General features: G+C 42.0%; 50 protein-coding genes and 2 other annotated features. Of the genes, 44 read left to right on the forward strand and 6 right to left on the reverse strand.

Annotated features, from left to right (window positions below; all coding sequences use genetic code 11):
• Positions 1-304 precede the first annotated feature (304 nt).
• Positions 305-925, reverse strand: a complete 621-nt coding sequence (locus BET01_RS12010) for a GntR family transcriptional regulator (RefSeq protein WP_120197067.1) — start codon at positions 923-925, stop codon at positions 305-307.
• A 259-nt stretch (positions 926-1,184) separates the two neighbouring features.
• On the opposite strand from BET01_RS12010, the gene BET01_RS12015 reads away from it, so the two are divergent.
• The 4 genes from BET01_RS12015 (at position 1,185) to BET01_RS12030 (ending at position 3,993) form a co-directional block, all read left to right on the forward strand.
• A complete protein-coding gene (locus tag BET01_RS12015; RefSeq protein WP_120197068.1) occupies positions 1,185-2,459 on the forward strand; it encodes an L-cysteine desulfidase family protein in 1,275 nt (424 codons plus the stop codon).
• 19 nt (positions 2,460-2,478) lie between these two features.
• On the forward strand, positions 2,479-3,207 hold the full coding sequence (locus BET01_RS12020) for a gamma-glutamyl-gamma-aminobutyrate hydrolase family protein (RefSeq protein ID WP_120197069.1): 729 nt from the start codon (positions 2,479-2,481) through the stop codon (positions 3,205-3,207).
• A gap of 75 nt (positions 3,208-3,282) precedes the next feature.
• Positions 3,283-3,507: a hypothetical protein gene (locus tag BET01_RS12025; protein WP_120197070.1), complete on the forward strand. Its 225-nt coding sequence runs from the start codon at positions 3,283-3,285 to the stop codon at positions 3,505-3,507.
• 6 nt (positions 3,508-3,513) lie between these two features.
• Entirely contained in the window at positions 3,514-3,993 is a 480-nt protein-coding gene (locus BET01_RS12030) for a low molecular weight protein-tyrosine-phosphatase (RefSeq protein ID WP_120197071.1), read from the forward strand.
• Positions 3,994-4,087: 94 nt separating this feature from the next.
• Here BET01_RS12030 and BET01_RS12035 read toward each other — a convergent pair whose 3' ends face one another.
• Positions 4,088-5,161, reverse strand: a complete 1,074-nt coding sequence (locus tag BET01_RS12035) for an HD-GYP domain-containing protein (protein ID WP_120197072.1) — start codon at positions 5,159-5,161, stop codon at positions 4,088-4,090.
• Positions 5,162-5,465: 304 nt separating this feature from the next.
• On the opposite strand from BET01_RS12035, the gene BET01_RS12040 reads away from it, so the two are divergent.
• The 14 genes from BET01_RS12040 (at position 5,466) to BET01_RS12105 (ending at position 21,850) form a co-directional block, all read left to right on the forward strand.
• Positions 5,466-6,356, forward strand: a complete 891-nt coding sequence (locus BET01_RS12040) for a helix-turn-helix domain-containing protein (RefSeq protein WP_120197073.1) — start codon at positions 5,466-5,468, stop codon at positions 6,354-6,356.
• 127 nt (positions 6,357-6,483) lie between these two features.
• On the forward strand, positions 6,484-8,643 hold the full coding sequence (locus BET01_RS12045) for a glycoside hydrolase family 3 C-terminal domain-containing protein (RefSeq protein ID WP_120197074.1): 2,160 nt from the start codon (positions 6,484-6,486) through the stop codon (positions 8,641-8,643).
• Positions 8,644-8,669: 26 nt separating this feature from the next.
• Complete coding sequence (locus tag BET01_RS12050) at positions 8,670-10,571, forward strand: sialate O-acetylesterase (RefSeq protein ID WP_120197075.1); 1,902 nt, start codon at positions 8,670-8,672, stop codon at positions 10,569-10,571.
• A gap of 149 nt (positions 10,572-10,720) precedes the next feature.
• Positions 10,721-10,996, forward strand: coding sequence for a sporulation transcriptional regulator SpoIIID (gene spoIIID / locus BET01_RS12055; protein WP_024838232.1), 276 nt, complete (start codon positions 10,721-10,723; stop codon positions 10,994-10,996).
• Between the two features lie 515 nt (positions 10,997-11,511).
• Positions 11,512-12,960 (forward strand): aminotransferase class I/II-fold pyridoxal phosphate-dependent enzyme, encoded by a 1,449-nt coding sequence (locus tag BET01_RS12060; RefSeq protein WP_120197076.1) that lies wholly within the window; start codon positions 11,512-11,514, stop codon positions 12,958-12,960.
• Positions 12,961-12,990: 30 nt separating this feature from the next.
• Positions 12,991-13,848: a polyamine aminopropyltransferase gene (gene speE / locus BET01_RS12065; RefSeq protein WP_120197077.1), complete on the forward strand. Its 858-nt coding sequence runs from the start codon at positions 12,991-12,993 to the stop codon at positions 13,846-13,848.
• Positions 13,845-15,119, forward strand: coding sequence for a saccharopine dehydrogenase family protein (locus BET01_RS12070; RefSeq protein WP_120197078.1), 1,275 nt, complete (start codon positions 13,845-13,847; stop codon positions 15,117-15,119). Before speE ends, BET01_RS12070 begins: the two co-directional genes overlap by 4 nt.
• A gap of 3 nt (positions 15,120-15,122) precedes the next feature.
• The gene (gene nspC, locus BET01_RS12075; RefSeq protein ID WP_120197079.1) at positions 15,123-16,244 is read left to right on the forward strand and encodes a carboxynorspermidine decarboxylase; all 1,122 of its coding nucleotides are present in this window, start codon (positions 15,123-15,125) and stop codon (positions 16,242-16,244) included.
• A 26-nt stretch (positions 16,245-16,270) separates the two neighbouring features.
• On the forward strand, positions 16,271-17,416 hold the full coding sequence (aguA, locus tag BET01_RS12080; protein ID WP_120197080.1) for an agmatine deiminase: 1,146 nt from the start codon (positions 16,271-16,273) through the stop codon (positions 17,414-17,416).
• Positions 17,373-18,254, forward strand: a complete 882-nt coding sequence (gene aguB, locus BET01_RS12085; protein WP_120197081.1) for an N-carbamoylputrescine amidase — start codon at positions 17,373-17,375, stop codon at positions 18,252-18,254. The genes aguA and aguB overlap by 44 nt, the downstream gene beginning before the upstream one ends.
• Positions 18,255-18,373: 119 nt before the next feature.
• Positions 18,374-18,805: a protease complex subunit PrcB family protein gene (locus tag BET01_RS12090; protein WP_120197082.1), complete on the forward strand. Its 432-nt coding sequence runs from the start codon at positions 18,374-18,376 to the stop codon at positions 18,803-18,805.
• A gap of 133 nt (positions 18,806-18,938) precedes the next feature.
• On the forward strand, positions 18,939-19,634 hold the full coding sequence (gene cysE, locus BET01_RS12095) for a serine O-acetyltransferase (protein ID WP_120197083.1): 696 nt from the start codon (positions 18,939-18,941) through the stop codon (positions 19,632-19,634).
• A 93-nt stretch (positions 19,635-19,727) separates the two neighbouring features.
• Positions 19,728-21,299 carry a DUF3794 and LysM peptidoglycan-binding domain-containing protein gene (locus BET01_RS12100; RefSeq protein ID WP_120197084.1) on the forward strand — a complete coding sequence of 524 codons (1,572 nt, stop codon included), beginning with the start codon at positions 19,728-19,730 and terminating at the stop codon, positions 21,297-21,299.
• Between the two features lie 275 nt (positions 21,300-21,574).
• On the forward strand, positions 21,575-21,850 hold the full coding sequence (locus BET01_RS12105; protein ID WP_120197085.1) for a GIY-YIG nuclease family protein: 276 nt from the start codon (positions 21,575-21,577) through the stop codon (positions 21,848-21,850).
• A 20-nt stretch (positions 21,851-21,870) separates the two neighbouring features.
• Here BET01_RS12105 and trhA read toward each other — a convergent pair whose 3' ends face one another.
• On the reverse strand, positions 21,871-22,518 hold the full coding sequence (trhA, locus tag BET01_RS12110) for a PAQR family membrane homeostasis protein TrhA (RefSeq protein ID WP_120197086.1): 648 nt from the start codon (positions 22,516-22,518) through the stop codon (positions 21,871-21,873).
• Between the two features lie 209 nt (positions 22,519-22,727).
• On the opposite strand from trhA, the gene BET01_RS12115 reads away from it, so the two are divergent.
• The 8 genes from BET01_RS12115 (at position 22,728) to BET01_RS12150 (ending at position 31,852) form a co-directional block, all read left to right on the forward strand.
• Positions 22,728-23,465 carry a nitroreductase family protein gene (locus tag BET01_RS12115; protein WP_120197087.1) on the forward strand — a complete coding sequence of 246 codons (738 nt, stop codon included), beginning with the start codon at positions 22,728-22,730 and terminating at the stop codon, positions 23,463-23,465.
• A gap of 7 nt (positions 23,466-23,472) precedes the next feature.
• Entirely contained in the window at positions 23,473-24,174 is a 702-nt protein-coding gene (locus BET01_RS12120) for an RluA family pseudouridine synthase (RefSeq protein ID WP_120197088.1), read from the forward strand.
• Positions 24,175-24,275: 101 nt separating this feature from the next.
• A complete protein-coding gene (locus BET01_RS12125; protein WP_120197089.1) occupies positions 24,276-25,391 on the forward strand; it encodes an AI-2E family transporter in 1,116 nt (371 codons plus the stop codon).
• Positions 25,388-25,984: an HD domain-containing protein gene (locus BET01_RS12130; protein WP_120197090.1), complete on the forward strand. Its 597-nt coding sequence runs from the start codon at positions 25,388-25,390 to the stop codon at positions 25,982-25,984. Before BET01_RS12125 ends, BET01_RS12130 begins: the two co-directional genes overlap by 4 nt.
• Positions 25,985-26,026: 42 nt before the next feature.
• Positions 26,027-26,235, forward strand: a binding site (T-box leader).
• A gap of 50 nt (positions 26,236-26,285) precedes the next feature.
• A complete protein-coding gene (proS, locus tag BET01_RS12135) occupies positions 26,286-27,719 on the forward strand; it encodes a proline--tRNA ligase (RefSeq protein WP_120197091.1) in 1,434 nt (477 codons plus the stop codon).
• A 33-nt stretch (positions 27,720-27,752) separates the two neighbouring features.
• Positions 27,753-28,955: a CCA tRNA nucleotidyltransferase gene (locus tag BET01_RS12140; RefSeq protein ID WP_120197092.1), complete on the forward strand. Its 1,203-nt coding sequence runs from the start codon at positions 27,753-27,755 to the stop codon at positions 28,953-28,955.
• Between the two features lie 106 nt (positions 28,956-29,061).
• Entirely contained in the window at positions 29,062-30,039 is a 978-nt protein-coding gene (locus tag BET01_RS12145) for a protein kinase family protein (RefSeq protein ID WP_120197093.1), read from the forward strand.
• A 76-nt stretch (positions 30,040-30,115) separates the two neighbouring features.
• Positions 30,116-31,852 carry a phospho-sugar mutase gene (locus BET01_RS12150; protein ID WP_120197094.1) on the forward strand — a complete coding sequence of 579 codons (1,737 nt, stop codon included), beginning with the start codon at positions 30,116-30,118 and terminating at the stop codon, positions 31,850-31,852.
• A 55-nt stretch (positions 31,853-31,907) separates the two neighbouring features.
• Here the strand turns inward: BET01_RS12150 and BET01_RS12155 are convergent, their stop codons facing one another.
• Complete coding sequence (locus tag BET01_RS12155; RefSeq protein WP_120197095.1) at positions 31,908-32,762, reverse strand: putative ABC transporter permease; 855 nt, start codon at positions 32,760-32,762, stop codon at positions 31,908-31,910.
• Positions 32,763-32,939: 177 nt separating this feature from the next.
• On the opposite strand from BET01_RS12155, the gene abc-f reads away from it, so the two are divergent.
• From abc-f to BET01_RS12245, 18 genes are all read left to right on the forward strand, one after another.
• The gene (abc-f, locus tag BET01_RS12160; protein WP_120197096.1) at positions 32,940-34,496 is read left to right on the forward strand and encodes a ribosomal protection-like ABC-F family protein; all 1,557 of its coding nucleotides are present in this window, start codon (positions 32,940-32,942) and stop codon (positions 34,494-34,496) included.
• A gap of 601 nt (positions 34,497-35,097) precedes the next feature.
• Positions 35,098-36,099 (forward strand): rod shape-determining protein, encoded by a 1,002-nt coding sequence (gene mreB, locus BET01_RS12165; protein WP_330512822.1) that lies wholly within the window; start codon positions 35,098-35,100, stop codon positions 36,097-36,099.
• Positions 36,100-36,209: 110 nt separating this feature from the next.
• Entirely contained in the window at positions 36,210-38,435 is a 2,226-nt protein-coding gene (gene recD2 / locus BET01_RS12170) for an SF1B family DNA helicase RecD2 (RefSeq protein WP_120197098.1), read from the forward strand.
• A gap of 70 nt (positions 38,436-38,505) precedes the next feature.
• Positions 38,506-39,216: a ComF family protein gene (locus BET01_RS12175; protein WP_120197099.1), complete on the forward strand. Its 711-nt coding sequence runs from the start codon at positions 38,506-38,508 to the stop codon at positions 39,214-39,216.
• A 45-nt stretch (positions 39,217-39,261) separates the two neighbouring features.
• On the forward strand, positions 39,262-39,753 hold the full coding sequence (locus BET01_RS12180; protein WP_120197100.1) for a GNAT family N-acetyltransferase: 492 nt from the start codon (positions 39,262-39,264) through the stop codon (positions 39,751-39,753).
• A gap of 16 nt (positions 39,754-39,769) precedes the next feature.
• Entirely contained in the window at positions 39,770-40,960 is a 1,191-nt protein-coding gene (locus tag BET01_RS12185; RefSeq protein ID WP_120197101.1) for a MerR family transcriptional regulator, read from the forward strand.
• A gap of 80 nt (positions 40,961-41,040) precedes the next feature.
• On the forward strand, positions 41,041-41,925 hold the full coding sequence (rfbA, locus tag BET01_RS12190; RefSeq protein WP_120197102.1) for a glucose-1-phosphate thymidylyltransferase RfbA: 885 nt from the start codon (positions 41,041-41,043) through the stop codon (positions 41,923-41,925).
• A gap of 27 nt (positions 41,926-41,952) precedes the next feature.
• On the forward strand, positions 41,953-42,975 hold the full coding sequence (rfbB, locus tag BET01_RS12195; RefSeq protein ID WP_120197103.1) for a dTDP-glucose 4,6-dehydratase: 1,023 nt from the start codon (positions 41,953-41,955) through the stop codon (positions 42,973-42,975).
• A 25-nt stretch (positions 42,976-43,000) separates the two neighbouring features.
• The gene (rfbD, locus tag BET01_RS12200) at positions 43,001-43,846 is read left to right on the forward strand and encodes a dTDP-4-dehydrorhamnose reductase (protein ID WP_120197104.1); all 846 of its coding nucleotides are present in this window, start codon (positions 43,001-43,003) and stop codon (positions 43,844-43,846) included.
• Positions 43,847-44,078: 232 nt separating this feature from the next.
• The gene (gene rpmG, locus BET01_RS12205) at positions 44,079-44,228 is read left to right on the forward strand and encodes a 50S ribosomal protein L33 (protein ID WP_024838263.1); all 150 of its coding nucleotides are present in this window, start codon (positions 44,079-44,081) and stop codon (positions 44,226-44,228) included.
• A gap of 24 nt (positions 44,229-44,252) precedes the next feature.
• Positions 44,253-44,456, forward strand: a complete 204-nt coding sequence (secE, locus tag BET01_RS12210) for a preprotein translocase subunit SecE (protein WP_120197105.1) — start codon at positions 44,253-44,255, stop codon at positions 44,454-44,456.
• A 23-nt stretch (positions 44,457-44,479) separates the two neighbouring features.
• Entirely contained in the window at positions 44,480-44,995 is a 516-nt protein-coding gene (gene nusG / locus BET01_RS12215; protein ID WP_120197106.1) for a transcription termination/antitermination protein NusG, read from the forward strand.
• Between the two features lie 85 nt (positions 44,996-45,080).
• The gene (rplK, locus tag BET01_RS12220; RefSeq protein WP_120197107.1) at positions 45,081-45,509 is read left to right on the forward strand and encodes a 50S ribosomal protein L11; all 429 of its coding nucleotides are present in this window, start codon (positions 45,081-45,083) and stop codon (positions 45,507-45,509) included.
• A gap of 133 nt (positions 45,510-45,642) precedes the next feature.
• Entirely contained in the window at positions 45,643-46,338 is a 696-nt protein-coding gene (gene rplA / locus BET01_RS12225; RefSeq protein WP_120197108.1) for a 50S ribosomal protein L1, read from the forward strand.
• A 40-nt stretch (positions 46,339-46,378) separates the two neighbouring features.
• Positions 46,379-46,523: a sequence feature (ribosomal protein L10 leader region), on the forward strand.
• Between the two features lie 59 nt (positions 46,524-46,582).
• A complete protein-coding gene (gene rplJ, locus BET01_RS12230; protein WP_120197109.1) occupies positions 46,583-47,077 on the forward strand; it encodes a 50S ribosomal protein L10 in 495 nt (164 codons plus the stop codon).
• 119 nt (positions 47,078-47,196) lie between these two features.
• On the forward strand, positions 47,197-47,565 hold the full coding sequence (gene rplL / locus BET01_RS12235; RefSeq protein WP_120197110.1) for a 50S ribosomal protein L7/L12: 369 nt from the start codon (positions 47,197-47,199) through the stop codon (positions 47,563-47,565).
• A 251-nt stretch (positions 47,566-47,816) separates the two neighbouring features.
• On the forward strand, positions 47,817-48,020 hold the full coding sequence (locus tag BET01_RS12240) for a cold-shock protein (protein WP_120197111.1): 204 nt from the start codon (positions 47,817-47,819) through the stop codon (positions 48,018-48,020).
• 230 nt (positions 48,021-48,250) lie between these two features.
• A complete protein-coding gene (locus BET01_RS12245) occupies positions 48,251-48,970 on the forward strand; it encodes a polysaccharide deacetylase family protein (RefSeq protein ID WP_120197112.1) in 720 nt (239 codons plus the stop codon).
• A 177-nt stretch (positions 48,971-49,147) separates the two neighbouring features.
• Here the strand turns inward: BET01_RS12245 and BET01_RS22045 are convergent, their stop codons facing one another.
• Together BET01_RS22045 and BET01_RS22050 are read right to left on the reverse strand one after the other, a co-directional pair.
• A complete protein-coding gene (locus tag BET01_RS22045) occupies positions 49,148-49,558 on the reverse strand; it encodes a hypothetical protein (RefSeq protein WP_243117205.1) in 411 nt (136 codons plus the stop codon).
• Positions 49,555-50,055 (reverse strand): hypothetical protein (locus BET01_RS22050; RefSeq protein ID WP_243117206.1); only part of this gene is annotated, 501 nt, incomplete at its 5' end. The genes BET01_RS22045 and BET01_RS22050, both read right to left, overlap by 4 nt.

Below are 50,055 nucleotides of genomic sequence, written 5' to 3' on the forward strand. Positions count from 1 at the left end.
CATGTGTAATGAGTTACACAGCATTAAAATATAGAAGAAAGCGTAAGTCCAGTTTTGGATTTGCGCTTTTTTGCGTAGAAAAAATGACTTAGATTCTAATTGTGTACAAAAGGTACGTTTATATTAGAGATTTAGACCGTTGGTGTTCGATATAAAGGCTTGTCGCTACGATTTATTTTGTTTTTTCAGTTAATAAGTATGGCAGAGCATAAAATACTCCCACATAGGACCTTATATCTCAATGTCCTATGTGGGAGTATTTGTATAAGCTTAATCCTGTGACATGTTCTTATAAGGTGAGTAGTTAGGCTCCAAAATCATTGAGATCATTTTCTAAATGAAAAACAGCCTGTTCGATATTCTTTTCTTTTAAAGATTGAATGATTAAATCGTGATTTTTCATGTCATTGAGCAAAGAAAAACGGTTCCATTTATCCCAATGAAGCTGGGCGTAAGCACGTCCAAGAACGTTCATGCAGCGTTGCAGTTCCTCATAAACAAAGGGATTTTTTGCAAATGAAATGAGTGCTGTATGAAAGTCTGCATTATGGATCCAGCGTTCCATCAAATCTTCGGTTTCTTTCCAACAACTTTTGTTTAACTCTTCTAGAGAAGCAAGCTCCCGGTCTGTTATATTGGAAAAGCCAAGACGCAGGAAGGAGGTTTCTACCACTTTTCTGTATTCTTGAATGTGGTGAATGTCTTCGGCTGTTAGGGGAACGACTTCATAGCCATACCTTGGAATGCTTTTTAAGACTCCTTCATGGCATAGGGATACTAAAGCATCCCGTATGGGTGATTTGCTGTAGCCAAATCGTTTGATTAATTCATTTTCCGTTATAATTTTATGAGGATTATATTCAGATGAATATATACTTTTCATTACTTCGCTATAAACAATTTCTTTTAAGTTCCGTTTTTCCATGTAGCCTCCTAAGCTTACGTGAACGTTCAAATGGATAACATGTCTATTATACGTAATATTAGTAAAATATGTAAGGTTATTTCAAGAAAATACTTTAATTCTTTAACTAATAACATGTTTTCCATGAAGGTATAGGAAGATTTTGGATCTCTTTGTGAAGAATTAAAATTAGGATGGATTTATGATATTATCAGTGATATTATTAGTAATATAACTAGTGATAATACTAATAACGATAATAATGAGATGAGGAATAACAATGGATAAAAAAATATATGACAGCTATGTGAAAATCTTAAATGATGAACTGATTCCGGCATTTGGTTGTACGGAGCCGATTGCTCTTGCTTATGCTTCTGCCAGGGCAAGAGAGACTCTTGGTGAATTCCCCGATTATATGGAGGCTCATTGCAGCGGAAATATGATTAAAAATGTTAAGGGTGTGAGAGTGCCTAATTCTGGTGGGCTTAAGGGCGTGGAGACAGCAGTTATTCTAGGAGCTCTGATAGGAGAGTCTGAAAAAAAGCTAGAAATACTGGAATCCGTGACAGAAGATGACCAGATTACTGCAAGAGAACTGCTTGACAAGAATTTCTGCCGTTGTATATTAGTAGAAGGTGTTGGAAATCTATACTTGTCAGTAAAGGCAATAAAGGGAGATCAGTGGGCAGAGGTGACCATTGAGTATGCCCATACCAATATTACTGTGGTGAAAAAGAATGGAGTCACCATATACAAAAAACCGTATGATGTGGAAGGCGCAAAGGTTGACAAATCACTGCTCAATATAAGAGATATTGTAGCGTTTGCAAATATGGTTGATATCAAGGATGTGAAAGATGTGTTAGATATGCAGATTTCCTACAATTCTGCCATTGCTGAGGAAGGTTTAAAGGGCAAGTGGGGAGCACAGATTGGACGAATTTTTTTATCCTGGTATCAGCCGGAGGTACAGTGGCGGGCCATCGCTAAGACGGCAGCGGGATCGGATGCGAGAATGGCAGGCTGCCCTTCTCCAGTGGTCATTAACTCTGGTTCAGGAAATCAGGGAATGACTTGTTCTATACCAGTTATAGAGTATGCCAGGGAGCTAGATAAGACGGAAGAAGAGCTTTACCGCGCTCTTTGCATTTCTAATCTAACGGCTCAAGATCAGAAACAGTACATTGGGCCATTATCAGCATACTGCGGAGTCGTATGCGCTGCGGCTAGTGCAGGAGCGGCCATTACTTATCTATACGGCGGTACGGTGGCACAGATTGAACATACGGTGGTTAATACCATTGCCAATGTAGGTGGCATGATTTGTGATGGGGCAAAGGCAAGTTGTGCGGCGAAGGTATCCTCTGCTCTCCAGGCTGCAATTCTTGGGCATCAGATGGCCATGGAGGGCATTACCTTTGAGGCGGGAGAAGGATTGGTTCAGAGCGAGCCAGAGGAGACCATCCGTGCCATTGGGTATATGGGAAAAGAGGGAATGAAGAAGACTGATGTGGAAATATTAAATATCATGATAGGGAATCGATTAATCTAGAATAAAAGGGGGAGCTAAGATGAGAAAACCTATAATTGGAATTGCAGCTAATATTTTAATTATGGAAGGTGGCACGCTGCCAGGAATCTATCGTGCCTATGTGAACAATGATTACGTGGAAAGCATTGAAATGGGGGGAGGCATTCCTGTTCTTCTTCCGGTATTAACCAATCAAGAGGATGGTGCAAGGTTCCTCGAACTGGTGGATGGGCTGGTTCTTTCTGGTGGTTATGATGTGGCACCTGATTTATATGGTGAGCAGCCGACTCCTGTACAGGGATTTACCATGCGACAGGTAGATACACAGTATTTGCAACTTATCAAAGAGGCAGACAAGCTTCAAAAACCAGTTCTTGGAATCTGTAAGGGCGCCCAAATGATGAACGTGGCATTTGGGGGAACTCTTTATCAGGATCTTGAATCTCAGCTTTCTGGGGCATTTCAGCACGTGCAGAAGGCTCCTAGAGGTGAGGCCACTCATATGGTTGATACCGAGGACGGAAGCTTTATCCAGAGCGTAACAGGAAAGAGGGGCTGGGTTAATTCATTTCATCATCAGGCGATTAAAGATGTAGCAGATGGCTTTGATGTTACAGCTAGAGCAGATGACGGAGTGGTGGAATGTATCGAACGCCAGAAAGGCAGCTTTATGTGTGGGGTGCAGTGGCATCCGGAGATGATGGCGAAGTATAAAAATGAGCGTATGATACATTTGTTTCAACAGTTTATCTCAAAGTGCATGAATTAAGAGGGGATAAAATATGTTTGCAAAAAAGCATTAATGAAAGGCATAATGATATTGAGTTATAAGGGGGGAATCATATTGTTAAAATATTTCTTTCATTTTGATAGGGATTTTTTAGAGGGATATTATGGGACTATTGGCACAGAGGAATTATTAGAGATCAGCTTAAATTCCATTTTATGTCATGAGTATGGTTATCATACAGTTAAGAATATATTTGGGCCAATGAATCATAGGAACGAATTAAGAGACAAGATGATTTGTAAATTAACTGTTTTAAAGAATAAATACAATAAGGGGTAAAACAAAATGATTAAAATATTATTCGTTTGCCTGGGAAACATATGCCGTTCCCCCATGGCCGAATTTGTTATGAAGGATTTGATTGAAAAAAGAAATATGGGGGAGTTTTTTTCTATAGCCTCGGTAGCCACCAGCAGTGAGGAAATCGGAAATCCTGTGCACCCGGGTACAAGAAAAAAGCTAAGTGAGCTGGGGATCTCCGTGGCTGGAAAGCAAGCGGTTAAGCTAAGTCGAGATGATTATCATCAATACGATTATATCATTGGAATGGAAGCACGTAATATTACCAATATGATAAAGATCTTTGGGAGCGATCCTGAGAGCAAGGTAAAACGGCTTCTAGATTATGGAACAAGACCCAGAGATATCGCAGATCCATGGTATACAGGAGACTTTGATACAACCTATGAAGATGTTCTGGAAGGCTGTGAAGCTCTATTGGAGCACATAAACACGAAGGAGCTTGACTGCAAAATTGGAAAATAAAAAATGGATTGTCAAAATGCGTATTGAAATGGTTTGAAGACCAATCAAGACGCATTTAACAATTTAAGGAGGGGTGTTCTATGGCAGTTTTTGCTTAATCTTCCGTATCATCAAGTATAGTAACATTTAAGGCTTCCCTAGAAAGGTCCACCTCGTGACCGGCTTTTGCTGCCGGGGCGATGAAGCGGATAATAGGGCGTAATGTAAATCCTGGTGTGTTATCTTTTACCACGGCAGTACTTCCATCGCTTAACTGGACAACGGTGCCGACTGGATATGCGGATACACATTGAAGGAAAGCGGCTAAAAGGTCTGTATCAAAATGAGAGCTACAACGGCTGGTTAAGTAATCAAATATCTTTTTTGGGGGCCATGCTTTGCGGTAAGGTCTTGTGGAGCTAAGAGCATCGTATACGTCTGCAATGGCTAAAATTCTGGCGTAAAGGGGGATCTCATCTCCTGTAAGGCCAAAGGGATAACCAGTTCCATCATACTTTTCATGGTGGGTACGGATTCCCTGGAGAACCGTCTGGGAGTATAGTTTGCATTTGCTTAATTTTTCATAGGAGAGATCAGGGTGTTTTTTCATGATCTCAAATTCTTCGTCATTTAGTGGTCCAGATTTGTTGGTGATCTCCAGAGGGATGTCTGTCTTTCCAATATCGTGCATGAGCCCGCATAGAGCCAGGTCGTTAAGTTGATCAAGGGAAAGGCCGATAAAACGTCCCAAAAGCACACTTAAGATACCTACATAAAGACTGTGAGAGTAGGTATAGTTATCATAATCTCTGATATCGATCATTTGAAATAAATATTTATCCATACTTAAAATGTTCATGACCACTGATTTTGCCGCAGTGGTAAGTTCATTATAGGTCTGCATACTGGATTGGATGGTTACTTTCTTTAGGCTCTGGTCAAAGGTCTGGCGAATGCTGGTCAACATTTTAGCTTTTAATTCAGGTTCAACGAAATCCACAGGTTCAATGCCTTCTGTCAGTGCTGTATGGATATAAGCACCTTGAACCCCAATTCTTTTTAGGCGGATTATGATGCGGTCACTTAGCTGATAACCGGCAACTGCAAATGGAAGTATTGAATTTGTTCCAGGTATATTACGGGCTAGTATCATACCTTCGGTCAATTTCTCTGTAGGAAGATAAATCAATTCTTTCACCTCAACAGACTAAATGGCAGTCTTTTCTCTATATTAAGTAAATTCCTCATTCTGTCAAATATGGGAATAATTATATAATTCCATATTAAATTATAGTTGGAATTGACGGCTGAGTCAATGAATTTTTGTAACCAGAAAGGAGGAGATGGGATAAAATTAAGAAGGCTTAAAAGACTGGAAAATAGATTGTAATAAGAATGAAAATCAGATAAAATAAGGTATGAAAACCATGAAAGCATCCTATTTCACACCAGATTTAGGCATAAAGACAGAAGGTTAAGACAGAGGAAAATATATGATCGAAATCTTAAATGGGTTGCATGAAACCATACATTATGAGTGTCCTATGGGACTTCAGCTATACCGTAATGTAAAGAATGAAGATTATCCGGAACATTGGCATGTGGGGATTGAGATTATTATGCCATCGAAGGGTGGATATGAAGTTATAGTTGGTGAGGAACGTTATTTTTTGGAGCCAGATGATATTATTCTTATTCATTCTGGAGTGATTCACTCTTTAAGGGCACCTTCCAAAGGGGAACGTTATATCTTGCAGTTTGATACCACATTGCTTTATAATCTAAGGGAGATGGAAACCCTCCTTTATATGATGCCTCCTGTGATCTTTATAAAGAAAGAGGGGGGAGATTTACTTCACGGATTCTTTAAAGAAAAAATTGATAAAATCATTCGGGAGTACCGAGAAGATGGCACCTTTCGTGAGGCCTCTATTTATGCGGCTTTGATTGAGATTTACGTGGAACTCGGGAGAAAGGAAGTGCATCGTAATGTTTCTCCTGGAAAAAACGAATCCACAAAGCAGCGGTTATATTTTGAAGCAGTTATGAGTGCCTGCACTTATATTAATAAGCACTATATGGAGAATTTGAACTTGGAACAAGTGGCACAGCTTGTGGGATTTTCTAAGTATCATTTTACCAGAATTTTTAAGCAATATATGAATATGACATTTTATGAATATCTCAATTCCAAACGGGTTAAAAAGGCGGAAGAACTTCTCTACCATACAAAGGAACTCAGCATCACAGAAGTTGCTATGGGCTCTGGTTTTTCTTCTATCAGTGCGTTTAACCGTACCTTTAAAATGATTAAGAACTGTTCTCCAAGCGATTATAGAAAGATCAGGCAGCAGGCCATTCCTACAGGATTAGAAAATAGTTAGCAATATGTGCTTAAATACAAGCAAGAAATGAGATGTCTTGTTTTTTATAGAATGCTATGATGGGATTACAGAAAATGGTTTAAAGGCCAAAATCGCATCATTATAAGTAAAGGGAAGGGCATATCTCATGAACAAGGTAAAATTAGAGGAATATCGCACAAGGGCGAAGAAACTAGTATCAGAAATGACATTGGAGGAGAAGGTCTCCCAAACAATACACGGAGCGGCTGCAATTCCAAGATTAGGGATAAAGGCATATAACTGGTGGAATGAGGGACTTCACGGGGTTGCAAGGGCTGGTGTGGCAACCGTATTTCCACAGGCCATCGGTCTGGCAGCTACCTTTGATGAAGACCTTCTAAATGAGGTGGCAGACGTGATCTCTACAGAGGCCAGGGCAAAATATGCTCTGCAGCAAAAATGCGGAGATACTGATATCTATAAGGGACTCACTTTTTGGTCTCCCAATGTGAACATCTTTAGAGATCCCCGTTGGGGCAGAGGACATGAAACCTTTGGTGAAGATCCTTATTTATCTTCCCGAATGGGAGTCCGTTTTATAGAAGGACTTCAAGGGGATGATGAGGAGTATCTTAAGGTTGCAGCTTGTGGGAAACATTTTGCGGTACATTCCGGACCAGAGGAGGATCGTCATTCCTTTGACGCAGTGGTGTCAAAACAGGATATGTTCGAGACGTATCTGCCTGCCTTTGAGGCATGTGTCAAGGAAGGCAAGGTTGAGGCAATCATGGGCGCCTATAACAGGACCAATGGAGAGCCTTGCTGCGGAAGCAAGACCTTACTAAAAGATATCTTAAGAGATTTCTGGGGCTTTGAGGGCCATGTGGTTTCTGACTGTTGGGCCATTAAGGATTTCCATGAGCATCACAAGGTAACCAATTCTGCTGTAGAATCTGTGGCAATGGCCATGGAGAATGGCTGTGATATTAACTGTGGTAGCTTATTCCTATATCTTACGGAGGCGGTAAATCGGGGAATGGTTTCCGAGGAACGGCTGAACCAGGCGGTGGAGAATTTGATGATGACCCGGTTAAAGCTTGGTGTGTTTGACGAGCAGGAGAAGGTTCCATACAGTGGAATTACATACGAAGAGAATGATACGAAGGAGCACCAGGAGCTTAATAAGACGGCTTCTAGAAAGTCCTTTGTTCTTTTGAAAAATGAGAATAACCTATTGCCTCTTAATAAGGATAAAATAAAGACAATCGGTATCATAGGTCCAAACAGCAACAACAGAAAGGCACTGGTAGGTAATTATGAAGGGACTGCTTCCCGGTATTATACCATTACAGAAGGAATTCAGGATTATCTGGGAGAAGATGTCCGTGTAATGGTTTCTGAGGGTTGTCATCTTTGCAGACCAAAGGTAAGTGGTCTGAGTCAGGACAATGACCGTATTTCCGAGGTACGTGGTGTTTGTGAAGCAAGCGATGTTATAATTGCCTGTATGGGCCTTGATTCCAGTTTGGAAGGAGAAGAGGGCGACGAGGGCAATGAGTTTGCAAGCGGAGATAAGCCAAATCTATCCCTTCCAGGACTTCAGGAAGAGGTATTAAAAGAAATATATAATAGTGGAAAGCCTGTGGTATTAGTGATTTTATCTGGTAGTGCACTTTCTGTGACCTGGGCAGATGAACATATCCCGGCTATCCTGGAAGGTTGGTATCCTGGATCTTTGGGAGGCAGAGCATTGGCTTCCGTTCTCTTTGGTGAGCACTCACCGGAAGGAAAACTTCCTGTGACATTTTACAAGACAACGGAAGAACTTCCAGACTTTAGAGATTATGCTATGAAGGGAAGAACGTATCGTTATATGAAGCAGGATGCTCTTTATCCCTTTGGATATGGTCTTAGCTACACAGATTTTACAGTGAAAGATGTTTCTCTTAGCCAGGACACAGTTTTGGAAGGAGAGACCATAACTGTAAAGGCAGTTCTTAAGAACACCGGTTCCATGAAAGGGGCTGAGACTTTACAGGTATACGTGAAATCTTGTCATGTGGACGCTCCAAATGCGCAGTTAAAGGCATTTAAAAAGGTTGAGCTTAATCCAGGGGAAGAAAAAGAAGTAACTCTTTCTTTGAGTGACCGAGCTTTTGGTCTTCGCAATCTTGATGGAGATCTTGTAATTGAGGCAGGAGATTATCTTGTTTATGTAGGGACTCAGCAGCCAGATGCCAGAAGTATGGAACTGACAGGCAAGGTGCCAGAATGTATCACAATAACAGCAGCACAAAGGATAGTTCTTGAAACCTGCTGTATCTAAACAAATAAAGGATTTAAGGTGAAAGAATGACAGAAAATATAGAATCCTTTCACAATAAGGCAGAAGGGAAGGGGGCCAAAAGCCCCCTTTGTCTTCCTAAATTATTGAGTGAAGGATGCGTTCTACAACAGGGAAAAAGCACCAGGATCTGGGGAAAAACGGAAGCCCATAAGGGAGTTACCGTAGAATTTCAACAAAAGACAATATTTACCAGGGCAGATGAAACGGGAGATTGGCAGATTATGTTATCCTTGCTATATCCCGGTGGCCCCTTTTCTTTCACCGTTCGTTCCGAGACGGGGGAAGTAATACGATTGCAGCAGGTGTATGTGGGTGAAGTATTCGTATGCTCTGGTCAATCGAATATGGAACTGCCTATGGAGCGGGTTAAGGATCAGTATCCCGAGGAATTATGCCGTCCAGGAGAGCCTAATATTAGACTTTATAAGGTCAGGGAACATTTTGACTTTGATGGCCCTCTTTCGGATCATAGAGATGCCTCCTGGTCGTACTGTTCGGAGGAAACCATTCGAAGTTTTTCTGCTGTATCATATTTCTTTGGAAGATTTCTTCTGGAAGCCAGACAGGTACCGATTGGACTTATTAATATAAGTCTGGGAGGAACACCGGCAGAGGCATGGATGGGGAAAGAAGCGCTTCTTTCTTATCCAGAAGCCCTAGAGACCTTAAAACAGTTCCAGGATAAGGAATTTGTGAAAGGTCATATGGCTGAAAATGAAAGGCTTCAGAGAGAGTGGCATGAGAGAATCGACCAGCAGGATTTAGGCTTGAAGAGTCAAAAGGAGTCTTGGAAGGAAATCATTCTCCCAGGCTTTTTAAAGGATGCCGGCATAGAGGATTTCTGTGGAAGCATCTGGTTTCGAAGAAAGTTTCAGGTGCCAGATTCCATGACAGGAGCAGCGGCAAGACTTTGGCTTGGAACCATGGTGGACAGCGATAGAACTTATATCAATGGAGTATTAGTAGGTGAGACAGGCTATCAATATCCACCTAGGAAATATATGATTCCAGAGGGAATCTTAAAAAGTGGTGAGAATGAGATCGTCATCCGCCTGGTTTGTGACCACGGGGAAGGTCGGCTGACCCCTGAAAAGCCCTATAAGATATTTACGAACGATCATGAGATTCGTCTGGAAGGATCATGGGAATACCGTATCGGTTTCCAGTGTGGTCCTGCACCTGAGATGGATTTTCTAAATAGAAAGCCAACAGGACTTTATAATGCCATGGTTGCCCCATGTCTTTCTTATACCGTTAAGGGAGTCCTGTGGTATCAGGGAGAGTCTAATGATGGAAGTCCAGATACTTATGAAGATCTACTCCAGCGTCTTATCTTAAATTGGAGAGACAATTGGAAACAGGATACACTTCCTTTTGTGGTGGCCCAACTTCCTGGATTTTCTATTGATTTTAAGAAAGATTCTAATTCCTGGCCAAAGATTCGGTATGCCCAGTCACGGGCGGCACAGCTTCCTTTGGTGGCTGTTACGATAAATCTTGATCTTGGAGAGTGGAATGATCTGCATCCGCTGAATAAGAAAGAGGTGGCAAGACGGTTGTCTCTGGCGGTAAGAGCTATGATCTATAAGGAACCTGTGGAGTGGGAGGGGCCAAAGCTTCGCTCATTTGAGGTGAATAAAGATCGTATTGTGCTTTCCTTTCATACCCATGGAGAAAAGGATCTTATCTTAAAAGGCGAGGCAGGAGAAGATGCATTTTTACTGTCTGGAGCTGATGATGTTTATTATCCCGCTGAGGTTCACCGGGAAGGAGACACAGTCTCCTTGTGGTGTAGCAAAGTGTCAGAGCCAAAGGCTGTTTCCTACTGTTATTCCAATGCTCCCAGGAACGGTTTATTATTCTCTCAGGAAGGGCTTCCAGCGGCGCCCTTTCGTCTTGAACTGTAGCATGAGGGAGAGTAAAAGAAGTTAATTGTTAAAATTCTCCATAAATAGTAAAAACTTTATAAACAGATTTAAGAAATAGATGGTAACCCATTCATACTTGTAACACAACCTGCATAAGTATGTAAAAACGTCCTAGCAGGGGGATTTTCTTGAAGGAATATATTGAGGAACGCGCGGTTGCAATTGCCAACTACATCATAGACTATCATGCAACCGTGAGGCAGACAGCAAAGAAATTTGGCATCTCCAAATCAACGGTACATAAAGATGTAACAGACCGCTTAGAACACATCAATCCGTCCCTGGCAGCCCGGGCCAGGGTGATCCTGGACATTAACAAGTCCGAGCGCCACATCAGGGGCGGCCTAGCCACCAAGGAAAAGTATCAGCATCGTTTGCAGATGTGCAGCAAAAAGAATTCTTGAAAAAATGGGTACAGGAGCAGCCGCTGTCTGAGAAATGGTAGACGTTCTCAGACGGCGGCTGTTTCGAATTAAAATTTTACGAAAAATTAGTTGACATGAATCTGCAAAATATGTTATTCTGTTTCCCAGTATGAAGAGACATTATCGTTTTCATGCAGATATCGACCACTTCATTATGAAGTTAAGCCCAGACGGACAGGCGGGTCGGCTGCCGAGCGTGGGAAACCACATTATTGATTGAGTTAGAAGCTCAAATTTTATAAGTTGATTACTTTATAATCAGTGCTAACGCACATCATCTTGTGAAACGATCAATAATAGCAGGGATCATATATTTGCTATGTAGATACGAAAACGATAATTGTCATGGAAATATTGGATGGCTCTATGCCTATATCCATATGAATTCATGTAATTTTCAGGCAGGTGATGTAGGATCACCTGCTTTTTTTGTGTGATTAGACGCCCCCAAAGGCGCTACCTAAGAATGTGACGAAGGAGAGGTAAATTGCCGTATGAACAAAGAAGATCAAAAAAGAGCGCCGATTTATGAAGCGCTTGAATCATTCAAAAAGAAAAGGGTGGTTCCTTTTGATGTGCCTGGGCATAAACGGGGAAGGGGTAACCCAGAACTAGCTCAGCTTTTGGGAGAAAAATGTGTGGGGCTTGATGTAAACTCCATGAAGCCTCTTGATAATTTATGCCATCCAGTTTCTGTGATTCGGGATGCGGAAGAGCTGGCAGCCGAAGCTTTCGGAGCAGCCGAAGCTTTCTTAATGGTAGGTGGCACCACTTCAGCGGTGCAGAGTATGATTTTATCTGTCTGCAAGGCAGGAGATAAGATCATTCTTCCAAGGAATGTCCATAAAAGTGCCATCAATGCACTTGTTCTATGCGGAGCACTTCCGGTTTATGTAAACCCTGAGGTGAATAGTACCTTAGGCATTTCCCTTGGAATGGAGATCAGCCAGGTAGAAAAGGCCATTATGGAAAATCCTGATGCCGTAGCTGTGCTTGTAAATAATCCAACCTATTACGGAATTTGTTCCGATATTCGATCCATCGTAAATCTTGCTCATGCTCATGGGATGAAGGTGCTGGCTGATGAAGCTCACGGTACCCATCTTTATTTTGGAAAAGATCTTCCTGTGTCTGGTATTGCAGCAGGCGCAGATATGGCGGCAATCTCCATGCACAAATCAGGAGGCAGCTTAACACAAAGTTCCATGCTCCTGTTAAATAAGGGAGTAAACAGAGACTATGTGCGCCAGATCATCAACTTAACTCAGACCACAAGCGCATCTTATCTCTTATTATCGAGCCTTGATATTTCAAGGAGGAATCTTGCCCTTAGAGGAGAAGAATCCTTTGCAAAGGTGGTAGAGATGGCAGAGTATGCCAGGGAAGAGATTAACTCCATTGGGGGATACTATGCTTATGGCAGAGATTTAATCAATGGCACCAGCATCTTTGATTATGATGTGACTAAGCTATCTGTCTTCACTCTTGGAATCGGTCTTGCAGGCATTGAGGTCTATGACCTGCTTCGGGATGAGTATGACATTCAGATTGAGTTTGGTGATATCTGTAACATCCTTGCTTATATTTCCATTGGAGACAGGATCCAGGACATTGAGCGTCTGGTAGGGGCTCTTGCTGATATTGAGCGCCTTTATAAAAAGGACCGCAGCGGAATGCTTTCAGGAGAATACATAGCACCAAAGGTGGAGATATCTCCTCAGAAGGCATTTTACTCCAGTAAGGTCTCCGTTCCTGTTAAGAAGGCAGCTGGAAAAATCAGTGGAGAATTCGTTATGTGCTATCCTCCAGGCATCCCAATCCTTGCACCAGGGGAGAGAATCACAGAGGAAATTGTAGAATATATCGTTTATGCAAAAGAAAAAGGTTGCTCCATGCAGGGAACGGAAGATCCAGCCGTGGAACATCTTATGGTACTAATATAGAAATTACATGGAGAGAGGAGAGTGGGAAAGATGGAGATATGGTTTTCTGAATTGCATACCTCAAACGTGAAGCTTTCCGTCCGGATTGACAAGCAGCTTTTTTCCGGGGAAAGTGAATATCAAAGAATCGATGTGTTTGAGTCTCAAGAATTTGGAAAATTTGTGGCTCTCGACGGAGACATTGTTTTTTCAGAGAAAGATGAGTTTATATATGATGAGATGGTGACTCATGTTCCCATGGCGGTTCATCCATGCGTGAAGCGTGTGTTGATCATCGGAGGAGGAGACGGCGGCGTAGCGAAGGAGCTGTTGCAGTATACTTCCATTGAGTCTATTGATGTAGTAGAGACCGATAAGCTGTTTGTAGATGTCTGTAAGGACATCTTTCCTGAGGTAGCATGTGGGCTTTTGGATCCAAGGGTTAAGGTCTATTATGATGATGGTCTTCGCTTTTTAAGAAATAAAAGAGAGGAATACGATCTCATTATCAACGATTCCACGGATCCCTTTGGTCATACGGAAGGACTGTTTACAAAGGAATTTTACGGAAGCTGTTATAAGGCTTTAAAAAGTGATGGAATTATGGTGTACCAGCACGGAAGCCCATTTTATGATGAGGATGAAGATGCTTGTCGGAGCATGCACCGTAAGGTATATCGTTCCTTCCCAATTAGTCGGGTGTATCAGGCCCATATCCCAACCTGTCCATCTGGCTATTGGCTTTTTGGCTTTGCATCAAAGAAATATCACCCAATCAACGATTTTAAACCAGAAGCTTGGAAAAAATTAAAAATAGAAACCTGGTATTATACCGCGAATCTCCATATGGGAGCATTCATGCTTCCCAAATATGTAGAAGATTTACTGGAAGAGGAGGAAAAAGAATGAGCAGATTATTAGTAATCGGATGTGGAGGCGTTGCTTCCGTAGCAATTCAGAAATGTTGTCAAAACAGCGAGGTATTTACAGAAATTTGTATCGCAAGCAGAACAAAGGAAAAGTGTGATGCCCTGAAGGAAAAACTGGAAGGAAAGACAAGCACAAAGATTGAAACAGCTAAAGTCGATGCTGACAATGTAGATGAAGTCGTAGAACTGATAAAATCCTATGGCCCAGATGCTGTTCTTAATGTGGCACTTCCCTATCAGGATTTAACGATTATGGATGCTTGTTTAAAGGCAGGAGTTCATTATATTGATACCGCTAACTTTGAGCCTGAAAATACCGATGATTCTCAGTGGCGTGCCATCTATGAGAAGCGGTGCAAAGATCTTGGCTTTACCGCTTACTTTGATTATTCCTGGCAGTGGGATTATAAGGAGCGTTTTGAGAAGGCTGGACTTACGGCTTTACTTGGCACCGGTTTTGATCCAGGCGTTACCAGTGTATTCTCTGCTTATGCCTTAAAGCACTATTTTGATGAGATTCATACCATTGATATCTTAGACTGCAACGGCGGTGACCATGGATATCCTTTTGCAACTAACTTTAACCCTGAAATCAACTTAAGAGAAGTATCTGCAAACGGTTCTTATTGGGAAGACGGCCACTGGGTGGAAACAAAGCCTATGGAGTTAAAATCAAAATACGACTTCCCTGAGGTTGGAGAAAAGGATATGTATTTACTTCATCATGAGGAAATCGAATCTCTGGCGAAAAACATCCCTGGAGTAAAGCGGATCCGGTTCTTTATGACCTTTGGACCTAGTTACCTGACTCACATGAAATGCTTAGAGAATGTAGGTATGCTTTCTACCTCTCCCATTCATTTTAATGGACAAGAGATTGTTCCTATTCAGTTTTTAAAAGCTCTTTTACCAGATCCAGCTTCCCTGGGACCAAGAACTGTGGGTAAGACCAACATCGGCTGTATCTTTACCGGTGTGAAAGATGGAAAAGAAAAGACAATCTACATCTACAATGTATGCGACCATGAGGAATGCTATAAAGAGGTTGAGTCCCAGGCGATTTCTTATACCACTGGTGTACCTGCTATGATCGGTTCTATGATGCTGGTTACCGGACAGTGGAAAAAGCCAGGCGTATTCAATGTAGAAGAGTTTGATCCAGATCCGTACATGGAGGCATTAAACAAGTGGGGCCTTCCATGGGTGGTTTGTGAAGATCCAGAGACTGTTACGGTATGGAAAGCGGAATAAGCCATGAAAATAGAGGATTTAAAGACCCCTTGTTATGTGGTAGATGAGGGGAAACTGGAAGATAATTTAAAGGTGTTAAAGCGGGTAAAGGAAAATACAGGCTGTACCATTCTCTTAGCCCAGAAGGCATTTTCCTGTTTTTCCCAATATCCTCTCATTGGAAAATATATTGATGGGACCACAGCCAGCGGTCTTTTTGAAGCAAGGCTTGGGAAAGAGGAGATGGGACTTGAAAACCATGTGTTTTCCCCTGCCTACAAAGAAGAGGATGTAAAAGAGCTTGTTACGATCTGTGATCATATGATCTTTAACTCCTTTTCTCAACTTGAAAAATATAAGGATTACTTATCACAAGTAGACGTAGGCCTTCGAATCAATCCGGAATGTTCCACCCAGGAGGAGCACGCCATCTACGATCCTTGTGCACCGGGCTCCAGGCTTGGAGTTACTGCGGAGCATTTTAAGGAAGAGTGGTTGCCTTATCTTTCTGGGCTTCACTTTCACACCTTATGTGAGCAGAATTCCGATGATTTAAAAAAGACCTTGGATGCGGTGGAAGAAAAATTTGGTAAGTATCTAAAAGGCCTTACCTGGTTGAACATGGGAGGCGGACATCACATCACCAGAGATGATTATGACCTTGAGCTTTTGGAATCCTGCATCAATCGCATGCAGGAGAAGTACGGAGTTCATGTTTATCTGGAGCCAGGAGAAGCGGTAGCATTAAACGCTGGATATCTGGTAACAGAGGTTATGGATGTAGTGGATAATGGAATTAAGACCTTAATCCTTGATGCTTCTGCGTCCTGCCATATGCCAGATGTAATTGAGATGCCTTATAGGCCACCGTTGAAAGACAGCGGGGAACCGGGAGAAAAGCCATATACCTACCGACTTTCTTCCTGTACCTGCCTTGCAGGAGATGTAATCGGGGATTATTCCTTTGATCAGCAGATAAAACCGGGAGACAAGCTTTATTTTATGGACATGGCCATCTATTCCATGGTTAAGAACAACACCTTTAACGGGATGCCCCTTCCTTCCATTGCGAGTATGGATCAGAATGGGGAATGCCGTGTGATCAAAGAATTTGGATACGAGGATTTTAAAAACAGGCTATCCTGAGACCATAAAGTAAGAGGAAGATAATGATGAAACGATTGACAAGCCTTCCGGCAGTGGACGGATACTCTATGCCGGGAGAATTTGAGCCTCACTGGGGCTGTGTCATGATCTGGCCCAAGAGGCCGGGTTCCTGGCCCTTTGGTGCTAGGGAGGCAAGAAAGGCCTTTGCAGAGATTGCAGAGGCCATTGCTGACAGTGAGCATGTGGTTATGCTGGCTGAAGCAGATGTGATAGATTCTGCCAGAGACTTGCTTACTGACCGGATTCAGGTGGTCTTAATGGAGTCCGATGATGCGTGGGCAAGAGATACCGGGCCTACCTTTGTTGTGAACCATACAGGGCATGTCAGGGGCATAAACTGGCAGTTCAACGCCTGGGGCGGAGAAGTGGATGGCCTTTATGCAGACTGGAGAAAGGATGACCTTGTTGCGGGGAGATTTCTTGACGAGTTTGGATATGAGACATACGATGCCAGTCATTTTGTACTAGAGGGAGGTTCCATTCATTCCGATGGGCAAGGAACCATTCTAGTCACTGAAAGCTGTCTCTTAAGCCCAGGACGCAACCCTTCCATGACAAAACTTGAGATTGAAGAACAGCTTAAGAATTATCTGGGAGCAAAAAAGATTATCTGGTTGCCATATGGGATTTATCAAGATGAAACCAATGAACATGTGGACAATGTCTGTGCCTTTATCCGGCCGGGAGAAGTAATCTTAGCCTGGACGGATGACAAGGAAGATCCTCAGTATGAGATGTCCTTAGCTGATTTAAATCGATTAGAGCAAGAGACAGATGCAAAGGGGAATCATTTTATCATTCATAAGCTTCCAATCCCGAAAAAGCCGGTATGTATTAAGCCAGAGGAACTTTCTGGATATATCTTTGAACCAGGTGAAGATATAAGAGAAGCAGGAGAGCGACTCGCTGCAAGTTATGTAAATTTCTACATTTCAAACGGTGGAGTAATTGTACCTCAGTTTGGAGATGAACATGATGAGACAGCCCTTAAACTCTTAGGGGAATGTTTTCCAGAGCGAAAGATCTATCCCATATATGCAAGAGATATTATTGTAGGGGGAGGCAACATTCACTGCATCACCCAGCAGATTCCAGAAGGAGACGTGCATGAGAGAGGTAACAGTAGCAGCCGTTCAGATGAAATGCTGTGAGGACATCAATGAAAACATGGCTAAGGCGGAGCATCTAGTCAGACAGGCAGCAGGAGAAGGTGCCAACGTGATTCTGCTTCCGGAGCTGTTTGAACGCCCTTATTTCTGTCAGGAAAGACAGTATGACTATTACGACTATGCGAGAACTGTGGAAGAAAATCTTGCCATCGCTCATTTTACACCAATTGCCAAGGAGCTTTCTATCGTGCTTCCTATCAGTTTTTATGAGCGTTCCGGCAATACCATGTTTAACTCAGTGGCAGTTCTTGATGCAGACGGACGGAATCTAGGCACTTATAGAAAGACCCATATTCCAGACGATCATTACTATCAGGAAAAGTTTTACTTTACACCCGGTGATACAGGCTTTCAAGTTTTCGATACTTTATATGGTAAGATTGGAATTGGAATTTGTTGGGATCAGTGGTTTCCGGAGACAGCAAGATGTCTTGCCCTTTTGGGAGCTGAGGTCATCTTATATCCCACAGCCATTGGAAGCGAGCCGATTCTGGAATGTGACAGCATGGAGCATTGGAGACGATGCATGCAGGGGCATTCAGCTTCTAACATTATTCCTGTGGTTGCCGCAAACCGAATTGGTGAAGAAAAGGTCACTGCCTGTGAGGAAAATGGTAATCAAGATTCTTCTCTTAAATTTTATGGTTCTTCCTTTTTAACAGATAGTACAGGTGATTTATTAAAATCTTTAGGCAGAGACGAAGAAGGGGTTATTTTAGAAACCTATGATTTCGATCAGATCGCTAAGGATAGAAGAAACTGGGGGCTGTTTCGGGACCGAAGACCAGATCAGTACAAGACTATTACTGAAAGATCATAAACTCACTTTTTTGTTATGAGCCAGATTTGGATCCCAGTGTTAAAAAAGGCTTAAAGTTTTCATAAAAAAAGCACATTCCCCATATAGATTGTAATAATTAATAAATTGGGGAATGTGTCATGAAAAAACTGTTAATCAGAAGACGGCTGATCTGCCTCGGATTCGTACTGTTGGGATTGGTTGTGTTTACCTTAAGTGGATGCCTTGGAAAAGGGGATAGCGGAAAAAAAGTGAAGGATATGGAATTTTCCGTAGTAGCAGATGCAGATATCCCTCAGGAATTAAGGGATATCATTACACAGAAGCAACAATCACCTTTTAAGCTGACCTACAGCGATGACCAGAATCTATACATAGTAGTTGGATACGGACAGCAGCCAAGCGGAGGTTTTAGCATTGCCGTTAATGATCTGTTTCTGACAGATAATTCCATTGTTTTGAAGACGGAACTGATCGGTCCTTCAAAGGGTGAGAACGCTGGAACAGATGCTTCCTTTCCATTTATCGTTATGAAGACGGAGATGTCGGAGCTTCCAGTGGTGTTTCAGTAAGTAAGATAAAATGGTTAGCCGCTCTGCTTTTTGATTTGCAGAGTGGCTATTTTAAAATTTTTCTTTTTTCTTGTACCGTCCTATGTTATACTACCTAATACAGAAGTTAACAGTAGGAGAAGAGGATGGTTATATGATATTAAAAGACATATGGCTTGATGTTAAGGCGGTTAAAGAACGGGACCCAGCAGCAAGAAATCCACTAGAAGTGCTGTTTTTGTATCAGGGAGTCCATGCGTTAATTTGGCATCGATTTGCACACTGGTTTTACTGTCATAAATTATTTTTCATTGCCAGACTCATTTCTCAGATGGCAAGGTTTTTTACGCTGATTGAGATTCATCCTGGAGCAGTGATGGGCCATGGGATTTTGATCGACCACGGATGCGGTGTGGTGATTGGAGAGACTGCTGTAGTTGGTGATAACTGTACGATCTACCAGGGCGTCACCTTAGGAGGCGTGGGACTTAATAAAGGAAAACGTCATCCGACCCTTGGAACCAACGTAACGGTAGGAGCAGGAGCTAAGATTCTTGGTTCCTTTCAAGTAGGAGATAATTGTACCATTGCAGCCAATGCGGTCCTTTTAAATCCTCTGGAAAACAACGTGACTGCAGTCGGTATTCCGGCACGTCCCATTAAGATCAGCGGTGTTCCAATTCCAAAAGAAGTAAAGGCAGAAGTGACCATGGAATCTTATTGCCGTATGGAAGAACGGATCAGGGCAATGGAACAAACCATGACTGAGCTTCAAACAGAACTTTCTCACTATAAAAACAATGACTCAAATGAGAGCGGCAAAGAGGCTCTTTCTGACGCCGAAGAATAGAAGTCAATCATTAGGTATAAAAAAAGTATATTGGAACATGCACCTGCATAAACTTTCTTAAAGGAATAAAGAAGGTAAGGCAGGTGCTGTTTTATGTTGGAGCTATTGAAGAAAAACATACATATGAATCGTTGGAAAGGAAATGCCACATCCCAGTTAACTCTGGATGATGATTTTATTGTTCCAGATACCATGGACGATGTGGAACAGATTATTTTAAGTGCCGGCGAAATCGTAATTGATTCCGTGAAAAACCAAACCGAGAGAGTCGCAGTCAGGGGCAAGCTTGATTTCACCATCCTCTACCGGGGAACAGAAGGCGGACTTCAGACCCTCTCCGGAAGCATCAGCTTTGAGGAGCCAATCAATGTACCTGGACTGGAAGAGCAAGACGTGATCCAGCTCTCCTGTGAACTTGAGGATTTGAATGCCGGAATTATTAACTCCAGAAAAATCAGTGTTAAGGCAATTGTAACACTGCAGGTTAAGGTGGAGACTGCCTATGATGTAGACGCTGCCGTAGAAGTGGACACGGGAAGCGGATATACAGACTGTCCTCAGGTGGAGGTGCTCCGCCGTAATGTGGATGTGGCTACCATTGCACTTCGTCATAAGGATACGTTCCGTATTAAGGAAAATATTACGCTTTCAGGAAACAAGCCAAACATCGATCACGTTTTATGGAGCGAGATGAGGCTTAGAGGTGTAACCACAAGACCAATGGCTGGTAAGATGATGCTTGATGGGGAATTAATGGTCTTTGTAATCTATCAGGGAGAGGGAGAAGGTGCCCCAATCCAGTGGCTAGAGGAGAGTATTCCATTTTCCGGAGAGCTTGATGTGCCAGATGTAACCGATGATATGGTTCCATGTGTGACCGTACATATCATACATAAAGATATAGAGGCAAAACCGGATTCTGATGGGGAAATGCGGGAAATGGATGTGGATGCGGTTCTTGAACTTGATATGAAGCTTTACAGGGAAGAAAACATGGAACTGTTAAGCGATTTATATTCCACCAATCGAGAGCTGGCCCTGCAGACAGGAGAGGCATGTTTTGATAAGATTCTCACCAAAAACATGAGTAAATGCAAAATCGTAGAAAAGGTAGCTCTTGATAATGCGGACCGGATTCTTCAGATCTGTCACAGTGAGGGAACCGTTAAAATCGATGATACGGAAGTCAAGGAAGATGGCCTTCTTGTAGAAGGTGTGTTAGAGGTGCGGCTCCTTTACTTAACCTCTGATGATTCTCAGCCCATTCAGTCGGCCATAGAAGATGTTCCCTTCCACTATTTGATTGAGGCTCCTGGAATCAATGAGGATACCATCTGTCAGTTAAGCTCTGGCTTAGAGCAGTTAAGTGCAGTTATGATGGGCGGAGGTACCGTAGAAATTAAGGCTACCACATCCCTTGATCTACTTGCGTTACAGCCAATCTGCGAGCAGATTATTACAAGCGCTACGGATGCACCTATGGATTTAAATAAATTGCAAAAACTTCCAGGAATTGTAGGCTACATCGTTCAACCTGGTGATTCTTTATGGAACATTGCCAAAAAATTTCATACCACCATTGATACCATTATGACTGCTAATGGTTTAACGGAAAAAGCCGTAAAACCCGGTGAACGCTTGATTTTAGTAAAAGAATTGTCTTAAATTGGATTGCCAGGCAGTAATTGTATTATCTGCCTGGCAACTCTTTGCAAGAAAACGAATGATTTTAAGATAAAAGGGTAAGATAAAAATAACATTCACATATCGGTTTGTCCTGTTATATAATATACTATAGCTGAGCTATGGTATCATACAGTCGATGGCGCCTAAACGCATCCAGCTGGTGCTGAAGATAGATGACAGGTTAGCCTGGGCGGTAGTGACGTGATTGCAAGGCGTTATTACCGTTTACATAAAAGTTTTGTACTGGAGTAAACATGAATTATACTTATATTTTGCGGTGTGCGGATGATACGCTCTACTGTGGATGGACAAACCATCTGGAAAAAAGAATTAAGGCTCATAATGAGGGCAAAGGTGCGAAATATACGAAGACAAGAAGACCAGTTTCTCTGGCTTACTTTGAGGAGTTTGAGACGAAACAGGAAGCCATGAAAAGAGAAGCTGCCATAAAGAAGTTGTCTAGGAAGGACAAGCTAAATTTATTTGGTGAATTACATAAAAGTGACCGCCAGATCTCAGGAGAGAATTGAGATCTGGCGGTCACTTTCATCTATGCGACAAAACGATACATTAACATGTAATGGCAGAAGCTTCCGCCCATGACAAAGAGATGAAATATCTCATGGGAACCAAAGCCTTTGTGTCTGGCGTTAAAGATAGGAAGCTTTAAGGCATAGATGACTCCGCCCACGGTATAGATAATACCGCCTGCTAACAGCCAGCCAAATGCAGCAGGAGAAAGTGCCTGGGTAATCTTACTAAAGGCAAGGACACAGGCCCAGCCCATGGCAATATAGATGCAGGAAGAAAACCATTTGGGACACATAATAAACCAGGCCTTGATGATGATGCCAGTAAGTGCAATTCCCCACACGATTGCTAAAAGACTGTATCCGGTCTTATCCCCCAGCACGATTAAACACACTGGAGTATAGGTTCCTGCAATCAGGATAAAGATCATAAAATGATCGATTTTCTTAAGCAGCTTGTTAATCTTTGGTGAAATATCCAGGGTGTGATAAGTCGTACTGGCAGCGTAGAGTAAAACCATACTGGTTATAAACACGGTCAGGGCGGTGATATGAAGTGCTCCCGCTGAGGATGCTTTGATCAGCAGAGGTGCAGCAGCAAAAAGAGCCAGTATCATAGCAATAAAATGAGTCAGTGCGCTAATGGGGTCTTTGATTTTTATGTTCATGAGAGTTCCTCCTTATTAGTTGGTAAAAACGTGTGATGTAGTATTGAATACTATGTATGATATATTTATATACTATACACTCCCAAAAAGTAATTTGCAATACTTTTTTTGAATATCAAACTAATTATTTTAAAATAATTTGCCATGTAAGAGCCTATCCAATATAATAGAAAAGAAAATCGTTGTATATTTGGAAAGGGTGGGTCATTTTGAATCAGACAATCAAAGAACTTATGGAACGAAAATCGGTGCGGGTATACGAGGATAGGGCAATTGAAGCGGAGAAGAAATCAATCATTATAGAAGCTGCACTCCAAGCACCCACCGCCGGGAAAATGACTCTATACTCCATCATCGATGTAACAGACCAGAAACTAAAGGAACGGTTGGTAGAAACGTGTGATAACCAACCTTTTATTGCAAAAGCTCCTCTTGTCCTTGTATTTGTAGCAGATGATCAGAAGTGGTATGATTTGTTTTGCCACCATGTAGAAAGGGTCAGACATCCCCAGATGGGAGATCTATTACTAGCAGTGGACGATACCTTAATTGCTGCTCAGAATGCAGTAATCGCCGCTGAGTCTATGGGTATTGGTTCTTGTTATATTGGAGATATTATAGAAAACTATGAGATACACAAAGAGCTTTTTGGGCTGCCTAAGTATGCAGTGCCTGTGGCAATGGTTGTATTTGGTTACCCAACAAAGCAGCAGATGGAAAGGGTGAAACCCAAGCGTCCCCGCAAAGAAGGGGTCGTTTTTGAAAATACATACCGCCATCTAAGCCCGGAAGAATTCATAGAAGAGCTTGCATACAGTGAGGGAGAAAAAGAGGATTTTTCCGCGTGGGTAAACGCTTTTTGTAAAAGAAAATGGAATTCCGATTTCAGTATGGAGATGAGCCGTTCGGTAAAAGCCATGATGGAATCTTGGGAGAAAGAGGATTAAATTAATTATGAACTTAAACATATTATATGAAGATAAAGAATTCCTTATTGTGGAGAAGCCAGTGGGCATGGAATCTCAGTCTGCCAGATCCTTTGAACCGGATATGGTAAGTGAAGTAAAGCGACATATCCACACGTTATCCCCAAAGGCGGGAGAACCTTATGTAGGAGTTATCCACAGACTGGATAAGCCAGTCGGCGGCGTAATGGTTTATGCAAAAACAAAAGAAGCAGCAGATTCCTTAAGTAAGCAGGTTTCCGCTCATAAAATGGAGAAAATCTATTATGCAGTTGTATGTGGAAAACCTGTGGAAAACTTTGGTACCTACGTGGATTATTTGTGGAAAGACGGAAAAAATAATAGTTCTAAAATTGTGGACAAGGGGATAAAAGATGCAAAATTGGCCGAGCTTAGCTTTAAAGTTGTGGATAAGGCAGAGTTTCAGGGAGAAGAATTAAGCCTGATGGAAATTAGACTAAAAACTGGACGTCATCACCAGATTCGAGTTCAGATGGCAGGTCACGGTAACCCTTTGTGGGGAGATCAAAAATACAATCCAAGATTTCAACAAAAAGGAACACGTACCAATGTTGCCTTATATGCATCAAGCCTTACATTATCTCACCCCATAACAGGGAAAAAGATGCCGTTTTCCATCAAACCAAAAGGGGAGATATTTGAACCGTTTACTTTTCTTAAAGGTTTTTAATTTAGGAATTTTTTGCTAATTTAAGATTTGCATATTTTAAAGTCCCTGTGCTCATAATAGAAACTGTACAAAAGAAGTACAAAACAGAAACAGGTGAGTCCATGGAGAAACCGAGTAGGAAACTGAAGAAAACATTATTGATATTGGGAGTTACTGGGGCAGTATATTTGAGTTTTCGATATTTGCTGCCCCTCGTAATTCCCTTTTTGATTGCTTATGTATTTGCCTTGTCCTTGCGGCCTTCCGCCCTTTGGATCGAGAGAAAGACCCGTTTTACCATAAAAAAGAAAGTGATTTCCATTCCACTTGCAGTCATCGGAGGAGTAGAAGTCATTCTTTTTATGATTGTATTTGGGATTTTCTTATATATCGGAGGAAGAAAGCTTGCAATGGAAGCAAAGCTTTTATTTCAAAATCTCCCCCAAATCATGAGAAGCATTGATTTTTGGCTGACACAGAACTGCACGTTTGCGGAACAGTTTTTAAAGCTTCCAGACGGATATCTACTTGAAATGGTCCGAGAGGTCATTTCAGGAGGAGAAACTGCACTAAAAAGCAAAGCCATGTCATTTGTCATGTTAAATTCCATGAGCATTATAAAATGGCTGGTACAGATCACCATCCTTACGGTCATTTTATTTATTGCCACTATCTTGACCATGCAGGAAATGGATGACATCCGCACCAGGCGAGACAATTCTATCTTCTGCTATGAATACGCCATGCTGGGAAACCGCCTGATGTCTGTTGGAAGTGCATGGTTAAAAACTCAGGCAACCATCATGCTTTTTACCATGGTCATCTGCTCTGTGGGTTTATTTCTTATGGGAAATCCCTATTTTATTCTTCTTGGTATTGGAATCGGTTTCTTAGATGCCCTTCCTATCTTTGGCACTGGGACCGTTTTAATTCCCTGGGCCATAGCCGCTATGGTGAGTAAAAACTGGGTATATGGCATTGGTCTTATTGTGATTTATATTATCACTTATTTCCTAAGGGAGATTATGGAAGCAAAAATCATGGGAGGAAAGGTAGGACTTACTCCTCTTGAAACCCTTGCTTCTATGTTTGTAGGACTCCAGCTTTTTGGACTTTTCGGTTTTATTATGGGACCAATTGGCTTATTAATCATTGAAGATATTGTGGAGCTATACGGTGGATCGTGTTATAATTGCAGAGAAGAAACCCATCACGAAGGGAAGGGCAAAACACGATGAATCCAAAGGAATTAATTGAGTTTTTAAGATTAGTAGAACCATTAAAATGCAATACAAGACACAACTGGACCTCCTCAGGACGTCAGGAAAGTGTGGCGGAGCATACCTGGCGGCTGGCGGTTCTTGCCATGTTAATGGAGCCGGAATTTACCGATCTAGATATGAATAAAGTACTTCGCATGTGTTTGATCCATGATTGGGGAGAAGCAGTAACAGGAGATATTCCAGCCTTTGTAAAGACTGGTGAGGACGAAGAAGTAGAAGAGGAAGCAATTAACTTTCTTTTATCCAAGCTTCCTAAATCCGCTTCTGACCGCTTTGCCCCTCTTTTTAAGGAAATGTCCCTTTGCCAGTCAAAAGAAGCTAAACTGGTAAAATCACTTGATAAGATTGAGACCGTGATACAGCATAATGAGGCAGGAACCAGTACCTGGCTTCCCCTTGAATATGATTTAAACTTAACGTATGGAAATGAGATTTGTGACAGCTTCCCCGAGACAAAGGAATTAAGGAATCAGGTCAGGGAAGACAGCAAAAAGCTTATGGAAGAAGAAAAAGAAAAGCCAGGCTCTCCTCTTGACAAACATTTGTAAATAACGTAAAATCAACCATACCAACTTTCATAAATTTGAAAGAAACAGACGTTGAAGAGGATTACTAGGTAATGATGTATTTCAGAGAGAAGGCCATTTGGTGAAAGGCCTTTATACCACTCATCGCTCAACCTCCCTCGGAGTCCCGCAGCAAACTGCGGCGCGTTTCCTGCGTTACAGGACTAAAAGTGAGCCAGAGAAAGATTCTATGGCTAAATTGGGTGGCACCGCCGAGTTGTTCGGTCCCTTTTATAGGGAACGGATGGCTCTTTTTTAATTAACCGAATAAAGGAGAATTGTCATGGCAAAGGACAAGAAATTAGTAGAAGCGATCACATCTATGGATGTGGACTTCGCCCAGTGGTACACTGATGTTGTAAAGAAAGCAGAATTGATGGATTATTCCAGCGTAAAGGGCTGCATGGTCATCAAGCCAGCAGGTTATGCCATCTGGGAAAACATTCAGGGCGAGCTGGACCGAAGATTTAAGGAAACAGGCGTTGAAAATGTTTACATGCCTATGTTTATTCCAGAGAGCCTTCTCCAGAAAGAAAAGGATCATGTGGACGGCTTTGCTCCAGAAGTAGCTTGGGTAACCCATGGCGGCCTTGAGCCGTTACAGGAACGCCTTTGTGTTAGACCTACATCAGAGACTTTGTTTTGCGATTTCTACTCCAGAGAGATACAGTCTTACCGGGATCTTCCAAAGTTATATAACCAGTGGTGCTCCGTGGTTCGCTGGGAAAAAACCACTAGACCGTTTTTACGTTCCAGAGAGTTTTTATGGCAGGAAGGTCATACCGCTCATGCAACAGCAAAAGAAGCAGAGGAAAGAACAGAGCAGATGCTCAATCTATACGCTAATTTCTGCGAAGAAGTTCTTGCTATGCCAGTGATCAGAGGCCAGAAGACTGATAAGGAGAAATTCGCTGGTGCAGAAGCAACTTACACCATTGAAGCCCTTATGCATGATGGAAAGGCTCTTCAGTCAGGAACTAGCCATAACTTTGGAGATGGATTTGCGAAAGCGTTTGAGATCCAGTACTCTGATAAGGAAAATAAGTTAAGCTACGTTCATCAGACTTCTTGGGGACTTAGTACCAGATTGATCGGTGGAATCATCATGGTTCACGGTGATGATAATGGACTTGTACTTCCTCCAAAGATTGCACCGGTTCAGGTTATAATCGTTCCTGTTCAGCAGCAGAAGGAAGGCGTACTTGATAAGGCTCTTGAGCTGAAAGGTATGTTATCTAATTTCAGAGTTAAGGTGGATGACAGCGATAAGAGTCCAGGCTGGAAATTCAGCGAATCCGAGATGAGAGGAATTCCAATCCGCGTAGAGATCGGGCCAAGAGATATTGAACAAAACCAGGCTGTCTTAGTCCGCAGAGATACTCATGAAAAGATTATGGTATCTTTAGACGAACTGGATCAGCAGGTAAGAGATCTTCTTGACGACATTCAAAAGAATATGTACGAAAAAGCCAAAAATCACCGCGATGAACATACGAGTGAAGCAACTGATTTGGCTACTTTTACAAAAACAGTAGAAGAAAAGCCTGGCTTTGTAAAGGCGATGTGGTGTGGCTGTCAGGAATGTGAAGATCAGATTAAAGAATCAACAGGAGCAACGTCCCGTTGTATCCCATTTGAGCAGAAAACACTTAGTGACACCTGCATCTGCTGCGGCAAGCCAGCAGTTAAGATGGTATACTGGGGAAGAGCTTATTAATAAAGAAGGTAACTAGGTAAAGGAGAGATCGTGATGAAGATTTTAGTGCCCCAGGCAGCAGGAGAGATCATGGAACAACTAAATACCCATGGATTTGAAGCCTATGTGGTAGGCGGGTGTGTAAGAGACAGTCTGCTTATGCGGACGCCTGAAGACTGGGACATCACGACCTCTGCCAATCCGGAGCAGGTAAAGGCAATATTCCCAAGAACCGTTGACACAGGAATCCAGCACGGTACGGTTACAGTCCTTGCCGATAAGGTGGGGTATGAGGTAACCACCTACCGCATTGATGGAGAATATGAAGATGGGCGACATCCAAAGTCTGTGGAATTTACCAGGAACTTAACGGAAGATTTAAGGCGCCGGGATTTTACCATCAACGCCATGGCATATAGTGACCGGGACGGCCTTGTAGATATTTTTGATGGGCAAAAGGATTTACAACAAGGGATCATTCGCTGTGTGGGCAATGCCCAGGATCGGTTTACCGAAGATGCCCTTCGGATTCTTCGGGCTATCCGGTTTTCTGCCCAGCTTGGATTTGATATTGAAGAGGAGACAAAAAAGGCAATTACTGTCATTGCTCCTAATATGTTAAAGGTCAGCAGGGAACGGATTCAGGTGGAGCTGACGAAACTTCTTGTATCCAATCATCCAGAAAAGATTGTGGAAGTATATGAAAGCAAGATTGCCCCTTATATCTGCGAATCATTCAATCAAGCTTTAAAAACTTTTTCCGGTGTGGAGAGACTTAAACTTCTGCCTGCTAATAAGCATATGCGATGGGCTGGTCTTCTAAGGCATCAACTACCGGAAGTTTCTGTAAGTATCTTAAGAGAGTTGAAACTAGATAATGATACCATCAACCAGGTAAAGACCCTTGTAAGTCTTTGGAATGAGGAGATACCTGCTAAGAAGCCGGATATCCGAAAAGTGATGAGTAAACTAACTCCAGAACTTTTTTCTGACCTGTTGTTATTTCAAACGATATTTAGTGAAAAATCTTACTTAGATACCCTTAAAATGGTGGAAGAATATGCGAAAGAAATCATAAGAGACGGAGATTGCATCCACCGAAAGGACATGGCAGTAACCGGCAAAGAGCTGATAGAAGCTGGCAGAAAGCCAGGACCAAAGATCGGAAACGTTTTAGATACTTTATTTGAAGAAGTAATTAAAAATCCGGAGCACAACCAAAAAGATTATCTCATGAATCTGGCTGAAAAGTTATGAAGATCGGGCCTATGGCCCGTATAACTTTCAGCCAGATTTTGCATATTTTTTACTAGCCTTTCATACCCTAGAAGTAGCTGATTAGCTAAGAGTTGGAGGGGTGGTTGTGAACGAGAAATACACAGAGGTGCTTACGCAGTATGAGCTCGAAATTCTTGATGTAAAGCGCGGCCGGGGCGCCTGGTTGTGTGAGACGAATCAGGGTCTGAAACTGCTTCGGGAATATAAAGGAACTTTAAAGCGCCTTGAATTTGAGGATAAGGTATTTTCACAAATGGAAGAAGCCGGCCATTTGAACGTGGATCGTTACGTGAGAAACAAAGAAGGAGAGCTTCTCTCTACCGCCGATGACGGTACAAGGTGGATTGTAAAAGACTGGTATGCGGACCGGGAGTGCAATTTAAAGGACAGCAAGGAAGTACTGTGTGCCATTGAACAGATTGCCTGCTTACATAAAATTCTAAGAGGAATAGAATTTAAGGACGAATGGAACTTAGGCTCCATTTTGGTACAGCAGCCAGCCGAAGAGATGGAGCGTCACAACAAAGAGCTGGTGAGAGCCCGTTCCTTTATTCGGAATAAGAGAAAAAAATCAGAATTTGAACTGTGCGTCATGGGTAATTACGATACATTTTACGAACAGGCTATGGAGGCCTGTAAGGGAATGTCATGCTTTTTAGAAAAGCGGGAGACAGGGGAGGAATATTTATGCCATGGAGATTTAAACCAGCATCATATTCTAATGTGTTCTCATGATGTGGCAATTGTAGAATTTAACCGCATGCATAAAGGGATGCAGATGGAGGATCTGTATCATTTTATGCGCAAAGCCATGGAAAAACATGATTGGAGCTTAAAGCTTGGCATGGCAATGCTTGATACATATTCTGAAATCCTATCTCTTTCGAATGCAGACAGGACCTGCCTTTACTATTTATTCTTATATCCGGAGAAATATTGGAAGCAGCTTAACTTCTATTATAATGCCAATAAGGCATGGATTCCGGCAAGAAACATTGAGAAACTAAAGGATCTTGAGATCCAGCAATCGGTTCGGAATTCGTTTCTGTCAAGAATAAAATAGTGGAATCCGCTTTTCTTTTATTATGTTATGTTTTATAATATCCATAACAGAAATGGAGAGAAGGGAGTAATATGCAATGAAAGATTACAGGAGCATTTATGACGAATGGCTTTTGAATCCATATTTTGATGAGGCTACCAAAAAAGAACTTCGGGGAGTTCAAGACGATGATAATGAGGTTAAAGAACGTTTTTATCAGGATCTTGAATTTGGTACTGCCGGATTAAGAGGAATCATCGGAGCAGGAATCAACCGAATGAATATTTATGTTGTAAGAAGAGCCACTCAGGGGCTTGCAAATTATATAATAAAACAGGGCGGCGCCCACAAAGGCGTAGCCATAGCATATGACTCCAGGCATATGTCTCCAGAATTCGCAGAGGAGGCTGCTCTGACATTAGCGGCCAATGGCATTAAGGCATTTAAATTTGAATCTTTGCGTCCAACACCGGAGCTTTCTTTTGCTGTCAGGGAATTAGGGTGTATTGCGGGCATTAACGTAACGGCCAGCCATAACCCGCCGGATTATAACGGATACAAGGTATACTGGGAGGACGGCGCCCAGTTTACACCCCCTCATGACAAAGGGGTGACAAAAGAGGTTTTAGACATTACCGATCTTTCCACCGTAAAGACCATCACCAGAGAAGCTGCTGTGGCTGCAGGAAACTATGAGATCATAGGAGCTTCTGTGGATGACAAATACATTGCCCATGTAAAGGCTCAGGTTTTAAACCAGGAAGCCATTACACGCATGCAAAGTGAGATCTGTGTTGTCTACACCCCCCTGCATGGGACTGGAAATCTACCTGTAAGAAGAGCATTAGAAGAGATTGGTTTTACTCATGTTCATGTGGTTCCAGAACAAGAGCTTCCAGATGGAGATTTCCCAACCGTCAGCTATCCAAATCCAGAGGCAGAGGAAGCTTTTGCCTTAGGACTAGCCCTTGCAAAAGAGAAGAATGCAGATTTAATTTTGGCAACAGATCCGGATGCGGATCGACTTGGAGTGTATGTAAAGGATGATAAATCAGGGGAATACATTCCTCTTACAGGCAATATGTCAGGTTCTCTGCTTTGCGAATACGTGCTCAGTCAAAAGAAGGAACGGGGAGAGATTCCAGAGGATGGACAGGTCGTTAAATCCATCGTTACCACCAATTTGGTGGATGCGGTTGCGAAATCTTATGGCTGCGAGCTGATCGAAGTGCTTACCGGCTTTAAGTACATCGGACAGCAGATCTTAAAGAATGAAATTTCCGGACATGGCACTTATTTGTTTGGTTTGGAAGAAAGTTATGGCTGTCTTATCGGCACCTATGCTCGTGATAAGGACGCGATTTCCGCTTCTGTAGCCTTATGTGAGGCTGCCGCTTATTATAAGACAAAAGGCATGACCTTATGGGATGCCATGAATGCTATGTATGAAACCTATGGTTATTACAAGGATGCCGTTTTGGCCATTGGACTAAAGGGAATTGAAGGCCAGGCAAAGATTCGTGAAATTATGGAGACAATGAGGGGAGAGGTTCCTAGAATGGTTGGCAGCTACAAAGTGATTTCTGCTAGGGATTACAAGCTAGATACCATTTTGGATATGGCAACCGGAACCATCAGACCTACCGGACTTCCTCAGTCTGATGTCCTTTATTATGATTTATCAGATGATGCGTGGATTTGTGTAAGACCGTCAGGAACAGAGCCTAAGATCAAATTTTATTATGGAATCAAAGGTTCTTCTATGGAAGAAGCAGAGGAAATGTCTCTTAATCTGGGAGAGGCTGTAATGGCCTTGGTCAATCAGATGCTTTAATTGATTCAAAATAAAAAGTGGGCACGAGATTAAATCGTGTCCACTTTTTATATCATTAGGATTTTTTGTATTTTTTAGAATATTCTTTTAATTCATTCAAAGCATCTCCAAAAAACTTAGAGGATGCGGTAGGGTTTCTGCGAAGAATTCCCTTGCGATGGAAGCTAATATATCCAGTCATCTTTTCTTTGTTCTCAGTCAGGGACTGCAGCCGTTCCATAAGTGCGGATTCTTTAATCACAGTAGCTGTTTCTGTTTTTAAATTAGTGATCTTAACCATAGTTTCGTTCTTAAATTCTGAAACCTTTTGAGTGGTTTCCGCTTTTAACAAGGAAATCTGAACTTGTACCTCTTCTAGCTCTGCCTTTAACTTTGTCATAGATTCCAGGATTCGTCCAAGATCCAATGCTTCTCTAACAGAAAGAACGGTATCAATGAGAAAGACAATCGCAATTACAATAACCAGTGAAATGGTAACGGTGTCGCTTAAGGAAAGAACCAGCCATTCCAAAGGCCTATGAACCACTTCGGTCAAAATAATGGTTAAAAATCCCCAGGCAATGGAGGTGCCAAGGCAAACATACCCATTGATGTTAAAAGGATTTTTACTGTAATCCCAGTATTTCATCTTAAACAATCGTTCCATCAAGTATCCAGTGATATATTCTAATATAGAAGCCCCTGTCATACCAAAAAGAAAGACCATAGCTATATTCCCTTTGACAGGTAGAGACAGCCAAAGCATGATGATCGCTCCGCTTCCATATAAAGGAAGGAGAGGAAGTCGTAAAAATCCCCGGTTAACAAAGTGGAGGCTTCTTACAGAAACATAAGTGGTTTCAATGATCCAGCCGATAAAGCAATATAAAAAGAAAAACAGCAGCCATTGATACCAGGTATATACGAACATAAGCATAACCCCTTTCCGATGGGAATCGTGTTGGAACTATCATATACGGTTTTGTCCTTTTTTGCAACTGGAAAAAACTCTTTTAAGAATAAGGGATTTTAGCTTGCCTTAATTGCTTTCGTCATGTAGAATTATGATGTTTCGTACTGCATACCCATGAATAAAGGAGTTATATCAATGAGCATATTAAATGTTGAGCATCTCACCCACGGATTTGGAGACAGAGCTATTTTTCAGGATGTTTCCTTTCGTCTGTTAAAGGGTGAGCATATTGGATTGATCGGAGCCAATGGGGAAGGAAAATCCTCATTTATGAATATCATCACCGGAAAGTTGCAACCAGATGAAGGAAAAGTGGAATGGTCAAAGAGAGTCCGTGTCGGATACTTGGATCAGCACACCGTTCTTGAAAAGGGAATGACCATAAGGGAAGTATTAAAAGGAGCGTTTGCGTTCTTATTTCAGATGGAAGAGCAGATGAATATTATCTGTGACCGCATGGGAGAAGCAGACGAAGATGGCATGAATACCATGATGGAAGAACTGGGAACCATTCAGGACCTTCTCATGGCCCATGATTTTTACATCATAGATTCCAAGGTGGAAGAAGTAGCGAGAGCCCTTGGGTTAACGGATATAGGACTTGATAAGGATGTAACAGAGCTGAGCGGAGGACAGAGAACTAAGGTGCTTCTTGGAAAGCTGTTATTAGAAAAGCCAGATATTCTATTGCTTGATGAGCCGACCAACTACTTGGATACGGTGCATATCGATTGGCTGAAACGTTATTTACAGGAATATGAGAACGCATTTATCTTGATCTCTCATGATATACCTTTCTTAAATAGCGTAATTAATATCATCTACCACATGGAAAACCAGAGTCTTGACCGTTACGTCGGTGATTATGAGAAATTCCAGGATGTTTATGCGGTGAAACGGTCTCAGCTTGAATCTGCCTATAAGCGTCAGCAGCAGGAAATTGCAGAGCTTGAGGATTTTGTGGCACGTAATAAAGCCAGAGTATCCACAAGAAACATGGCCATGTCCAGACAGAAAAAGTTGGATAAGATGGATGTGATAGAGCTTGCGAAGGATAGACCAAAGCCAGAATTTCATTTTATGGAAGCAAGAACTGCTGGAAAGATGATTTTTGAAACAAAAGACATGGTAATCGGATACGAGGAACCGTTGTCAAGGTCTCTTGATCTTTCTATGGAGCGTGGAGAAAAGGTAGTCCTAGTGGGCGCTAACGGAATTGGAAAGACCACTCTTTTAAAAAGTATTCTAGGTCAGGTTCGATCTCTTAGTGGATCGGTGGAGCTTGGAGATTATTTATCCATAGGTTATTTTGAACAGGAAATGACTCCTGGTAATACTACCACCTGCATTGAAGAGATCTGGAAAGAGTTTCCGTCCTATACCCAGTATCAGGTGCGTTCTGCTTTGGCAAAATGCGGATTGACGACCAAACATATTGAGAGTCAGGTACGTGTTTTAAGTGGAGGTGAGCAGGCTAAGGTGCGCTTATGCAAGCTGTTAAACCGAGAATCCAATGTTCTTCTTTTGGACGAGCCTACCAACCATCTTGATGTGGATGCAAAAGATGAATTAAAAAGAGCGTTAAAAGCATATAAGGGAAGTATTCTTTTGATTTGTCATGAACCGGAGTTTTACGAAGGTCTTGCAACCAGAGTGATTGATTGTAAGGAATGGGCCCTTAGACTTTCTTAATTTCATTTAATGGAAAGGTCTCCTACTTTGAAGGATTTAAATTTCAGGATACAAGAAAGAGTCTGACTTGTCAGACTCTGGCGCTGACGCGCTGTCACTCTAGTGACATCTTCCTCTTAAGTGTCATGTGCATCCTGCAGGTCGTGCTTTTTATTTTATAGGGGAGTTGGTAGAACTTTCCTATAAAATAAAAAAGGACCTGGTTCGTAAGAAATCCAGGTCCTGCTTAAAATATCACGTTTTATCAAAAATGATCTTTAAATGCGATCAAAATGTTTGTTTAGGGGGGCCGGACGGTTTGCACCGTCCGGTATGAGTATGAAAAAGCTTTGTGATTTCAAGTAAGTTACTTGAAACAAAAGGCCCGTCATCCTTTCAGATAACGTATAATCAGTATACAATGTAAATGTGTCGAAAATGTGTACGATAAATTAAAAAATAATAAAGAAAATAAAAATCAAAAACCCCTTTAAAAACCTGGGGGAATTGTATATAATAGGATAGAAAGTCTGTCTTAAATTGCGAATAAAAGATAATTTTGAAGATAAAGGTAACTTTGTGAACTGGAAGTAGGATTAGGAATCAGGAGGAAAAGATGTTTATGATGTCCAATGATATTGGAATTGACTTAGGAACTGCCAGCATACTGGTATATATAAAAGGCAAAGGTGTGGTTTTAAAAGAGCCTTCAGTTGTTGCCATTGACCGTGACACTAATAAAATAAAAGCCATTGGTGAAGAAGCCAGACTGATGATAGGAAGAACTCCTGGAAACATCGTTGCAGTCAGACCTCTGCGTCAGGGAGTTATCTCTGATTACACCGTTACAGAAAAGATGTTGAAATATTTTATTAATAAAGCTGTAGGTAAAAAGACTCTTAGAAAGCCTAGAATCAGCGTCTGCATCCCAAGCGGTGCTACAGAAGTTGAGAAAAAAGCAGTAGAAGATGCAACCTATCAGGCAGGAGCAAGAGAAGTGACGATTATTGAAGAACCGGTAGCAGCAGCAATCGGGGCAGGAATCGACATTTCAAAGGCTTGCGGTAATATGATCGTCGACATCGGTGGCGGTACATCCGACATTGCAGTCATTTCTCTTGGCGGAACCGTAGTGAGCACCTCTATTAAGGTTGCCGGAGATGATTTTGATGAAGCACTTGTACGCTATATGCGTAAGAAACATAACCTTTTAATTGGTGAGAGAACCGCGGAAGAGATTAAAATCAACATTGGAGCTGCTTACCGTAGACCAGAGGTGCTGACCATGGAAGTAAGAGGACGTAACCTGGTTACTGGCCTTCCAAAAACCATAGTTGTAACCTCCGATGAGACACTTGATGCATTAAAAGAGCCAGCAATGCAGATCGTGGATGCGGTTCATAGCGTATTAGAGCGCACACCACCAGAGCTTGCAGCAGATATATTTGACCGTGGAATTGTGCTTACAGGCGGTGGCTCTCTCTTAAGCGGCCTTGATGCCCTCATTGAAGAAAAAACTGGAATCACCACCATGATTGCAGAAGACCCGCTGACAGCAGTGGCCATTGGAACTGGTAAGTTTATCGAATTCACCCACAGTGGAAATAATAAAAGAGAATTTTAATCTGAGTATAAAAAGATATTTATTTGACTGCTTTTAAACACCCCCGCGGTATCTGCAGATTCCGCCAGGGCTTGTTTAAAAGCAGTCTGTCTGTGTTTACGGGAGGAATTATGTCAACAGTCTGCGGATTTGTAGAGAGAATTAAATACAGGAACGAAGACAACGGCTATACAGTCCTAAGTCTCGTAAATGAAGGCAAAGAATATACCCTTGTCGGTAATTTTCATTACATAAGCGAGGGAGAGATGGTGGAAGCGGTAGGAGCCATGACAGAGCACCCCGTCTACGGGGAGCAGATGACCGTAGAAACCTATGAAATCAAGGCGCCGGAAGATACGGCTGCCATGGAACGTTATCTTGGCTCTGGGGCGATTAAAGGGGTTGGCGCTGCTTTGGCGGCAAGAATCGTGAAACGTTTTAAAGCAGATACGTTTCGCATTCTGGAAGAGGAACCGGAGCGGCTTTCCGAAGTAAAGGGAGTCAGTGAAAAGATGGCCATGACCATCTCTCAACAGGTAGAGCAGAAAAAAGAGATGCGTCAGGCCATGATGTTTTTGCAGGAGTATGGAATTTCCATGAACCTGGCTGCCAAGATCTATCAGGAATATGGTCCCAGACTTTATGGAATCATCAAGGAAAATCCATACCAGATGGCAGATGATATCCAGGGCGTAGGCTTTAAGATGGCGGATGAAATTGCCAGAAAGGTAGGCATTTTTACGGATTCTGATTTTCGAATCAAATGCGGAGTGCTTTATTCCCTTTTGCAAGCTACGTCAAGTGGACATACTTATCTACCGGAAGATGAACTTCTTTCACAGTCCTCGGAGCTACTTAAGGTAGACCGGTCCCTAATTGAAAAGCATTTAATGGATATGCAGCTTGATAAACGTCTTGTCATTAGGGAAACGGAAGGACGGCGTGTGGTTTATGCTTCTCAGTATTACTATATGGAGTTAAACGCCGCCAAAATGTTACATGACCTTAATATAAGGGGCCAGATGCCAGAAGGTGACATACAATCCAAGCTTTTAAAGTTACAAAAGGAAGAAAAGATTGAACTTGATGATAAACAGGTGAAAGCGGTTGTGGAGGCGGTAAACAGCGGCCTTTTAATCCTAACTGGAGGACCTGGAACCGGAAAGACAACCACCATTAACACGATCATCCGTTTCTTTGAAAGTGAAGAGATGGAGATCTTGCTGGCAGCACCGACGGGACGTGCCGCTAAGCGTATGACAGAGGCAACCGGCTATGAGGCAAGGACCATCCACAGGCTTTTGGAGCTGTCAGGACTTCCAGGAGATGAACGTTCCGTTGGGATGCATTTTGAACGAAATGAGGAAAATCCCCTAGACGCAGATGCGGTCATTATTGATGAAACCTCTATGGTAGACATCAATCTGATGCAATCGTTATTAAAAGCAATCAATCCGGGAACCAGACTGATTTTGGTGGGAGATGTGAATCAGCTTCCAAGTGTTGGACCAGGTAACGTGCTTCGGGATATGATCGACTCCCAATGCTTTAATGTGGTAATGCTAACAAAGATTTTCCGGCAGGCGACTCAAAGCGACATTGTAGTCAATGCCCATAAAATCAATGGGGGGGAGAAGATTTCTCTTGGAAAGAAAAGCAATGACTTTCTCTTTATCAAAAGGGAAGATCCCAATGCCATCATAAGTGCCATCATTACCCTGGTGCAGGATAAGTTGCCTGGATATGTTCATGCGAATATCTTTGACATTCAGATCATGACCCCAATGAGAAAGGGAGCCATGGGCGTGGAACGGTTAAATACCATACTGCAGGAATTCTTAAATCCTCCGTCAGAGGATAAACTCCAAAAGGAAGCCAATGGCATCATCTACCGAGTGGGTGATAAGGTCATGCAGATTAAAAATAACTACAATATTGAATGGGAAGTTCGCAACAAATACGGAATTCCCGTAGACAAAGGCACCGGAATCTACAATGGGGATACGGGTATCATACGGGAGATCAACAATTTTGCAGAGCTGATTACCGTAGAATTTGACGAAAGTCGCTTGGTAGAATATAGCTACAAGCAACTGGAAGAATTGGAGCTTGCCTATGCCATCACCATTCACAAGTCCCAAGGAAGTGAGTATCCGGCGGTGGTAATCCCTGTATTTTCAGGTCCACGAATGCTGATGACTCGAAATTTAATATATACCGCAGTTACCCGGGCGAAGGCCTGTGTGTGTCTTGTGGGCGTTCCTGAGATCTTTCAGGAAATGGTAAATAATGAAACAGAACAGCGCAGATATTCCGGATTAAAGGACCGTATCTGTGAAATCAATCACCTTTCATGATAATCTTAAGGCAGGAAAGGGTCACTTTCCTGCCTGTCTCACTATCTTTTTACAAGGAGAATCTTCTGCCATGAATCCTTCTTTTTTTGTTGACCTTTTATTTCCCAGACGATGTCCAGTCTGTGATGATATTGTGATGCCCAAAGGCAGGCTCATCTGCCCAGAATGCTTGAAAAAATTATCCATTGTCAAAGGCCCTGTCTGCAAAAAGTGTGGCAAGGAGGTTATCAGTGGTAATATAGAATATTGTTTTGATTGTGTCAGACATAAGCGCTCCTTTGATTATGGTCTGGCCCTTCTTAATTATGATGAAATAGCCAGGAAGTCCATGTCTAAGATTAAATATAAGAACAGACGGGAGTATCTGGATTTTTATGGGGAAGCTATGGCGTTTCGTTACGAAAAGCAGATACGTCGAATGAATGCAGATGTGCTGGTCCCAGTACCGGTTCACCCATTAAGGAAAAGAGAACGTGGATTTAATCAGGCTGAGGTTTTGGCAAATAAGTTGGGAGAATTTTTATCCATTCCCGTTTCCGCAAATATGCTTATAAGGAATAAAAACACTATGCCTCAAAAGGGACTAGATCCCACAGAGAGGCTTAAAAATTTAGAGGAAGCGTTTGCTCCAGGGCTGAGAGAGAATGAAGTGGAGGGAGTCATACTTACAGATGATATTTATACCACTGGAAGTACTATAGAAGCCTGCGCCAGAGCTCTAAAAAAGACAGGAATAAAGAGGATATATTTCCTGACAATTTGTATTGGACGAGGTCAATAGAATGTTGTATTATGATAAGATAAATTATATTCAGGAGGAATACGTATGATGATTAGAACTGCCAAAGAAGAGGACATGCCAGAGTTACTAGATATTTACAATTACGAAGTAGAGCATGGATTTTCCACCTTTGATTTGACTCCTAAAACCATGGAGGAGAGAATGGTTTGGTTTCATGATCACAATGTAGGAAATCATCCTTTGATTGTAGCTGAGGAAGATAACCGGGCCGTGGGCTATGCAAGTCTTTCTTCCTACCGACCAAAGGAAGCTTATAAAACCACTGTGGAGCTTTCTATTTATGTAAGTAAAGAATACCGCCGCAAAGGAATTGCAGGAAAGTTAGCGGCCGCTATTATAGAAATTGCAAGAAACAATGACGATGTGCATACCGTTATTTCCGTTATTACGGGAGGAAATGAGGCCAGCGTGCTTTTACATGAGAATCTGGGCTTTACTTACAGCGGAACCATGAAAGAAATGGGCATGAAGTTTGGAAAAATGCTTGATATTATAAATTACCAGCTTATGGTATAGGAAGGAAGTAACTGATATGAGTCATAAGGATGGGTTTTATACCTCCGGCCAGTTCGCCAAAAAAGCAAATGTAACCATACGTACCATCCGCTATTATGACAAGCAGGGACTTTTGAAGCCAGCAGCAGTCAGTGAGGGCGGATACCGCCTCTATACGGATTCTGATTTTGCCAAGTTGCAGAAGATTCTTTCCTTAAAATATCTTGGCTTTTCTTTGGATGAGATTCGTTCCATAACCATTAATGACGATGACAATGATTACGTTGACGAATCCCTGCGCCTTCAGCTAAATCTTGTGAGAAAACGAATCGAACACTTAAAGCTTGTGGAGCAGACTCTTACGGAGACGTCCAGACTTGTGATGGATAACCAGGCAGTGGATTGGAACAAGATCCTACACCTCATACATATTACTAATATGGAAAAGACACTTGTGGAACAGTATAAAGATGCAGCTAATATTAATATAAGGATCGGACTCCACAAGAAATATGCAAAAAATCCCATTAGCTGGTTTCAGTGGCTCTATGGATTGATGGAACCCATTGACGGAAAAGAGATTTTAGAACTGGGCTGTGGCAATGGAGAGCTTTGGCTTACGAACCAGAGCCAGATACCAAAGGATACCAGGATCTGCCTTTCTGATGTATCAAAAGGAATGGTCCGTGATGTGGAAGACAATCTAAAGCATGTAACCGGAAACTTTTCTTTTGAAGTGTTTGACTGTAGACAGATACCAAAACCATCGGAAACTTATGATCTGGTGGTTGCCAATCATGTGCTGTTCTATTTATCAAGTCTTGACGCAGCGTTTCGCCAAGTACAGCGTGTGTTAAAGCAAGGTGGAATGTTTTGCTGCAGTACGTATGGTTCTGGACATATGAAGGAAATAAGCCAGTTGGTAAAGGAGTTCGACTCCAGGATCACTCTTTCAGAAGTAAATCTTTATGATGTGTTTGGACTTGAGAATGGAGAAGAGCGGCTATCACCCTATTTTAGTTCCATTAGAAAAATCGAGTTTGAGGATTATCTGGAAGTAAGAGATGCCGGTGCATTGATGGAATATATCCTATCCTGCCATGGCAACCAACAGGAGTTTTTGAGCGACCGCTACGGGGAGTTTCGGGATTTCTTAGAGGGTAAAATGAAAAAGAAAGGCTACATTCATATCACCAAGCAAGCCGGTGTTTTTCTTTGCATGAAATAAATATAGTAGAAAATGCTTGACAGTGACCTTACGTCACCCTGTATGATAGGATTATGAAATAATATGGAGGAATTGTAAAAATGAAGGGAATTATTCTTGCCGGGGGTTCCGGCACCAGACTTTACCCGCTGACTATGGTAACATCAAAGCAGCTTCTGCCTATTTATGACAAGCCTATGATTTATTATCCATTGTCCGTGCTCATGAACGCAGGGATCCGGGATATCTTAATCATCTCTACCCCAGATGATACTCCAAGGTTTGAAGCTCTTTTAGGAGATGGTGCTCAGTTTGGCATCCGGTTATCCTATGCAGTGCAACCATCTCCAGATGGCCTTGCGCAGGCCTTTATCATCGGAGCGGAATTTATCGGAGATGATAGCGTAGCCATGATCCTGGGTGACAATATCTTCGCAGGCCATGGCCTTACCAAGCGTTTATTAAATGCTTCCAACAAAAAAGACGGAGCTACGGTATTTGGTTATTATGTGGATGATCCGGAGCGTTTTGGCATTGTGGAATTTAATTCTGATGGCAAAGCTATTTCTATTGAAGAAAAACCAGAAAATCCAAAGAGCAACTACTGTGTAACCGGACTTTATTTCTATGATAATAAGGTTGTGGAATATGCTAAAAACTTAAAGCCTTCCCCAAGAGGTGAGCTTGAGATTACGGATTTAAACCGTATTTACTTAGAAGATGGGAATCTTGACGTGGAACTTCTTGGTCAGGGATTTACCTGGCTAGATACTGGCACTCACGAATCCTTAGTAGATGCCACTGATTTTGTCCGTACCATGGAGACACATCAGCATAGAAAGATTGCATGTCTGGAAGAAATCGCATATTTAAACCATTGGATCACAAAAGATCAGCTTATGAAGAGCATTGAACCATTAAAGAAAAACCAGTACGGACAATACTTATTAGACGTTCTTGCCGGAAAATATATCGATAAACTATAAATAAGTGAATGTAAGGAGGAACGATCCATGAAAATTATCGTTACAGGCGGTGCCGGATTCATCGGCGGAAATTTTGTACACCATATGGTAGATAAATACCCAGATTACCAGATTATCAATTTAGATCTTTTAACATACGCAGGAAATCTTGAAACATTAAAACCCGTTGAGGATAAGCCAAATTATAAATTTGTCAAAGGTGACATCGCAGACAGAGAATTTGTATTTGGATTATTTGAGGAAGAAAAACCAGATGTGGTCGTTAACTTCGCGGCTGAGAGCCACGTAGACCGTTCTATTACTGACCCAGAATCATTTGTAAGAACTAACGTAATGGGAACCACAACTTTACTTGATGCTTGCCGTACTTACGGAATTAAGCGTTATCATCAGGTATCCACCGATGAAGTATACGGCGACCTTCCATTAGACCGCCCTGACTTATTCTTTACGGAGGAAACACCTCTTCACACCTCAAGCCCATATTCCTCATCAAAGGCAAGTGCAGATTTATTTGTATTGGCTTACCAGAGGACCTTTGGACTTCCTGTGACTATTTCAAGATGTTCCAATAACTATGGACCATACCATTTCCCAGAGAAGCTGATTCCTTTGATCATCAGCCGTGCTCTTGCAGAGGAAGAACTTCCTGTATATGGAACAGGGGAGAATGTAAGAGATTGGCTTCACGTATCAGATCACTGCGAGGCCATTGATTTAATCATTCATAAAGGGAAAGAAGGAGAAGTCTACAACGTAGGCGGACACAATGAGCGCACCAATTTGGAAGTAGTAAAAACCATTTTAGAGGCTCTTGATAAACCGGAAAGCCTAATTAAATATGTAAAAGACCGTCCAGGTCATGATAGACGTTATGCCATTGATCCAGAGAAGTTAGAGACAGAGCTTGGCTGGAAACCAAAATACAATTTTGATACTGGAATTCGTCAGACCATTCAGTGGTATCTGGATAATGAAGACTGGTGGAAGCATATTATCAATGGAGAGTATCAGAATTATTTCGATAATATGTACGGAAGCCGTTTATAAAATCCATCTGTGAAATGAGGCATTTATGAAAGTATTAGTAACTGGCGTAAAAGGCCAGCTTGGATTTGATGTTGTAAACGAACTAAAAAAGCGGGGACATGAAGCTGTAGGTGTGGACATTGAAGAGATGGACATCACGAACGAGGAAAGTGTAAACCATGTTATAAAAGAATCCGCTCCTGATGCAGTGATTCACTGTGCTGCCTATACTGCCGTTGATTCAGCAGAAGACAATGAGGAGCTTTGCAGAAATGTAAATGCGACTGGAACCAGGTATATTGCAAAAGTATGCAAGGACTTAGACATCAAGATGATGTACATCAGTACGGATTATGTTTTCAATGGTCAGGGAACCCGCCCTTGGGAACCAGATGACAAGAGGGAACCGTTAAATATTTACGGGCAGACCAAATATGAGGGAGAGCTTGCAATTGAAGAGATTCTCCAGAAATATTTTACGGTGCGCATTGCCTGGGTATTTGGAGTAAATGGAAAGAACTTTATAAAAACCATGCTAAATCTTGGGAAAACAAGAGATAAGCTTACGGTAGTTGTTGATCAGATCGGTTCTCCTACCTATACTTATGACCTTGCTAGACTTCTGGTTGATATGATCGAGACAGACCGATACGGACGCTATCATGCAACCAATGAAGGACAGTGTACCTGGTATGACTTTGCTTGTGAGATCTTTAAGCAGGCTGGTATGAATGTCACTGTTGAACCAGTGGGCTCAGATCAGTTCCCGGTTAAGGCAAAACGTCCCATGAACAGCCGAATGAACCGAGATAAGCTTGAAGAGAATGGCTTTGTACGTCTTCCAATTTGGCAGGATGCCCTTGCAAGATATCTGACAGAGATCGAGTATTAAATAGCAACACGGGAAACTTTATGCTTGCTTTTTAAAGTTTCCCGTGTTATAATGTCAAGACGTTATATTTTAATCGGTTTAAATAAAAAAAGATTGACGAATCCTGCCCTTATGTGTTATAGTGATTGGGCGAATGGAAGAGCTTAGGTCTTTTTTTTATGCTCAAAAATGATTACAGCAGATAAAAAGAGACTGAAACACAACAACGAAAATTTAAGTGGAGGTGGAAGTCGTGCGCACAAAAATCACACTGGCATGTACTGAATGCAAACAGCGTAATTACAATATGACCAAGGATAAGAAGACTCATCCGGACAGAATGGAAACAAAGAAATATTGTAAATTCTGTAAGAGTCATACAATGCACAAGGAAACAAAGTAATCAGTTTGTAAAGGATGTGAAATTATGGGAGATACAGTGAACAACGAGGGCGCTCAGAAAAGAAGCTTTTTTAAAGGTTTAAAAGCTGAGTTTACAAAAATCGTTTGGCCTGACAAAGATACCGTAACGAAACAGACGATCGCTGTTGTATCAGGAGCGATTGCTTTAGGACTGATTATTGCGATTATTGATCTAATCGTCAAGTTTGGTCTTAGTTTTATCTTATAATTCATAAGGGTTAAGGTGAGTTTATGTCAGAAGCAAATTGGTATGTAGTCCATACCTATTCAGGTTATGAGAACAAAGTAAAAGTCGATATTGAAAAAACAATCGAAAACAGAAACTTGCAGGACCAGATTCTGGAAGTATCAGTTCCTCTTGAAGCAGTCATTGAAATTAAAAATGGTGTGGAAAAGAAGGCTGATAAAAAGATGTTTCCCGGCTATGTACTGATTCACATGTTCATGAATGATGATACATGGTATGTGGTACGTAATACCCGAGGGGTGACAGGCTTTGTTGGTCCTGGATCAAAACCAGTTCCTCTGACAGAAGATGAGATGGAGAAACTTGGATTCAGAAACGAAGAGGTCATTATCGGCTTTGAAGTGGGAGATACCGTAGTGGTAACTTCCGGTGCATGGAAAGATACCATTGGTGCCATCAAGTCCATCAATGAAGGTAAGAAAACCATCACCATTAATGTTGAGATGTTCGGCCGGGAAACCCCAGTAGAACTGAATTTCAGCGAGATCAAGAAGATGTAACAAGTAAAAGCGGCTTATACGGTTGTATAGGCTCGTGGGAGGGAATTCCCCGACAATACCACATTTATTTAGGAGGTGCCTAATTATGGCAAAGAAAGTAACAGGATATATCAAATTGCAGATTCCAGCAGGAAAAGCTACACCAGCTCCTCCTGTAGGTCCAGCTCTTGGACAGCATGGTGTAAACATTGTACAGTTTACAAAGGAATTCAACGCAAGAACAGCTGATCAGGTTGATTTAATCATTCCAGTCGTTATCACTGTTTATGCTGACAGAAGCTTCAGCTTCATTACAAAGACTCCGCCAGCTGCCGTTTTGTTAAAGAAAGCTTGTAAGCTTAAATCCGGATCAGCAGTTCCGAATAAGACAAAGGTAGCTACCATATCCAAAGCTGAAATACAGAAGATTGCTGAACTTAAGATGCCTGATTTAAATGCTGCATCTGTGGAAGCAGCTATAAGCATGATCTCTGGTACCGCAAGAAGTATGGGTATCACCGTTGAAGAGGCATAATTTTTTGACTTAGTCAAAAAATTAGCTGTTCGGCAGGCCCTTTGGCAAGCCGAACTTCCTTTGTTGCAATCATCGAAGTTTTGAAAACGTGGGAGGGAAAATCCCCGACAATACCACTAGGAGGTTATTTAGAATGAAAAAAGGAAAAAGATATGTAGAAGCAGCTAAAGCAGTTGATCGCACTGTTCTCTACGATGCACCAGTAGCAATCTCTTTAGTTAAGACGAATGCAAGTGCAAAATTTAATGAAACCATTGAAGCTCATATCAGAACCGGTTGTGACGGACGTCACGCTGACCAGCAGATCCGTGGTGCCGTTGTACTTCCTCACGGTACAGGAAAAACTGTTCGTATCTTAGTTTTCGCTAAGGGACCTAAGGCTGACGAAGCTATCGCAGCAGGCGCAGACCATGTTGGAGCTGAGGAATTAATTCCAAGAATCCAGAACGAAGGTTGGTTAGATTTTGATGTAATTGTTGCTACTCCAGACATGATGGGTGTTGTTGGTCGTTTAGGACGTGTCCTTGGACCTAAAGGCTTAATGCCAAACCCTAAAGCTGGTACCGTTACTATGGACGTAACAAAAGCAATTAATGATATCAAAGCTGGTAAGGTTGAGTACAGACTTGATAAAACTAATATTATCCACGTGCCAGTTGGAAAAGCTTCTTTTACAGAAGAACAGTTAGCGGACAACTTCCAGACGCTTGTTGATGCAATCGTCAAAGCAAAACCAAGTACAGTTAAAGGTGCTTACTTAAAGAGTGTAACTCTGGCTTCCACAATGGGACCTGGCGTTAAGCTTAACGTAGCAAAGTTAATGAACTAATTTTGTTTTGTGGTTGACATTAATTATAGATAATGTTATACTAACTTAGTATTGACTGCCGAAGATAGCAGGTGCCGTAAGGCATAAGGTGTGAACGCCTGCCGAGGAACATACAAGAATCATTTTTTATTAAATGAATTGTAGACCTCTCTGTCCTTTTGGCGGAGAGGTTTTTCTTTGCGGTTTATACAAGCGGGCCATGCGGACAACCGTAGGGCTCAGACTAAACAGGAGGTAAACCATAATGGCAAAAGTTGAATTAAAGCAGCCAGTCGTAATCGAGATCAAAGAGCTACTGGACGGCGCTGAAACTGCAGTTGTAGTAGACTACCGCGGTATCACCGTTTCACAGGATACAGAGCTTCGTAAGAAATTAAGAGAAGCTGGTGTTACTTATAAAGTATATAAGAACACTATGATCCGTTTTGCAGCAAAGGGTACAGCTTTCGAAGCACTGGACCCAAGTCTGGAAGGCCCTACAGCAATCGCTGTATCCAAGACAGACGCAACAGCTCCAGCAAGAATTCTTGCTGAGTTCGCTAAAACAGCTCCAGCATTAGAAATTAAGGGCGGCATTGTTGAAGGCATTTATTATGATGCAACAGGTATGCAGAAGATTTCCAGCATTCCTTCCAGAGAGATTCTTCTTGGAAAGTTACTTGGAAGTATTCAGTCTCCTATCACAAACTTTGCTCGCGTTCTCAAGCAGATTGCAGAAGGACAGAGCGCAGAGGCATAATTTTCTTAACAAAAGCAAGCGAAGCGCTGCTTTAGTTTAGAAAATTAGCCGTTCGATGAGCCAAAGGCGAATCGAACTTCATTAAAAAACACTCATATTAAATACGGAGGTATATTATCATGGCAAAGTTAACAACAGTTGAATTTATCGAAGCAATCAAAGAATTATCTGTATTAGAATTAAACGAATTAGTAAAGGCTTGTGAGGAAGAATTCGGTGTTTCTGCAGCAGCAGGCGTAGTAGTTGCAGCAGCAGGCGCAGCAGAAGTTGAAGAGAAGACAGAATTTGACGTAGAATTAACTGAGGTTGGTCCTAACAAGGTTAAAGTCATCAAAGTTGTTCGTGAAGCTACTGGTTTAGGCTTAAAAGAAGCTAAAGACGTAGTTGATGGAGCTCCTAAGGTAGTAAAATCTGGCGCATCTAAAGAAGAGGCTGAGCAGGTTAAGGCAGCATTAGAAGCAGAAGGCGCTAAAGTTACTTTAAAGTAATTATAGACCAATTATCAGGGTCCCATCCTTTTCGGAGGATGTGGCCTTGTTTTTTTCCTGTTATAAATGTCAGAACGGTCTTGACATTTTTGGAAATACGGGTTAGAATGTACGTGTATTATCGAATGGAGTTATGATTTCACATATTTTTGTAAGTCATTATTTTCGGATGATGATTTACGAAAATATGTGATTTTTTGTTTCAGGCGATAAATCAAAATTATTTTTTTATTTTATAGGAGGTACACGTAATGAATAACGGTACAGTAAAATGGTTTAATGGTGCTAAGGGTTATGGTTTTATTGTTAATGATGCAACAGGAGAAGAAGTATTCGTACATTTCTCTGGTATCATGTCTGATGGTTACAAGACTTTAGAAGAAGGCCAGAAAGTAACTTACGAAACAACAGAAGGAAACCGCGGTCTCCAGGCAGTTAACGTTAACATGGCTTAATGAAAGCTTCTGTTTAAAGTAAGCTTTAAGGGTTGTTCCCCATTTCGATGGAGGAACAACCCTTTTTTAGTTGATAGGAGAGGAAAGTAAAAATGACCTCTTCATACAGATTTGATCAGTGAATGGTTTGTCCTGAATTTTGAACACAGGCCTTTAAAAGGTTTCGGTTTTATTTTCCTGCCATTGCCCATAGATTTAATAATAATGGCAGAAGGTTGGGCTTGTGAATTATGAAAATGAGATGGAAGGTTGCCTTATTTTTGGCTGTTTTTATACTTGATGTTTTATGCATGAGAGCGATGTATGAATCTTATTCAAAAACAAAGGATACACTTTTCCTTCCGGCAGATGCAGGAGGGGAGGCGAGAGATGATGTCAAAAATCAGTTCTCCGGCAGCAGGCAGATTGCTCTGACCTTTGATGACGGGCCCCACTCTGTTTATACCTCACGGCTGCTGGATGGTCTCAGACAGAGGGGGGTTCACGCCACTTTCTTTCTCCTTGGAGAAAATGTAATAGGAAAAGAAGACATAGTAAAGCAAATGCAGGAAGACGGACATTTGATCGGTAATCATGGTTACAGCCATGTACAGATGAGCAAGGAATCGGTAAATACTGCCTGCGAGCAAATTGAAAAAAATAATGAGCAGATTGAGAAGATTACAGGAGTGAGGCCCCAGTACCTGCGCCCGCCGTATGGTGCATGGACTGCTGAGCTTGAATGCACCACCAATATGACAGTGGTACTTTGGAATAAGGACCCTTTGGATTGGAAAACTCAAAGTTCTAAAAAGGTAGTACGAAATATTATTAAACATGTTGAACCAGGGGATGTAATTCTGATGCATGATGTTTATCCGACTTCCGTAGAGGCGGCACTTGAGGTAATTGATATTTTAACAAAACAAGGCTATACGTTTGTTACGGTTGATGAGCTATTGATTGATTGATTGCTTTACAGTAAAAGAGACCTGAAAATACCAGGTCTCTTTTCTGTTTTATTTTATATGATTTATCTGTTTGAATTTTTATTAATGGAAGGTATCCTTTTTAATAACTCTTATCTGATGAATAGACGTATGGTCTTAAAGGATTCGTTATTCCAAAGATCTGGCCTCAATCACGTATTAAATAATTCTGTGAATTGACCAAATAATTCCTCCTGAATCGTTGCCGCCTAAGTTTAAGTCCAAGCTTAAGCCATCGGCATCGTAGAATAGTCCAATTACGTCTCCTTCCGTTAATTCTACTTCTCCACTTAGTGTTACGGTCCCGCTTCCTAATATTGCTCTCAAAGTTAAAAGAGTTAAATCTATATTTAGTACTGGCAGCAGTCCAGAAATCAGATCCAGGGTTGAGGGGAATGTTCTTCTCAAAATGAACTTAGGATTCTGACTGCCAATAGATGCAGTCAGTGCCGCTGTTGTTGAATAATTAATGGTAGCGCTCAGTGAATATCTCCCTGTAGCAGGAACAGTAAAATCTCCGGTTTCGGTACTTATTGCTTCATTTTCATATAAAGGCGAGCTGACAGTCAATGACGTAATCTGAGCACTAGATGAAGCCGTAAGAGCGGGCTTAAAGGCTGAGAAGCCAGTTGAAGCAATAGCGGGCCCGGCAGGTCCGGTGTCGCCAGTAGGTCCGGTAGCACCGGTAGGTCCGGTATCGCCAGTAGGTCCGGTATCACCAGTAGGTCCAGTTGCGCCAGTAGGTCCAGTATCGCCAGTAGGTCCAGTTGCACCAGTAGGTCCGGTTGCGCCAGTAGGTCCAGTATCACCGGTCGGTCCGGTATCGCCAGTAGGTCCGGTATCGCCAGTAGGTCCGGTATCACCAGTAGGTCCGGTTGCACCGGTAGGTCCAGTATCGCCAGTAGGTCCAGTAGGTCCAGTTGCACCAGTAGGGCCGGTATCGCCAGTAGGTCCAGTGTCACCAGTAGGGCCGGTATCGCCAGTAGGTCCAGTATCACCGGTAGGTCCAGTTGCACCGGTCGGTCCGGTTGCACCAGTAGGTCCAGTATCGCCAGTAGGTCCAGTAT

Source organism: Lacrimispora algidixylanolytica, from assembly GCF_003609635.1.
Lineage (GTDB): Bacteria > Bacillota > Clostridia > Lachnospirales > Lachnospiraceae > Lacrimispora > Lacrimispora algidixylanolytica.

Coding starts and splice junctions, on each gene's coding strand:
- BET01_RS12010 (WP_120197067.1), bottom strand. CDS start 925: ATGGAAAAACGGAACTTAAAAGAAATTGTTTATAGCGAAGTAATGAAA.
- BET01_RS12015 (WP_120197068.1), top strand. CDS start 1,185: ATGGATAAAAAAATATATGACAGCTATGTGAAAATCTTAAATGATGAA.
- BET01_RS12020 (WP_120197069.1), top strand. CDS start 2,479: ATGAGAAAACCTATAATTGGAATTGCAGCTAATATTTTAATTATGGAA.
- BET01_RS12030 (WP_120197071.1), top strand. CDS start 3,514: ATGATTAAAATATTATTCGTTTGCCTGGGAAACATATGCCGTTCCCCC.
- BET01_RS12040 (WP_120197073.1), top strand. CDS start 5,466: ATGATCGAAATCTTAAATGGGTTGCATGAAACCATACATTATGAGTGT.
- BET01_RS12045 (WP_120197074.1), top strand. CDS start 6,484: ATGAACAAGGTAAAATTAGAGGAATATCGCACAAGGGCGAAGAAACTA.
- BET01_RS12050 (WP_120197075.1), top strand. CDS start 8,670: ATGACAGAAAATATAGAATCCTTTCACAATAAGGCAGAAGGGAAGGGG.
- BET01_RS12060 (WP_120197076.1), top strand. CDS start 11,512: ATGAACAAAGAAGATCAAAAAAGAGCGCCGATTTATGAAGCGCTTGAA.
- speE (WP_120197077.1), top strand. CDS start 12,991: ATGGAGATATGGTTTTCTGAATTGCATACCTCAAACGTGAAGCTTTCC.
- BET01_RS12070 (WP_120197078.1), top strand. CDS start 13,845: ATGAGCAGATTATTAGTAATCGGATGTGGAGGCGTTGCTTCCGTAGCA.
- nspC (WP_120197079.1), top strand. CDS start 15,123: ATGAAAATAGAGGATTTAAAGACCCCTTGTTATGTGGTAGATGAGGGG.
- aguA (WP_120197080.1), top strand. CDS start 16,271: ATGAAACGATTGACAAGCCTTCCGGCAGTGGACGGATACTCTATGCCG.
- aguB (WP_120197081.1), top strand. CDS start 17,373: ATGAGAGAGGTAACAGTAGCAGCCGTTCAGATGAAATGCTGTGAGGAC.
- BET01_RS12090 (WP_120197082.1), top strand. CDS start 18,374: ATGAAAAAACTGTTAATCAGAAGACGGCTGATCTGCCTCGGATTCGTA.
- cysE (WP_120197083.1), top strand. CDS start 18,939: ATGATATTAAAAGACATATGGCTTGATGTTAAGGCGGTTAAAGAACGG.
- BET01_RS12100 (WP_120197084.1), top strand. CDS start 19,728: ATGTTGGAGCTATTGAAGAAAAACATACATATGAATCGTTGGAAAGGA.
- BET01_RS12105 (WP_120197085.1), top strand. CDS start 21,575: ATGAATTATACTTATATTTTGCGGTGTGCGGATGATACGCTCTACTGT.
- trhA (WP_120197086.1), bottom strand. CDS start 22,518: ATGAACATAAAAATCAAAGACCCCATTAGCGCACTGACTCATTTTATT.
- BET01_RS12120 (WP_120197088.1), top strand. CDS start 23,473: ATGAACTTAAACATATTATATGAAGATAAAGAATTCCTTATTGTGGAG.
- BET01_RS12125 (WP_120197089.1), top strand. CDS start 24,276: ATGGAGAAACCGAGTAGGAAACTGAAGAAAACATTATTGATATTGGGA.
- BET01_RS12130 (WP_120197090.1), top strand. CDS start 25,388: ATGAATCCAAAGGAATTAATTGAGTTTTTAAGATTAGTAGAACCATTA.
- proS (WP_120197091.1), top strand. CDS start 26,286: ATGGCAAAGGACAAGAAATTAGTAGAAGCGATCACATCTATGGATGTG.
- BET01_RS12140 (WP_120197092.1), top strand. CDS start 27,753: ATGAAGATTTTAGTGCCCCAGGCAGCAGGAGAGATCATGGAACAACTA.
- BET01_RS12150 (WP_120197094.1), top strand. CDS start 30,116: ATGAAAGATTACAGGAGCATTTATGACGAATGGCTTTTGAATCCATAT.
- BET01_RS12155 (WP_120197095.1), bottom strand. CDS start 32,762: ATGTTCGTATATACCTGGTATCAATGGCTGCTGTTTTTCTTTTTATAT.
- abc-f (WP_120197096.1), top strand. CDS start 32,940: ATGAGCATATTAAATGTTGAGCATCTCACCCACGGATTTGGAGACAGA.
- mreB (WP_330512822.1), top strand. CDS start 35,098: ATGATGTCCAATGATATTGGAATTGACTTAGGAACTGCCAGCATACTG.
- recD2 (WP_120197098.1), top strand. CDS start 36,210: ATGTCAACAGTCTGCGGATTTGTAGAGAGAATTAAATACAGGAACGAA.
- BET01_RS12175 (WP_120197099.1), top strand. CDS start 38,506: ATGAATCCTTCTTTTTTTGTTGACCTTTTATTTCCCAGACGATGTCCA.
- BET01_RS12180 (WP_120197100.1), top strand. CDS start 39,262: ATGATGATTAGAACTGCCAAAGAAGAGGACATGCCAGAGTTACTAGAT.
- BET01_RS12185 (WP_120197101.1), top strand. CDS start 39,770: ATGAGTCATAAGGATGGGTTTTATACCTCCGGCCAGTTCGCCAAAAAA.
- rfbA (WP_120197102.1), top strand. CDS start 41,041: ATGAAGGGAATTATTCTTGCCGGGGGTTCCGGCACCAGACTTTACCCG.
- rfbB (WP_120197103.1), top strand. CDS start 41,953: ATGAAAATTATCGTTACAGGCGGTGCCGGATTCATCGGCGGAAATTTT.
- rfbD (WP_120197104.1), top strand. CDS start 43,001: ATGAAAGTATTAGTAACTGGCGTAAAAGGCCAGCTTGGATTTGATGTT.
- secE (WP_120197105.1), top strand. CDS start 44,253: ATGGGAGATACAGTGAACAACGAGGGCGCTCAGAAAAGAAGCTTTTTT.
- nusG (WP_120197106.1), top strand. CDS start 44,480: ATGTCAGAAGCAAATTGGTATGTAGTCCATACCTATTCAGGTTATGAG.
- rplK (WP_120197107.1), top strand. CDS start 45,081: ATGGCAAAGAAAGTAACAGGATATATCAAATTGCAGATTCCAGCAGGA.
- rplA (WP_120197108.1), top strand. CDS start 45,643: ATGAAAAAAGGAAAAAGATATGTAGAAGCAGCTAAAGCAGTTGATCGC.
- rplJ (WP_120197109.1), top strand. CDS start 46,583: ATGGCAAAAGTTGAATTAAAGCAGCCAGTCGTAATCGAGATCAAAGAG.
- rplL (WP_120197110.1), top strand. CDS start 47,197: ATGGCAAAGTTAACAACAGTTGAATTTATCGAAGCAATCAAAGAATTA.
- BET01_RS12240 (WP_120197111.1), top strand. CDS start 47,817: ATGAATAACGGTACAGTAAAATGGTTTAATGGTGCTAAGGGTTATGGT.
- BET01_RS12245 (WP_120197112.1), top strand. CDS start 48,251: ATGAAAATGAGATGGAAGGTTGCCTTATTTTTGGCTGTTTTTATACTT.